This is a genomic window from Verrucosispora sp. WMMA2121 (assembly GCF_027460185.1).
Classification (GTDB): Bacteria; Actinomycetota; Actinomycetes; order Mycobacteriales; family Micromonosporaceae; genus Micromonospora; species Micromonospora palythoicola.
Map to the genome: position 1 here is coordinate 1,375,087 of NZ_JAPZBH010000004.1, position 56,003 is coordinate 1,431,089.

55 protein-coding genes and 2 pseudogenes (2 of these 57 only partly in view) are annotated in these 56,003 nt (G+C 72.5%); 24 read left to right on the plus strand and 33 right to left on the minus strand.

Annotation, left to right across the window (positions count from 1 at the left end):
* The 4 genes in view from O7605_RS07075 to O7605_RS07090 are tightly spaced (at most 6 nt apart) and all read left to right on the plus strand, a layout consistent with a single transcriptional unit that may run on beyond the window.
* Positions 1 to 531, plus strand: partial view of an ABC transporter permease gene (locus O7605_RS07075; protein ID WP_269738421.1) — the 3' portion only. The gene continues 204 nt to the left of window position 1, outside the view; only the last 531 of its 735 coding nucleotides appear in the window; its start codon lies beyond the left edge, outside the window; the stop codon is at positions 529 to 531.
* A gap of 4 nt (positions 532 to 535) precedes the next feature.
* Positions 536 to 1,861 carry a sensor histidine kinase gene (locus tag O7605_RS07080; protein WP_269738422.1) on the plus strand — a complete coding sequence of 442 codons (1,326 nt, stop codon included), beginning with the start codon at positions 536 to 538 and terminating at the stop codon, positions 1,859 to 1,861.
* Complete coding sequence (locus tag O7605_RS07085; protein WP_269738423.1) at positions 1,858 to 2,508, plus strand: response regulator; 651 nt, start codon at positions 1,858 to 1,860, stop codon at positions 2,506 to 2,508. Before O7605_RS07080 ends, O7605_RS07085 begins: the two co-directional genes overlap by 4 nt.
* A 6-nt stretch (positions 2,509 to 2,514) precedes the next feature.
* Entirely contained in the window at positions 2,515 to 3,525 is a 1,011-nt protein-coding gene (locus tag O7605_RS07090; RefSeq protein WP_269738424.1) for a helix-turn-helix transcriptional regulator, read from the plus strand.
* Positions 3,526 to 3,570: 45 nt separating this feature from the next.
* On the opposite strand, the gene O7605_RS07095 is transcribed toward O7605_RS07090, so the two are convergent.
* From O7605_RS07095 to O7605_RS07115, 5 genes are all read right to left on the minus strand, one after another.
* Positions 3,571 to 4,485, minus strand: coding sequence for an SDR family oxidoreductase (locus O7605_RS07095; RefSeq protein WP_269738425.1), 915 nt, complete (start codon positions 4,483 to 4,485; stop codon positions 3,571 to 3,573).
* 194 nt (positions 4,486 to 4,679) lie between these two features.
* A complete protein-coding gene (locus O7605_RS07100) occupies positions 4,680 to 5,567 on the minus strand; it encodes an alpha/beta fold hydrolase (RefSeq protein WP_269738426.1) in 888 nt (295 codons plus the stop codon).
* On the minus strand, positions 5,564 to 5,878 hold the full coding sequence (locus tag O7605_RS07105; protein WP_164448510.1) for a DUF2516 family protein: 315 nt from the start codon (positions 5,876 to 5,878) through the stop codon (positions 5,564 to 5,566). Before O7605_RS07105 ends, O7605_RS07100 begins: the two co-directional genes overlap by 4 nt.
* Before the next feature lie 70 nt (positions 5,879 to 5,948).
* A complete protein-coding gene (locus O7605_RS07110) occupies positions 5,949 to 6,776 on the minus strand; it encodes a hypothetical protein (RefSeq protein WP_269738427.1) in 828 nt (275 codons plus the stop codon).
* A gap of 2 nt (positions 6,777 to 6,778) precedes the next feature.
* A complete protein-coding gene (locus tag O7605_RS07115; RefSeq protein WP_269738428.1) occupies positions 6,779 to 7,426 on the minus strand; it encodes a helix-turn-helix domain-containing protein in 648 nt (215 codons plus the stop codon).
* 113 nt (positions 7,427 to 7,539) lie between these two features.
* Between O7605_RS07115 and O7605_RS07120 the strand changes: the two genes are divergently transcribed.
* Positions 7,540 to 8,337: an alpha/beta fold hydrolase gene (locus O7605_RS07120; RefSeq protein ID WP_269738429.1), complete on the plus strand. Its 798-nt coding sequence runs from the start codon at positions 7,540 to 7,542 to the stop codon at positions 8,335 to 8,337.
* Between the two features lie 130 nt (positions 8,338 to 8,467).
* Here the strand turns inward: O7605_RS07120 and O7605_RS07125 are convergent, their stop codons facing one another.
* From O7605_RS07125 to O7605_RS07140, 4 genes are all read right to left on the minus strand, one after another.
* Positions 8,468 to 9,427, minus strand: coding sequence for an asparaginase (locus O7605_RS07125; RefSeq protein ID WP_269738430.1), 960 nt, complete (start codon positions 9,425 to 9,427; stop codon positions 8,468 to 8,470).
* A gap of 93 nt (positions 9,428 to 9,520) precedes the next feature.
* Entirely contained in the window at positions 9,521 to 10,348 is an 828-nt protein-coding gene (locus O7605_RS07130) for a 3-keto-5-aminohexanoate cleavage protein (RefSeq protein ID WP_269738431.1), read from the minus strand.
* Positions 10,349 to 10,432: 84 nt separating this feature from the next.
* A complete protein-coding gene (ygfZ, locus tag O7605_RS07135; protein WP_269738432.1) occupies positions 10,433 to 11,545 on the minus strand; it encodes a CAF17-like 4Fe-4S cluster assembly/insertion protein YgfZ in 1,113 nt (370 codons plus the stop codon).
* On the minus strand, positions 11,542 to 11,970 hold the full coding sequence (locus tag O7605_RS07140) for a Fur family transcriptional regulator (RefSeq protein WP_269738433.1): 429 nt from the start codon (positions 11,968 to 11,970) through the stop codon (positions 11,542 to 11,544). The genes ygfZ and O7605_RS07140 overlap by 4 nt, the downstream gene beginning before the upstream one ends.
* A 68-nt stretch (positions 11,971 to 12,038) precedes the next feature.
* Between O7605_RS07140 and O7605_RS07145 the strand changes: the two genes are divergently transcribed.
* Entirely contained in the window at positions 12,039 to 12,887 is an 849-nt protein-coding gene (locus O7605_RS07145) for an aminotransferase class IV (RefSeq protein WP_269738434.1), read from the plus strand.
* A gap of 59 nt (positions 12,888 to 12,946) precedes the next feature.
* Here the strand turns inward: O7605_RS07145 and O7605_RS07150 are convergent, their stop codons facing one another.
* Positions 12,947 to 13,549, minus strand: a complete 603-nt coding sequence (locus tag O7605_RS07150) for an FABP family protein (RefSeq protein ID WP_269738744.1) — start codon at positions 13,547 to 13,549, stop codon at positions 12,947 to 12,949.
* Positions 13,550 to 13,739: 190 nt separating this feature from the next.
* On the minus strand, positions 13,740 to 13,844 hold the full coding sequence (gene mtfM, locus O7605_RS07155) for a small membrane protein MtfM (protein ID WP_046570768.1): 105 nt from the start codon (positions 13,842 to 13,844) through the stop codon (positions 13,740 to 13,742).
* A gap of 12 nt (positions 13,845 to 13,856) precedes the next feature.
* On the opposite strand from mtfM, the gene O7605_RS07160 reads away from it, so the two are divergent.
* The 3 genes from O7605_RS07160 (at position 13,857) to O7605_RS07170 (ending at position 16,754) form a co-directional block, all read left to right on the plus strand.
* Entirely contained in the window at positions 13,857 to 14,231 is a 375-nt protein-coding gene (locus O7605_RS07160) for a DsrE family protein (RefSeq protein ID WP_269738435.1), read from the plus strand.
* A 94-nt stretch (positions 14,232 to 14,325) separates the two neighbouring features.
* The gene (locus O7605_RS07165; RefSeq protein WP_269738436.1) at positions 14,326 to 14,706 is read left to right on the plus strand and encodes an SCP2 sterol-binding domain-containing protein; all 381 of its coding nucleotides are present in this window, start codon (positions 14,326 to 14,328) and stop codon (positions 14,704 to 14,706) included.
* Positions 14,703 to 16,754 carry an amylo-alpha-1,6-glucosidase gene (locus O7605_RS07170; protein ID WP_269738437.1) on the plus strand — a complete coding sequence of 684 codons (2,052 nt, stop codon included), beginning with the start codon at positions 14,703 to 14,705 and terminating at the stop codon, positions 16,752 to 16,754. Before O7605_RS07165 ends, O7605_RS07170 begins: the two co-directional genes overlap by 4 nt.
* 20 nt (positions 16,755 to 16,774) lie before the next feature.
* Here the strand turns inward: O7605_RS07170 and O7605_RS07175 are convergent, their stop codons facing one another.
* Positions 16,775 to 17,635, minus strand: a complete 861-nt coding sequence (locus O7605_RS07175) for a hypothetical protein (RefSeq protein WP_269738438.1) — start codon at positions 17,633 to 17,635, stop codon at positions 16,775 to 16,777.
* A 12-nt stretch (positions 17,636 to 17,647) separates the two neighbouring features.
* Positions 17,648 to 18,187, minus strand: coding sequence for a winged helix-turn-helix domain-containing protein (locus tag O7605_RS07180; protein WP_269738439.1), 540 nt, complete (start codon positions 18,185 to 18,187; stop codon positions 17,648 to 17,650).
* Between the two features lie 289 nt (positions 18,188 to 18,476).
* Between O7605_RS07180 and O7605_RS07185 the strand changes: the two genes are divergently transcribed.
* Positions 18,477 to 22,853, plus strand: a complete 4,377-nt coding sequence (locus O7605_RS07185; RefSeq protein WP_269738440.1) for a S8 family serine peptidase — start codon at positions 18,477 to 18,479, stop codon at positions 22,851 to 22,853.
* A gap of 78 nt (positions 22,854 to 22,931) precedes the next feature.
* On the opposite strand, the gene O7605_RS07190 is transcribed toward O7605_RS07185, so the two are convergent.
* The 5 genes from O7605_RS07190 to O7605_RS07205 all read right to left on the minus strand — a co-directional run bounded on the left by O7605_RS07190 (position 22,932) and on the right by O7605_RS07205 (position 26,407).
* Positions 22,932 to 23,267 (minus strand): DUF1416 domain-containing protein, encoded by a 336-nt coding sequence (locus O7605_RS07190; RefSeq protein WP_269738441.1) that lies wholly within the window; start codon positions 23,265 to 23,267, stop codon positions 22,932 to 22,934.
* A gap of 1 nt (position 23,268) precedes the next feature.
* A complete protein-coding gene (locus tag O7605_RS07195; protein ID WP_269738442.1) occupies positions 23,269 to 24,117 on the minus strand; it encodes a sulfurtransferase in 849 nt (282 codons plus the stop codon).
* 211 nt (positions 24,118 to 24,328) lie between these two features.
* Entirely contained in the window at positions 24,329 to 24,406 is a 78-nt protein-coding gene (locus tag O7605_RS31830; RefSeq protein WP_311202345.1) for an Ms5788A family Cys-rich leader peptide, read from the minus strand.
* Positions 24,407 to 24,478: 72 nt separating this feature from the next.
* Entirely contained in the window at positions 24,479 to 25,258 is a 780-nt protein-coding gene (locus tag O7605_RS07200; protein ID WP_269738443.1) for an LmeA family phospholipid-binding protein, read from the minus strand.
* A gap of 111 nt (positions 25,259 to 25,369) precedes the next feature.
* Complete coding sequence (locus tag O7605_RS07205; RefSeq protein WP_269738444.1) at positions 25,370 to 26,407, minus strand: hypothetical protein; 1,038 nt, start codon at positions 26,405 to 26,407, stop codon at positions 25,370 to 25,372.
* Positions 26,408 to 26,653: 246 nt separating this feature from the next.
* Here O7605_RS07205 and O7605_RS07210 point away from each other — a divergent pair, with 246 nt between their 5' ends.
* The 3 genes from O7605_RS07210 (at position 26,654) to mshD (ending at position 29,323) form a co-directional block, all read left to right on the plus strand.
* On the plus strand, positions 26,654 to 27,397 hold the full coding sequence (locus O7605_RS07210; protein WP_269738445.1) for a winged helix-turn-helix transcriptional regulator: 744 nt from the start codon (positions 26,654 to 26,656) through the stop codon (positions 27,395 to 27,397).
* Positions 27,398 to 27,470: 73 nt separating this feature from the next.
* On the plus strand, positions 27,471 to 28,340 hold the full coding sequence (locus tag O7605_RS07215; protein ID WP_443083882.1) for a polysaccharide deacetylase family protein: 870 nt from the start codon (positions 27,471 to 27,473) through the stop codon (positions 28,338 to 28,340).
* 56 nt (positions 28,341 to 28,396) lie between these two features.
* Complete coding sequence (gene mshD / locus O7605_RS07220; protein WP_269738447.1) at positions 28,397 to 29,323, plus strand: mycothiol synthase; 927 nt, start codon at positions 28,397 to 28,399, stop codon at positions 29,321 to 29,323.
* A 10-nt stretch (positions 29,324 to 29,333) separates the two neighbouring features.
* On the opposite strand, the gene O7605_RS07225 is transcribed toward mshD, so the two are convergent.
* A complete protein-coding gene (locus O7605_RS07225) occupies positions 29,334 to 30,164 on the minus strand; it encodes an NUDIX hydrolase (RefSeq protein ID WP_269738448.1) in 831 nt (276 codons plus the stop codon).
* Positions 30,165 to 30,233: 69 nt separating this feature from the next.
* On the opposite strand from O7605_RS07225, the gene O7605_RS07230 reads away from it, so the two are divergent.
* Positions 30,234 to 31,202, plus strand: a complete 969-nt coding sequence (locus tag O7605_RS07230) for a Gfo/Idh/MocA family protein (RefSeq protein WP_269738449.1) — start codon at positions 30,234 to 30,236, stop codon at positions 31,200 to 31,202.
* A gap of 45 nt (positions 31,203 to 31,247) precedes the next feature.
* Here the strand turns inward: O7605_RS07230 and O7605_RS07235 are convergent, their stop codons facing one another.
* The 4 genes from O7605_RS07235 to O7605_RS07250 form a co-directional block, all read right to left on the minus strand.
* The gene (locus O7605_RS07235) at positions 31,248 to 32,252 is read right to left on the minus strand and encodes an inorganic phosphate transporter (protein WP_269738450.1); all 1,005 of its coding nucleotides are present in this window, start codon (positions 32,250 to 32,252) and stop codon (positions 31,248 to 31,250) included.
* Positions 32,253 to 32,256: 4 nt separating this feature from the next.
* Complete coding sequence (locus tag O7605_RS07240; protein WP_093403380.1) at positions 32,257 to 32,883, minus strand: DUF47 domain-containing protein; 627 nt, start codon at positions 32,881 to 32,883, stop codon at positions 32,257 to 32,259.
* 132 nt (positions 32,884 to 33,015) lie between these two features.
* On the minus strand, positions 33,016 to 33,948 hold the full coding sequence (locus O7605_RS07245; RefSeq protein WP_269738451.1) for a PPK2 family polyphosphate kinase: 933 nt from the start codon (positions 33,946 to 33,948) through the stop codon (positions 33,016 to 33,018).
* Positions 33,949 to 34,003: 55 nt separating this feature from the next.
* Positions 34,004 to 34,510 (minus strand): DUF402 domain-containing protein, encoded by a 507-nt coding sequence (locus O7605_RS07250; RefSeq protein WP_210824841.1) that lies wholly within the window; start codon positions 34,508 to 34,510, stop codon positions 34,004 to 34,006.
* A 141-nt stretch (positions 34,511 to 34,651) separates the two neighbouring features.
* Here O7605_RS07250 and O7605_RS31835 point away from each other — a divergent pair.
* Together O7605_RS31835 and O7605_RS31840 are read left to right on the plus strand one after the other, a co-directional pair.
* A pseudogene (locus tag O7605_RS31835) lies at positions 34,652 to 36,010 on the plus strand (ATP-dependent DNA helicase); the annotation flags it as partial.
* 138 nt (positions 36,011 to 36,148) lie between these two features.
* A pseudogene (locus O7605_RS31840) lies at positions 36,149 to 36,832 on the plus strand (ATP-dependent DNA helicase); the annotation flags it as partial.
* Positions 36,833 to 36,932: 100 nt separating this feature from the next.
* On the opposite strand, the gene O7605_RS07260 reads toward O7605_RS31840, so the two are convergent.
* Positions 36,933 to 38,231 (minus strand): AI-2E family transporter, encoded by a 1,299-nt coding sequence (locus O7605_RS07260; RefSeq protein WP_269738453.1) that lies wholly within the window; start codon positions 38,229 to 38,231, stop codon positions 36,933 to 36,935.
* A gap of 168 nt (positions 38,232 to 38,399) precedes the next feature.
* On the opposite strand from O7605_RS07260, the gene O7605_RS07265 reads away from it, so the two are divergent.
* Positions 38,400 to 38,735 (plus strand): GroES family chaperonin, encoded by a 336-nt coding sequence (locus O7605_RS07265; RefSeq protein WP_164448536.1) that lies wholly within the window; start codon positions 38,400 to 38,402, stop codon positions 38,733 to 38,735.
* 86 nt (positions 38,736 to 38,821) lie between these two features.
* Complete coding sequence (locus tag O7605_RS07270) at positions 38,822 to 38,989, plus strand: hypothetical protein (RefSeq protein WP_166458800.1); 168 nt, start codon at positions 38,822 to 38,824, stop codon at positions 38,987 to 38,989.
* 46 nt (positions 38,990 to 39,035) lie between these two features.
* Here O7605_RS07270 and O7605_RS07275 read toward each other — a convergent pair whose 3' ends face one another.
* Both O7605_RS07275 and O7605_RS07280 read right to left on the minus strand, forming a co-directional pair.
* A complete protein-coding gene (locus tag O7605_RS07275; protein WP_269738454.1) occupies positions 39,036 to 40,535 on the minus strand; it encodes a PrsW family intramembrane metalloprotease in 1,500 nt (499 codons plus the stop codon).
* A 14-nt stretch (positions 40,536 to 40,549) separates the two neighbouring features.
* Positions 40,550 to 41,806, minus strand: coding sequence for an FUSC family protein (locus O7605_RS07280; RefSeq protein WP_269738745.1), 1,257 nt, complete (start codon positions 41,804 to 41,806; stop codon positions 40,550 to 40,552).
* Positions 41,807 to 41,910: 104 nt separating this feature from the next.
* On the opposite strand from O7605_RS07280, the gene O7605_RS07285 reads away from it, so the two are divergent.
* Positions 41,911 to 42,549 (plus strand): HD domain-containing protein, encoded by a 639-nt coding sequence (locus O7605_RS07285; RefSeq protein ID WP_269738455.1) that lies wholly within the window; start codon positions 41,911 to 41,913, stop codon positions 42,547 to 42,549.
* A 39-nt stretch (positions 42,550 to 42,588) separates the two neighbouring features.
* On the opposite strand, the gene O7605_RS07290 is transcribed toward O7605_RS07285, so the two are convergent.
* Positions 42,589 to 42,939 (minus strand): DUF4031 domain-containing protein, encoded by a 351-nt coding sequence (locus tag O7605_RS07290; protein ID WP_269738456.1) that lies wholly within the window; start codon positions 42,937 to 42,939, stop codon positions 42,589 to 42,591.
* Positions 42,940 to 43,006: 67 nt separating this feature from the next.
* On the opposite strand from O7605_RS07290, the gene O7605_RS07295 reads away from it, so the two are divergent.
* Positions 43,007 to 44,407: an FAD-binding oxidoreductase gene (locus tag O7605_RS07295; protein WP_269738457.1), complete on the plus strand. Its 1,401-nt coding sequence runs from the start codon at positions 43,007 to 43,009 to the stop codon at positions 44,405 to 44,407.
* 22 nt (positions 44,408 to 44,429) lie between these two features.
* Here the strand turns inward: O7605_RS07295 and O7605_RS07300 are convergent, their stop codons facing one another.
* Entirely contained in the window at positions 44,430 to 44,954 is a 525-nt protein-coding gene (locus O7605_RS07300) for a hypothetical protein (protein WP_269738458.1), read from the minus strand.
* Between the two features lie 86 nt (positions 44,955 to 45,040).
* Positions 45,041 to 46,864: a glycerol-3-phosphate dehydrogenase/oxidase gene (locus tag O7605_RS07305; protein WP_269738459.1), complete on the minus strand. Its 1,824-nt coding sequence runs from the start codon at positions 46,862 to 46,864 to the stop codon at positions 45,041 to 45,043.
* A 114-nt stretch (positions 46,865 to 46,978) separates the two neighbouring features.
* Between O7605_RS07305 and O7605_RS07310 the strand changes: the two genes are divergently transcribed.
* The 3 genes from O7605_RS07310 (at position 46,979) to O7605_RS07320 (ending at position 50,296) form a co-directional block, all read left to right on the plus strand.
* A complete protein-coding gene (locus O7605_RS07310) occupies positions 46,979 to 49,624 on the plus strand; it encodes a S8 family serine peptidase (protein ID WP_269738460.1) in 2,646 nt (881 codons plus the stop codon).
* Positions 49,625 to 49,774: 150 nt separating this feature from the next.
* The gene (locus O7605_RS07315) at positions 49,775 to 49,906 is read left to right on the plus strand and encodes a hypothetical protein (protein WP_268968058.1); all 132 of its coding nucleotides are present in this window, start codon (positions 49,775 to 49,777) and stop codon (positions 49,904 to 49,906) included.
* Positions 49,907 to 50,059: 153 nt separating this feature from the next.
* Positions 50,060 to 50,296 carry a hypothetical protein gene (locus tag O7605_RS07320; protein WP_269738746.1) on the plus strand — a complete coding sequence of 79 codons (237 nt, stop codon included), beginning with the start codon at positions 50,060 to 50,062 and terminating at the stop codon, positions 50,294 to 50,296.
* Positions 50,297 to 50,372: 76 nt separating this feature from the next.
* Here the strand turns inward: O7605_RS07320 and groL are convergent, their stop codons facing one another.
* From groL to O7605_RS07335, 3 genes are all read right to left on the minus strand, one after another.
* Positions 50,373 to 51,995 carry a chaperonin GroEL gene (gene groL, locus O7605_RS07325; RefSeq protein WP_164448544.1) on the minus strand — a complete coding sequence of 541 codons (1,623 nt, stop codon included), beginning with the start codon at positions 51,993 to 51,995 and terminating at the stop codon, positions 50,373 to 50,375.
* 275 nt (positions 51,996 to 52,270) lie between these two features.
* Positions 52,271 to 53,338, minus strand: coding sequence for a hypothetical protein (locus O7605_RS07330; RefSeq protein ID WP_269738461.1), 1,068 nt, complete (start codon positions 53,336 to 53,338; stop codon positions 52,271 to 52,273).
* Between the two features lie 129 nt (positions 53,339 to 53,467).
* Positions 53,468 to 53,671, minus strand: coding sequence for a cold-shock protein (locus tag O7605_RS07335; protein WP_018787966.1), 204 nt, complete (start codon positions 53,669 to 53,671; stop codon positions 53,468 to 53,470).
* Positions 53,672 to 53,882: 211 nt separating this feature from the next.
* Between O7605_RS07335 and O7605_RS07340 the strand changes: the two genes are divergently transcribed.
* A complete protein-coding gene (locus O7605_RS07340) occupies positions 53,883 to 54,413 on the plus strand; it encodes a GNAT family N-acetyltransferase (protein WP_269738462.1) in 531 nt (176 codons plus the stop codon).
* Between the two features lie 62 nt (positions 54,414 to 54,475).
* Here O7605_RS07340 and paaN read toward each other — a convergent pair whose 3' ends face one another.
* Positions 54,476 to 56,003 carry the 3' portion of a phenylacetic acid degradation protein PaaN gene (paaN, locus tag O7605_RS07345; protein WP_269738463.1) on the minus strand. 146 nt of this gene lie beyond the right edge of the window, so the window shows 1,528 of its 1,674 coding nt (coding positions 147–1,674); its start codon lies off the right edge, out of view; it ends in the stop codon at positions 54,476 to 54,478.

Genomic DNA, 56,003 nt, shown 5'->3' on the forward strand with positions numbered 1-56,003 from the left:
ATGGTCGCGGTGAACGCGTTGCCCGCAGTGCTGGCCACCTACCGGGAGCGCGGCATCCTCCGCCGGCTGGCCACCACACCGGCGAGTCCGCTGGCGCTGCTGGCCGCTCAGCTCGTGCTGGCCCTGGTGGGCATCCTGGCCAGCGCGGTGCTCCTGGCAGTGGTCGCCCGAGTCGCGTTCGGCATCCCGCTGCCGCAGCATCCGCTCGGGTTCGCGGCGGCGCTCGTCCTGGGTACGGGCGCACTGCTCGCGGTGGGGCTGCTGGTGGCGGCGGTCGCGCCCACCGCCAAGTCGGCCCAGGCCCTGGCGGTACCGGTGTTCATGCTGATCATGTTCTTCGGCGGCGTGTACCTGCCCCGGTTCCTGCTGCCCGGCTTCCTCGCGGACGTCGGCGCCTACACGCCACCCGGGGTCCAGGCGCTGCTCGACGCCTGGACCGGCACCGCACCGCACCCGCTGCACCTGGGGATAATGGCGGTCATCGCCGTGGCGGCCGGCGCCGCCGCGGCGAAGCTGTTCCGCTGGGAGTGAACGCATGGTGAGTGGGGACGGGACGAGCTGCGGCGGCGGGGACCTGACGGCCAGCCGCGACGACGCCCTGCCCGCCCACGACGACCGACTGACCAGCTGGCGGGCACGCGAGGCGCGGCTGCACCGCCTCCTGCCCTACGGCGGGCTGCTCGTCGGTTCGCTGCTCGCCGCCTTCGCACCGGCACCGCGCGGGCTGCCGATGCTGCCCACCCTGGTCGTCGCCGGGTTGACCGCCTGCTGGGTCACCTGGTTCGTCATCCTGTCTCCGCAGTTGCCGGAACGACGGGTGTCAATGTCCTTCTACTATGTCGGGCTGCTCGCCTTCGCCGCCGTCCTGGTGGTCGCGAGCCCGTGGTACGGCTTCTTCGCCTGGGTTGGATTTCTGCACGCCTTCCTCGTGCTGCACGGGCGGTGGCGATTCGTCGGCATGGCCGCGACCGCCGTGCTGGTCGCCACCGCGCAGGGCGGCGGCCTGCCGTCCTCCCGGTCACACTGGTCGCTGTGGCTGGTGTTGGTGCTTGTCAACCTGGGTCTGGCCGGCGCGGTGAGCTGGTTCAACCTCGTCGGCGAACGGGAGGAGGCGAAGCGCAAGCGGCTGGTGGCGGAGCTCGCCGCGGCCAACCGGCAACTCGCCGAGACGGTACGGGAGAACGAGGGGCTGCACGCCCAGCTCATCACCCAGGCCCGCGAGGCGGGTGTGCTGGACGAGCGGCAGCGGATGGCACAGGAGATCCACGACACGCTGGCGCAGGGGCTGACCGGCATCATCACCCAACTGGAGGCGGCCGAGCAGACCCGCGACCACTCGGCAGACTGGCGTCGGCACATCGACAATGCCCTGGCACTGGCCCGGGACAGCCTCACCGAAGCCCGCCGGTCGGTCCGGGCGTTGCGCCCCGAGCCACTGGAGACGGCCCGCCTTCCCGACGCGCTCTCCGAGCTGGGTGAGCGCTGGTCGGCCCTGCACGGGGTGGCGGCCGACGTCAACACGACAGGGACACCCCGGCCGCTGCACCCGGAGATCGAGGTGACATTGCTGCGGGCGGCGCAGGAGGCGTTGAGCAACGTGGCCCGGCACGCCGCCGCGTCCCGGGTCGGGCTGACCCTGTCGTACATGTCGGACGTCGTGACCCTGGACGTCCGGGACGACGGATCGGGATTCGACGTGGCCGACGGGCCGGCGACGCCGGACCAGGACGGAAGCTACGGTCTGACCGCGATGCGGCAGCGGGTGACCCGGGTCGGTGGCCAACTGGCGGTCGAGTCCGAGCCGGGTGGCGGCACCGCCGTCTCGGCCTCGGTACCGGCCCTGCCGGGAGCGGCCGCATGACCGAACCGGTACGCCTGCTCATCGTCGACGATCACCCGGTGGTGCGTGACGGGCTGCGCGGCATGTTCGCCGGCGACCCCGGGTTCGAGGTGGTCGGCGAGGCGGCGGACGGCGCCGAAGCGCTGACGGTGGCCGCCCGCAGCCGCCCCGACGTGGTGCTGATGGACCTGCGGATGCCGGGGATGGACGGGGTGACCGCGATCGGCCGCCTCGTCGCGACGGACAGCCCGGCGAAGGTGCTGGTACTCACCACCTACGACACCGACGCGGACGTGCTGCCGGCAATCGAGGCGGGCGCCACCGGCTACCTGCTCAAGGACGCGCCCCGCGACGAACTGGTCCGGGCGGTACGCGCCGCCGCCCGAGGGGAGTCGGTGCTCTCGCCGAGCGTGGCCGGCCGGCTGATGGGTCGCCTGCGCACGCCACGCCAGCCGGCCGGGGAACCGCTGAGCCAGCGCGAGTTGGAGGTGCTCACCCTGGTGGCCCGGGGCTCGTCGAACCGCGAGGCCGCCGCGCGCCTGTTCATCAGCGAGGCCACGGTGAAGACCCACCTGCTGCACGTCTACGCCAAGCTCGGGGTCAACGACCGGGCCGCCGCCGTCGCGGTCGCGTACGACCGGGGGTTGTTGACCCCCGGCGGACGGTGAGCGTCGGTGCGGGCGTCCCGGTTGCTCTCCCTGCTGCTGTTGCTGCAGGCCCGTGAGGTGCTGACGGCGGCGGAGCTGGCCCGCGAGCTGGAGGTGTCCGAGCGGACGGTCTACCGGGACGTACTGGCGCTCTCCGCCGCCGGCGTGCCGATCTACGCCGACCGGGGGCGGACCGGCGGTTACCGGCTGCTCGGCGGCTACCGGACCCGGCTGACCGGCATGACCCGGGACGAGGCCGAGGCCCTGTTCCTGGCCGGACTGCCCGGTCCGGCCGGTGACATGGGGTTGGCCGACGCGGTGGCGGCGGCGGAACTGAAGCTCCTCGCGGCGCTACCGCCGAGCCTGCGCGACGCCCCCGCACGCACCGGCCAGCGGTTCCACCTGGACGTGCCGGGCTGGTACCGCGAGACCGCACCGCCACGGTGGTTGGCCGAGCTGGCCGGCGCGGTCTGGCGGGACCGGGTGGTGACCCTGCGCTACCGGCGCGGGGAGCACGAGGTCACCCGCCGGGTCTGCCCCTACGGCCTGGTTCTCAAGAGCGGTACCTGGTATCTCGTCGGTCGGGTCGGCGACGAGGTGCGCACGTACCGGGTGGACCGGGTCACCGCGGTGGAGCCGCACGAGGAGGGCTTCGACCGGGAGCCCGGGTTCGACCTGGCCAGCCACTGGCGGGCGCAGGCCGAGGCGTTCCTGCGCGGCATGCTGCGGGCCGAGGTGACGATCCGGCTGAGCCCCGCCGGCCTGCGCCGACTCCGTCAGCTCGCCGAGATTCCGTTCGGGTACGAGGCGGCGGTCGCCGCCGCGGACGAACCCGACGGGCAGGGCTGGGTACGGACCCGCCTGCCCGTCGAGTCCGTCGACGTGGCCTACACCCAACTCCTGGCGCTCGGTCCGGAGGTGGAGGTGATCGAGCCGCCGGAGCTACGGTCGCGGCTGGCCGAGGCGGCGAGGCGAGCCGCCGCGCTGTACCATCCCGGCGACGACGGGTCTCCCGACCGGGCGGCGCCGGCCGGGTGAATGCCGACCGGGCCGCTCGGCCGGGCGGACGCCGGGGCGGGAGGATCAGCGATAGCCCGTGACGTCGGCGGGTCTGCCGGCGTCGACCACCTCGCTGATGTAGCGGAAGGCGTCCGGCTGGGAGCCGTCGACGTCGGTGAAGCCGTACACCTGGGCCAGTTCCCCGGCGGAGACGGACCGGCCGCTCCAGCGCGCCCGGTCCGGGTCGGCGGCGAGCGCGGCGACCGCCCGGCCGACGAACGCCGGGGTCTCCGAGATGAGGAAATGCGGGTCCTTGGCCGCGCCGTCGCGCCAGTTGGCCTCGGTGACGCCGAAGTGCTCGAGCATCGCCTCGGAGCGGATCCAGCCCGGGGTGAGCGCGACCGCCGTGGCTCCGTACGGCCTGAGTTCGTGGGCCCAGTCGAAGGCGAGCCGGTTGACCGAGGTCTTGGCCAGGTCGTAGAAGACCGAGAGCCGGTAGTTCTCGTCGTTGTACGCCTTCGTGCCGTCACCAATCTCGACCACCAGTCCGCCGCGGTGGCGGATCAGCAGCGGCAACGCGAAGTGACTGGTGATCACGTGCGTGTCGACGGCCAGCCGCAGGGTCCGGAAGCCGGCGTCGAGTGGCTGCTCCCACACCGGCTTCTCCCAGGTGATCAGCGGATCGGCCCCCCACACGTCGTTGACCAGCACGTCGAGCCGGCCCTGTTCGGCGTCGATCCGGGCGACCAGGTCCCGCACCTCGTCAGGCACCAGGTGGTCGACCCGCACCGGGATGCCGGTGCCCCCGGCCGCGGCGACCAGTTCGGCGGTCTCCTCGATGGTTTCCGGGCGGTCCAGTTCGGAGCGGCCCGCGCGGCTGCTGCGGCCGGTCGCGTACACGGTGGCCCCGGCGGCGCCGAGTTGCACGGCGATCTGCCGGCCGGCACCGCGGGTGGCCCCGGCGACCAGCGCCACCTTTCCGATCAGCGGTTTCGTCATGCGTCCCACGCTGCCAGCAATACCTGCCACCTGGTGGCAGGTATTCGCGCCGACGATTGTGACCCACGAGACGCGGCATGTCGGGCCTTCCGCGCGCCAGACGTCAGGACCTGCCGCATGGCGCGCCTCCCGCGCGCCGGATGCCGCGACATGCCGCGTCTCGCGGGCGCCCACGGCGGGGCGACCGGCGGCGGTCAGCCGTTGAGGAAGTCGCCGATGCGGCGGCGCAGGTCGGCGCGTTCCGTCCAGAGCACCCCGGGACGGTCGTAGCGGTGCAGGGTGGCCCGGGGCAGCACGGCGGCGAGTTGTTCGGCCACCTCCACCGGGTGCAGCTCATCGCCCTCGGCGGCGATGACAAGTGCCGGCGCGGACACCCGGGCGAGCACGCCGGCGTCGGGCAGCGGGGCCTGCTCCGGCAGTTCGACAAGCCCGGCGGCGAGGCCGTCGCGCAGCAGATGGTCCAACCGTTGCCGCAGGTAGGCCCAGCCGGCCGGAGTGTTGCGTACGGCCGGCGGCAGCTCGGTGGCGACAACTTCCGCCGCCGCCGAGGCGTCCCCGCTCTCCACCGCCGCCAACAGCTCGCTCAGCCGCGCACGGGCGAGCGGTCCGCGTGGCCGGTCCAGCGCGGCGGGCAGGAAGAAGACCAGCCGCTCGAACCGTTCCGGGCTCTCGGCGAGCAGCCGGCACAGCGCACCGGCCCCCAGGCTGGCCCCGAAGGCGCGGGTGGCGCCGCTGAGGTCGGCGATCGCCCGCAGATCGCGGGCCAGGTCCAGATAGCTCCACGGCCCGTCGGGCGCGTCGGAACGGCCATGGCCACGGAACTGGAAGAAGACCCGGCGACCGGTGACACCGCTGCCGAAGGGTCGGGTGGTGGCGATGCCGTTGGCCAGCCCGTGCGCGAAGACGGTGACCGGGTCACCGACGCCGGTGACCAGCCGCTCCAGTCGTACGCCGTGCGGGGTGGCGACCAGTTCGGTCTCCGGATCGGGCAACGGCGGCCGGCCGCTGCGCGGGGCACCCGGTCCGGGCCCCCAGGTGCGCGGTCCACCGTCCGGTGGTGGTGGCCAGCGGAAAGCTCTCACCAGGACCCTCTGTTGTCGCCCAGGTCGCGTAGCCCGACCCGGACGTCGAGCAGGTAGATCAGCGCCGCCGCCACCCCGATCAGCCCGAAGATGCTGAGGGTGGAGCGGGTGAGCAGGGTGAGCAGGAGAGTGACCGCCAGGATCGCGATCCAGCCGCCCTTCGGCAGGGTCCCGATGGCCGGGAACGCATCGGAACGTTGCGTCACGGCGTGCACGAGAGCCACCCCCTGCACGACAAGCGCGAAGACGAACAGGATCAGCTCGATCACGTAGCGGACGTCGAAGACGAAGATCGGCGCGGCGTTGGCCATGACGGCAAGCTTATGCCGGCGACCCCGGGTCCGTGGCGACAGGACGGTCCCGGGGTCACCGGCTGCCGACTCACTGGCTCCGCTTGGCACCCCGGGGAAGCTTCGCCGACGGGCTGTCGGTCCGCTTGGTGGCGGTCTGCCGGGTGGTCGACTTCGCCCGGGTGGTCTTCTTCGCGGCTGCCGGCTTGGCCTCCACGATCTCGGCCACCTCGGCCGGGCTCGGCACCTCGGCCGGTGCGGCGTCGGCCTGCTTGACGGCGGCCGGTGCGACGTCGGGCTGCTCGACAGCGGCCGGTGCGGTCTCCTCGGCGGGCGCGGCAGGCGCGGCGGCAACGCTGGCCTCGGTCGCCTCGATGTCGGTGTTCACCGTTTCGGCGACCTCCAGCACACCGGTGCCGACGACCCGCTCACCCCGCGCCACCAGCGCCCCGTACGCGGCCAGCGCCCGCTCCTGGGCGGCCTGGGCGCCGGCGACGACGACCGCGGCGTTACGGGTGGCCAGCTCGCGGAGCCGGTCCAGGTCGGCCGCCCCACGCAGCTTGTTCAGATCGGCCGTCTCCCGCAGCTTGTTCAGATCCGCCGCCTCGCGGAGCTTGGCCAGGTCGGCGTGCTCACGCAGCCGGTTCAGGTCGGCCGCCGGCGCGGCCTTCTGCCGCAGTGACTCGGCCGTCCGGTTGGCGTTGCGCAGCGTCTCGTTGGCCTTCTGGCGCAGCTCGAAGCCGGTGACGACGGCCTTGCCGCCGAGTTCGCTGACGACCCGGCCACCGTCGGCGACGGCCCGGTCACGCAGCTCACCGACCACGGTGGGCAGCCTGCGCAGCTGCTGCAGGGCCAGTTCACCGGCGCCGGCCGCGGCGTAGATCGGGGCAGGGATGCGGTTGGTCTTCGGCTGGGTCATGACTACTTCTCCTCCTGGACCGCGGTCGCGGCCTTGCGGACCACCTTGCGGGCGGCCTTCCTGGCTGGGGTGCTGTTCGGAGCGGGCGCGGAACCCGCCTCGGTCACGGCGACCGATTCGAGCACCGCCTCGGTCGGGGTGCCCGCCGCGGTGGTGGGCCCGGTCGCGGCCAGATTCGCCACGTCGGGGGCGGTGACGTCAGCCGCGTCGGAGACGCCGGCCTCGCCGCTCGCGGTGGAGCTGCCGGCCCGGCCGCCCGTCGTGGGAGCGTCGCCCTCGCCGGTCATCGTCGCGGTCGCCTCGGCCAGCCGCGAGTTCTCCCGGCGGAATGTCTCGTATATCTGGGTAAGGGACTGTTTCTGGGCCATCGTCAGGTCCGGGTCGACGGCGATGGCGGCCAGCACACCCTGGCCCTCCTTGTCGTCGAGCAGACCGGCCCGCAGGTACATCGCCGGGGTGGAGACCCGCAACGCGCTGGCGAGCTGCTGGAGCACCTCGGCACTGGGCCGGCGCAGGCCGCGCTCGATCTGGCTGAGGTAGGGGTTGCTGACCCCCGCCTGCTCGGCCAGTTGCCGGAGCGAAATCTTCGCGTTCCGCCGCAGGTCACGAATGAACCCGCCGACGTCGGGAAGGTCCTTGGGAGTGGCCATGACTCAACGCTAGCCCGCCCTGCTAACAGCTGCAAGCAAAGTGCTAGCCGGAGTTAGCGATGTCTCATCGCCGGCTTGCGGAGCCGCCACACCCGGTCGTACCGTCCTGCGGTGTGACCAAGATCGAAGTAAACGGGGCCCGGCTGGCGTACGACGAGGCCGGCACCGGATCGCCGGTCGTCCTGCTGCACGCCGGCATCGCCGACCGCCGGATGTGGCGGGACCAGCTCGGCCCACTCGCGACCCGACACCGGGTGATCAACCTCGACCTGCGCGGGTACGGCGAGTCCGAACTTCCGCCGACCGCCTTCGCCCACCACGACGACGTGGTCGGGTTGCTCGACGCCCTCGGACTCGCCTCCGCGGCGCTGGTCGGCTGCTCCTTCGGCGGGGCGGTGGCGATCGACACGGCACTCGCCCACCCGCACCGGGTGAGCGCCCTCGCCCTGCTCGGTACCGCGGTGTCCGGCCATGACTGGTCGGAGCAGACGAACGAACTGTGGGAAGACCTGGTCGGTGACATCGATTCGGAGGACTTCGCCGCGACGGCCGCAGGCGAGGTGCGCTTCTGGGTGGTCGGTCCGGACCGCGAACCCGCGGACGTCGACCCCGAGCTGATCGCCTTCGCCACCACGATGGACGAACGGGCGCTCGCCGCCGAGCTGGCACTCAGCGCCGTGGACGTGGCCGAACTCGACCCACCGGCCATCGGGCGACTCGCCGAGCTGACCATGCCCGTGCTGGTCGCGGCCGGCGCGGCGGACGTGCCCGACATCCGGCACCTGGCCGACCGCATCGCCGCCGAGGCACCGCAGGCGGTGCGCCTACCCGACATACCCGACGCCGCCCACCTGCTCCCCCTCGAACGCCCCACCCAGATCAACCAGCAGCTCCTCCCCTTCCTCCCCTAACAGCCACCCACCACCCCACCCCCTCGACCCTGCTCGGTCGATCAAGAAGTTTTGGTCAGGATTCGTGCCGCTCCCGACCGAAACTTCTTGATCAACGCGTCGTGGGGTGGCGTGGGGTGGGGTGGGGTGGTTACCAGAGGGGGCGGGTGGCGCCTACGGGGAGGGCGCCGCCGAAGATCGGTACTTCGGCGAACTCCGTGAGGACCGGAGCGTCGACGCCGAGTCGGCGCAGGGCCGAGACCAGGACCGGCATCCGGGCGCGGCCGGCGCCGTCGTCGATCTTCAGCGCCACGGCACCGACGTCGGGCAGCGCCGCGGCGATGACACCCTCCGCGCCGATCTTCGCCAGCAGTCCGGGTACGCCACGCATCAGCCGGGTGTCGTCCGCCTGCGTACCGCCGACCACCTCCGGGTGGGCCCGCATCGCGTGGGCCACCAGACCCGCTCCGCTGTCGCCCTCGGCGGTGACCATCCGCAGGTACGCCGTGGCCAGTCCGGTCAACGACGCGGACAGCACCGGAGCGCCACAGCCGTCGACGCCGACGGCCACCGCCTCCTCGCCGGTGAACTCCTCCACCGTGTCGCGCAGCCGGCGCTGCAGCGGGTGGTCGGCACGCCAGTAGCCCTCCATCGGCCAACCGGCGGACCGGCAGGTCAACAGCATCCCGGCGTGCTTGCCGGAGCAGTTCATCTGGATCCGGCTCGGGCCGCCGCCGGCGCGCAGCACGACCGTTCGCGCGAGATCACCGACCGGCAACTCCGGCGGGCAGTGCAGCGCGTCCGCGTCGAGCCCGGCACCCGCGAGCAGCCCGGCGACCCGGGCCAGGTGGAACTCCTCGCCGGCGTGGCTGGCCGCGACGATGGCCAGGTCGGCGGGTTCGGCGAGCGACAGCCCGGCGCGGAGCATGCCGACCGCCTGCATCGGCTTGTTCGACGAGCGCGGGAAGATCGGTGAGGTGACGTCACCTGCGGCGGCCAGCGGCGCGCCGGTGCTGTCGAGCACCACCACCGAACCGCGGTGCACGCCCTCCACGAACCCGGACCGGACCACCTCGGCGAGCGGCACGCCGCCCTCGTACGTCTTTCCCACGACGTGGACGGTACCGAGGTGTCCGGCCGCGCTCACCCCGGGGTGAACTGGTACTCCACCTCCGGGGGTAAAGAACGCCGGGCGACCCGTGCCTTACAGACCGAGCAGTTCCCGGGCCTCGGCGGTGTTCAGCGGTGGACGCTGCGCGAGCTGGGCGAAGCCGACCGCCCGCGCGACCAGTTGCATGTTCGACTCCACCGGACGGCCCTTCGCGTACGTGACCGTGTCCTCCATCCCGACCCGCAGGTGACCGCCGGCCGAGAGCGCGGCGAGCAGCACGGGAAGAGTGGTACGGCCGATGCCGGTCGCCGAGAACGTGGTGCCCTCCGGCAGGTCCCGGAGCATCTGCTGGGCCGCCACGAGCGTCGCGGTGGTGCCCGGCATGCCGCCCGGCACCCCCATCACGAAGTCGACGTGGACGTGGCCGCCGTGCGGCAGGCCGTACTTGCCCAACAGGCGCTGCAGGGCGCCGAGGTGACCGAGGTCGAAGATCTCGTACTCCGGCACGATGCCGCGCTCCTGCATCCGGGTGTGCAGCTCGACGACGAACTCCCACCGGTTGAGGAAGACCTCGTCGCCGAAGTTGACCGTACCCATGGTGCAGGAGGCCATGTCCGGTGCGGCGTCCAGCACGGCGAGCCGGTCGGCCTCGGGATCGGTGACCGCGCCTCCGGTGGACAGCTGCACGATGAGATCGGTGCTCTCCCGCAGCGCCGCGACGGTCGCGCGGAGCCGGCCCGGGTCCAGGGTCGGCCGGGCCTCGTCGTCCCGGATGTGCACGTGGATCACGGAGGCACCCAGCGCCTCGCACTCCTTGGCGGTGAGCAGCAGCTCGTCGAGGGTCACCGGCAGCGCCGGCACCTCCGTCTTCGCCGACTCCGCGCCGGTGGGGGCAACCGTGATCAACGTCCCTGTCGTCATGCCGGCGATCCTAGAGCGCCTGGTGCGGCCACCGGCGTCGAGCGGTACCCCACGCCGGTGCAGGTGTGGTGAGGGTGCCCGCCCTCACATCCGGTCGATGGCGGCGGCGCTGTCGGCGACGCGGAGCGCGGCGTCGTCGGGCACCGAGCGCTTGACCACCGCGAGCGCGACCTGGCCCAGCTCGTGATGAAGCACCGCGGTGCCGACGAAGCCGACCGTACGACCGTCCAGGGTCACCGGGGAACCGGCGACCGGCAGCTGGTCCGAGGCCACCCCGTCGAGGTGCAGCAGCACCAGTCGGCGCGGCGGGCGGCCCATGTTGTGCACCCGGGCGACCGTCTCCTGCCCCCGGTAGCAGCCCTTGTCCAGGTGCACGGCCGGGGCGATCAGGTCCACCTCGGCGGGAATCGTCCGGTGGTCGGTGTCGACCCCGACCCGGGCCCGCCGGGCGGCCACCCGCACCGCCTCGTACGCCCACAGCCCGACCGGGGGCACCCCGTTGTCGCGCAGCCGCGCGACCACCCGGTCCATCGCGGGCCGGGGAACCAGCAGGTCCACGCCGAGCGGGCCGCGTCGGGCCCAGCCACCCTGCGGCAGCGGCCCCACGTGGTAGCGGGCGGTCGGGCGGGACGGCAGTTCGCCCGACCGGAACTTCGGGCCGGGCAGCGCCACCACGTCCGGCTCGGCGAGCGGCGGCACGTCCAGCAACGCCAGCGCCTCGACGGCCTTCGGCCCGACCAACGACAGCAGTGCGTGCTCGGCAGTGGCGTCACGGGGGTCGACCTGGCTGAAGAAACGCATCTTCTCCAGGTACGTCAGCAGCGCGCCGGTCGCCCCCGGCTCGGTGTCGAGCCAGGTGGTGTCGCCGTCCTCGGCCACCATGGCGTGCTGCTCGACATGGCCGTGCGGTGAGAGTACGAGCAGTTCGGTGCCCTGCCACGGCCCCAGCTCGGCGAGGTGCTGGGTGGTGAGGCTGTGCAGCCAGGAGATGCGCTCCGCACCCGGCACCGCGACGACTCCCCGGTGCGACCGGTCCACCAGGCCGACCGCGGTGTCCAGTTGGCGCTGCTCACGCATCGGGTCGCCGTAGTGCGCCGCCACGCCCCGTACCCCGGCCGCGGCGTGCACCGGCTCCGGCTGGTCCCGGCTGGCCTCGTCGATGCTCTCCACGGCCACCGCGCCCGCGATGTCGATCATGACTGCTCCCCGTTTCCGCACCGCGCGCACAGGCCGAAGAAGGAGACGTGCCCGATGTCCACCCGGAAGCCCCGCTCCCCGGCCAGCTGGTCGGAGAGCGGGCGCATCAGTTCCGGATCCATCTCGTCGATCGCGCCGCACTCGCGGCAGACCAGGTGCACGTGCTGGTCCTCACCGGCGGCGTGGTAGGTCGGCGACCCGTGCGAGAGGTGGGTGTGGGTGACCAGGCCGAGCCGCTCCAGCAGCTCCAGCGTGCGGTAGATGGTGGTGATGTTGACCCCGGCGGCGACCTCGCGTACGGCGGTGTGCACCTGCTCAGGGGTGGCGTGCCCCAGGTCCAGCACCGCCTGGAGGATCAGCTGTCGCTGCGCCGTCAGCCGCAGCCCACGGGCGCGGAGCAGTTCCGCGAGGGAGGATTCGGACACCCCCCGATCATAGTTCGGGCCGGCGCGCACCTCCCGACGTGACCGGCGCCGCACTATGCTCGGCCCCCGTGGTGACCTCGCGGATCGGCGTGCTGGGTCGCGGGCGGCTGCCGGCCGGCGAGCCGATGCTGCGCGGCGACGATCTCGGCGTGCTGCGCGGTGACGGACTGTTCGAGACCATGCACCTGCGCGACGGGCGGCCCTGGCTGCGCCAGGAGCACCTGACCCGGCTGCGGGCCGGCGCGGCGGCCGTGGAACTGACCCTGCCGGCGGACGACGTCCTGGTCGAGCTGCTGGACCAGGTGGCCGCCGGTTGGCCCGCGGAGGTGGAGGGCGCGCTGCGGCTGGTCTGCACCCGGGGACCGGAGAGCGGCGGCCCACCCACGGTGTACGCCACCCTCTCCGAGGTGCCCGCCACGGCCCGGCAGGCCCGACACGACGGCGTGCGGGTGGCCACCCTCTCGCTGGGCGTGCCCGCCGAGGCCCGTCCGGAACTGGACTGGCTGCCGGCGGGCATCAAGTCCACGTCGTACGGGGCCAGCAGCGCCGCCCGGCGCTGGGCCGCCCGGGCCGGCGTGGACGACGTGCTCTGGATCTCCTCCGACGGGTACGCCCTGGAAGGCCCGACCGCCAACCTCGTCTGGCTGGCCGGGGAGACGCTGTGCACGGTTCCCGCCCGACGCACCGGCATCCTGCCCGGCACCACGGTCGCCTGGCTGCTCGCCCACTGCGCCGACGTCGGCTGCGGAGCCGACGAACGCATGGTCACCCCGACGGACCTGCGGGGCTCCGACGGGGTATGGCTCACCTCGTCGGTACGCGGCCTGGTCGCGGTGCGCGCCCTCGACGCCGAACCACTGCCGCTCAGCCCGCTGACCCGCCCGTTGCAGGAACTGCTCGGCTTCCCGCTGCCGTAGGCCACGGCCTCACCCGCCGCCTCCCGTAGGGCGGCCGGGCAGGCCCGCTGCGGGGCGGGTCAGCCGGCCACCCGGATGAGACGGGCGGACAGATGCGGAGACAGCGGCTGACCGACAGCGGCCATGTCCTGCGCGTAGAGCAGGGCCCCCTCGACGATGCCGAACAGGCGGTGCCCGGCGGTCACCTCCTTGGCGGTGGAGGTGCGCACCACCGCGTCGGTGACGAACTCCACCTGGGTGCCCTTGCGCCGGCCGAGGTGCAGTTCCATCACCCCGGTCGGGGTGGTCAACAGGGCCTCCAACTCGTCGGTGGCCCGGTCACCGTCCAGCACCGGACGCCACCAGCCGACCTCCCGGCCGGCCGGCCGCACCGGCCGGCTCTGCTCGTCGAGGATCCACGCCCGCGACTCGTAGTGCAGGAACGGTCGCCCGTCGTGGCTGATCCGGATCTCCTGGGCGAAGTCGAAGTCCTCGATGGTGGGGAAGCCGCCCCGCCCCCGACCCCGCCACACCCCGATGTACGGCAGCAGGCCGTCGAGCGCGGGATGCAGCTTCGGGCCGACCCGCAGATCGTGACTCTCCTCGAAGGGGTACGCCTCCACCGGTGGCGCGTTCAGCCAGGGCGGCGGCGCCAACGGATTGTCGTCACTGCTCGCACCCACCGCACTCACCGGATCACCTTCGTTCGCGACTGCGGGGCTCGCAAAACCGGCTCACTCCTCGCACTCACCGGATCACCTTCGTTCGCGACTGCGGGGCTCGCAAAACCGGCTCACTCCTCGCACTCACCGGATCACCTTCGTTCGCGACTGCGGGGCTCGCAAAACCGGCTCACTCCTCGCACTCACCGGATCACCACTTGCCTCTCGATATCCGTACCGCCAGGTAGACCAGGCCACCGGCGAGCGCCCCCAGGCCGGCGACCAGCAGGCTGACGAACCCGATCTCGGTGACCATCCGGGTCATCCTATGCTGGCGGGCATGGCCCGCACTCTCGTCGTCAAGGCCACCGCCGGTGCCGACGCACCGGAACGGTGTGCCCAGGCGTTCACCGTGGCGGCCACCGCGGCCGCCGCCGGGGTGTCCGTCTCCCTCTGGCTGACCGGGGAGTCGACCTGGTTCGCGCTGCCCGGTCGGGCGCAGAGCTTCGAGCTGCCGCACTCGGCCCCGCTGGCCGAGCTGCTGCATGTGATCCTCGCCACCGGCACGGTGACGGCCTGCACCCAGTGCGCCGCACGCCGGGACATCGACTCCGGGGACGTGATCCCCGGGGTACGGATCGCCGGGGCGGCTGTCTTCGTCGAGGAGACCATGGCCGAGGGCGCGCAGGCGCTCGTCTACTGACTCACCGGTCAGTGTTCGGGAGGGCTCACCGGGCGCTGCCTGGGAAGGCGACGGAACCCGCCCGACAAGGCGGGCGAATGCCTACGATTCGGGTGTGACCGAGGCCACCCAGCAGTTCTTCGCGACCCTGCCGGCCCGCGCCCCGGAAGTCCTCCGCACTCCGGTCGCGGGGACGCTGCGCATCGACCTGTCCGAGGGACACCGCACCGAACACTGGCTGGTCCGGATGCGGCCCGGCGCGGCGGAGGTCGACCAGGGGTCGGAGCCGGGCGACGCGACCTGGTACTGCGGGGTCGATCTCTTCGACCGGCTGGTCACCGGACGCGCGCATGCGATCTCCGCGGTGCTCAGAAACGAGAGCACCTTTCGCGGCGACGTGGTGCTGTTTCTCGCCTTCCGCCTGTTCTTCCCGACCGCACCCGGCACCCGCGATCCGCGCGAGGTAGCCCGCGAGCACGCCAGGTGGACCCGGTGAAGGAACTGGTCAGCATCCTCGACGGCAACACGTTCCTGGTCAGCGACCGCCGGGGGGATGTCGAGCCCTCACTGGACTTTCCCACCGGGCTGTTCGCCTTCGACACCCGGTTCCTGTCCACCTGGCTGCTGCTGATCGACGGCGAGCGGCTGCACGCGCTCTCCATCGACGACGCCGAGTCGCACCGGACCCGCTACTTCCTGGTGCCCGGCGAGCCGACCCACTTCCTGGACGCGAAGGTCTCGGTGATCAGGAGTCGGGCGATCAGCGGTGACCTGTCCGAGGAGCTGACCGTGCTCAACCACTCCGGGCAGGAGATGAACTTCACCGTCCGGATGGAGATGGCCTCCGACTTCGCGGACATCTTCGAGATCAAGGACACCCAGCGCAAGAAGGGACACAACACCGCCGCACCCGGGGAGAACTCGCTACGGCTGACCTACCGGCGGGACGCGTTCCACCGCGAGACGATGATCGAGAGCAGCGCCGCCGCCCAGGTCGACCGCCGGGGCATGACCTTCCCGATCCGGATCGGGCCGCACGGCGAGTGGACCACCCGGTTGACGGTCAACGTCGTCATCTACGGCGCCCGCGGCCAGGACGTCCGCTCCCTGCTGCCCTTCGCGGGCAGCCGGACGACGTCGGCGATCGAGGCGGAACACGCCGAGTTCGTCGCTCGGGCACCCAAGCTGGGTTGCGACTGCGAACCGATGGCCGGGGCGTACCGGCGCAGCCTGACCGACCTGGCCGCGCTGCGGTACGAGTCGATCGCGCTCGGCGTCCGGCTGATGGCCGCCGGCCTGCCGTGGTTCATGACACTGTTCGGCCGGGACAGCATCTTCACCTCACTCCAGGTGCTGCCGTTCGTGCCGGAGCTGATCCCGCCGACGTTGACCATGCTGGCCGGGCTGCAGGGCCAACGGGTCGACGACTTCCGCGACGAGGAGCCGGGCAAGATCCTGCACGAGTTGCGCTACGGCGAGTCCGCCGGTTTCGAGGAGCAGCCGCACTCGCCGTACTACGGTTCGGCCGACTCGACCGCCCTGTTCGTGATCCTGCTCGACGAGTACGAGCGGTGGACCGGCGACGTGCAGCTGGTCAAACGGTTGGAGTTCTCGGCGCGGGCCGCGCTGACCTGGATCGACACCTACGGCGACCTGCTCGGCACCGGGTACGTCTGGTACCAGACCCGCAGCCCTCAGGTCGGCCTGGAGAACCAGTGCTGGAAGGACTCCTGGGACGCGATCTGCTACTCCGACGGTCGGCTGCCGAGCTTTCCCCGGGCGACCTGCGAGTTGCAGGGTTACGCCTACGACGCCAAGCTGCGCGGTGCCCGGCTGGCCCGACTGTGCTGGAACGACCCGGTCTACGCCGACCGGCTGGAACGTGAGGCCGCGGAGTTGAAGGAACGCTTCAACCGGGACTTCTGGCTGCCGGACAAGGAGTACTACGCGCTGGCCCTGGACTCCGACGGCAGCCAGGTCGACGCGCTCACCTCCAACATCGGGCACCTGCTCTGGAGCGGCATCGTCGACGAGTCCCGGGCCCGACGGGTCGCCGAACACCTGCTCGGTCCCCGGCTCTTCTCCGGTTGGGGCGTCCGTACCCTCGCCGACGACCAGGGCCGGTACAACCCGATCGGCTACCACGTCGGCACCGTCTGGCCGTTCGACAACTCGATCATCGCCTGGGGTCTGTGGAAGTACGGTCTCCGGGAGGAGGCGGGACGGATCTGCGAGTCGATGTTCGCGGCGTCCCGCTACTTCTTCGGCCGGCTGCCGGAGGCCTTCGCCGGCTACGAACGTGACCTGACCGACTACCCGGTGGAGTACCCGACCGCGTGCAGCCCGCAGGCCTGGTCGGCGGGCACGCCACTGCTGCTGCTGCGGGTGATGCTCGGCCTCGAACCGCAGGGCGAGCACCTGATCATCGACCCGTACGTGCCGGCCGGGATGGGCCGGGTGGAACTGCTGGACATCCCCGGCCGGTGGGGCCGGGTCGACGCGCTGGGCCGCAGTCGCGACGAGGGGCCGGCCCGACCTGGATGACCGGCGGCGAGCGTCGCGGCTCAGCCGGCGCAGCCCGTCGTCGCGGAGACCACGACCCGGTCCGGCTGGAGATCGGCGAGCACCGCCACACCGTCGCGCCGGTAGGCGTACACCTCGGGGGTATCCACCACCGGTGTGCCGCCGGCCAGCGGCGCGAGCGCGGCCTGCGGCGCCGCGGCCACCGGGTCGACGACGGTGCGGACGGTACGGGCCGTCGCGCCGCCGGGACAGGGAGCGCTCGTCACCGACCCGGGGCCGTCGGGCCGGCCGTTCAGCGCCCGCACCGCCTCGGCCAGTGCGGCGGCCTCCGGGCCGGCCGCGGCGGACCCGGCGCTGTCGTAGTCGTCGCCCACCGGCCGGCACCCGGTGTCGACGGTGAACCGGATCCGGCCGTCGGTCGCCGGCCGTCCCGTCACGGTGACGAACTCGCCCGCGTCGCCGCGCAGGCGGGGACCCTCCGGGGTGAGCCGGACACCGGCCCGCCACCGCTCGGGCAGCCGCTCGGCGATCTGCTCCAGCAGGGCCCGCTCCTCGCCCACCGGCGCGGCCAGATCGACCGCGCGGGTCAGCGTGGCACCGTCCGCGAACGGGCTGACCCGGCAGCCCCGGTCGACCTCGGGTGGGCTCAGCGCCGGCACCCCGCCGCCGGCCGCCGCGACCAGTTCACCTATCGCGCCGTCGACCACCGGCCCGGCCTGCGAGAGGGTGCGCTGCTCACGGACGGTCGGCGGATCCTCGGCCGCGGACCTCCAGGTGAGGCCGGCCAGCAGCACCGCCCAGAGCGCGGTCGCCGCGATCAGCCAACGCGGCAACCGGGAGCCGGCGGCCGGTGGTCGGGGGCCGGTCGGCGACGGGTACTCGGCATGGACGGCGCTGCTCACCCGGTCATCGTGTCACGCCTGGTGCGACCGTCCGTTGGGACGCCCGTCGCCGGCCTCCGGCGGCATGCTCAACCGGTAGCCGACGCCGCGTACGGTCTGCACCTGTGGGCCGTCGGACAGCGTCCGCAGTTTGCGGCGCAGCCGCTTCACCGCCGAGTGCAGAATCGCGGTGTCGCCGAGGTAGGCGCCGCCCCAGACAGAGGCGAAGAGCCGTTCGTAGCTCCACAAGGTGATCGGCGGGCTCACCAGCCGGGCCAGCAGTTCCCGCTCGGTGCGGGTCAGCCCCAGCGGTGCGCCGCGCCAGGTGACCAGGTGCCCGGCCCGATCGACCACCAGGTCTCCCCAGGTCGCCGCACGTTCCGGGGGGCGCTCGGCAGGCTCGTCGGCCGACCCGCCCGGCTCCGTCGGTGGAGCGGGGAACACCGCCCGCAGTTGGGCGAGGTCCGCACAGATCACCACCGGCCCGACACCCTCCAGCCGCTGCACCACCCGCTGCCGGACGGTGGCGTCGGAGCTGACGCAGACCAGGATCGGAAATTCTGTACCGGACACGACGCCTCCCCCAGGGCACCCCGGGACCTGCGACTCCCACCGATCGCCAGTGACGGTCACCGATGGCACCCGGTTTCAGCCTAACGGTCAGGATCGCGCCTCGTCACTGACCGAGTACTGACCGACGCGTTCCATTGATCACCGACGGTCGGGGCAAGAGCATGACTCTCAGCGGGCGGAGGCACCACCACCGGCCACCCACATCGCCCCGGCCGCTCCGCGCCGCCGCGTCGCGGCGTGCGGGTGTGCGGGCCCGAACGGATCGGGACCGACGACGTGGGGAGGACCATTGTTCACACGACCATCCACCCGGTCGCCACGCTGGCGGGCGGTGGCGGTGCTGACCGCCGCCGTGCTGGGCGTCACCGGTCAGCCGGCGCTCGCCGCGCCGGCCCAACCGACGGCACCGCACCGAGCCGCCGTCGACCCGGCGCTGCTCGACCAGCTCGGCACCACGTCAACCGCACCGTTCCTGGTCTATCTGGCCGACACCGCGCCGTTGGCGCAGGCCGCCCGGTTGCCTGACCCCGACGCCCGGGCCGGCGAGGTGCACCGCCTGCTCACCACCACGGCCAGCCGCACCCAACGCGACCTGCGGACGCTGCTCGACGAGCGCAAGGTGCCGCACACCGCGTACTGGATCGCCAACGCGGTGCGGGTGGAGGGCGACAAGGCGCTGCTCGACGAGATCGCCCGCCGACCCGAGGTGGCCCGGATCGAGCCGAGCCGCAGCTACCCCCTGATCCTGCCCACCGAGACCGAGACCGCTCGGGCGCGCACCGCCGCGGTCGAATGGGGCCTCACCAACATCGGCGCACCTCGGGTGTGGGACGAATTCGGTACCCGCGGCGAGGGCGTCGTGGTGGCGAACATCGACAGTGGCGTGCGCTACGACCACGCCGCGCTCGTCGCCTCCTACCGGGGCAACCTCGGCGGCGGCAGCTTCGAGCACGCGTACAACTGGTTCGACCCGGCCGGCGTGTGCCCCGGCACCGCGCCCTGCGACAACAACGACCACGGCACGCACACCATGGGCACCATGGTCGGCGACGACGGTGCGGGCAACCAGATCGGCGTCGCCCCCGGTGCGAAGTGGATCGCCGCCAAGGGCTGTGAGTCGAACAACTGCTCCGACGCCTCGCTGCTGGCCGCCGGCCAGTGGGTGCTCGCCCCCACCGACGCCAACGGCCAGAACCCCCGGCCAGACCTGCGGCCCGACATCGTGAACAACTCCTGGGGCGGCGACGGGGGCGACCCCTGGTACCAGCAGACCGTGGCCGCCTGGCGGGCCGCCGGCATGTTCCCGGTCTTCTCCTCCGGCAACGACGGACCGGCCTGTGGCAGCGCCGGCTCACCCGGCGACTACACCGACGCGTACGCCGTCGGCGCGTACGACGTGAACAACGTCATCGCCGGGTTCTCCGGGCGCGGCTCCGGCACCGACCCGCTGAAGCCGAACATCGCCGCGCCCGGCAGCAACGTCCGGTCCAGCGTCCGCAACGGCGGATACGCCTCGTTCAACGGCACGTCGATGGCCGCGCCACACGTGTCCGGCACGGTGGCACTGCTCTGGGCGGCGGCACCCGGTCTGCGCGGGGACCTCGCCGCGACCGAGGAGCTGCTGGACCGTACGGCCCGCGATGTCGACGCCACCACCTGCGGAGGCACGCCGGCGGACAACAACGTCTTCGGTGAGGGGCGGCTCGACGCGTACGCGGCGGTGCGGGACGCACCCCGTGGCGCGGTGGGCCGGGTCACCGGGGTGGTCACCGACTCGGGCGACGACGACCCGGTGTCCGGCGCGACGGTGACCGACGGCACCCGCAGCACCACCACCGGCTCCGACGGCCGGTACACCCTCACCGTCCCGGCCGGCGAGATCACCCTCTCGGTGAGCGCCTTCGGTTACGCCAGCCAGTCGGCGACCGTCACGGTGCCCGACGGCGGCACCGTCGACCGGGACTTCGCCCTGCTGGCCACCCCGGCGGTCACGGTGAGCGGAAAGGTCACCGACGGTTCCGGGCACGGCTGGCCGTTGTACGCCAAGATCGAGGTGGCGGGCCGGCCCGGCGATCCGGTCTTCACCGACCCGGTGACCGGCCGCTACTCCGTCACCCTGCCCGGCAACACCGGGTACCGGCTGACCGTGACCGCCCAGTATCCGGGCTACCGCGTCGTCACCCGCGAGGTGGCCGTGGGCGGCGACGCCGCCACGGTCAACGTGGCGGTGCCCGTGGACGCCGCCTGCACCGCCGCCGGCTACACGGCGCAGTTCGGCACGCCGCTGCTCACCGAGAGCTTCGACTCGACGAGCGCACCGCCCGGCTGGCGCGTGGAGAACCGCACCGCCTCCGGTGGCTGGGTCTTCGACGATCCCCGCTCCCGGGGCAACCTCACCGGCGGCACCGGCGGCTTCGCCATCATCGACAGCGACGCCCTCGGTTCCGGCAACACCCAGGACACCGACCTGATCGCCCCGCCGATCGACCTGTCCACGACCGCCGCACCGGTGCTGCGGTTCCGCAGCGACTGGCGCGCCGTCGGCATCAGCGACACCGCCGACATCGACGTCTCCACCGACGGCGGCGAGACCTGGACCAACGTCTGGCACCAGACCGCCAGCCGCCGTGGCCCCCGGGTCGAGGAGGTACCGCTCGACCCGGCCGCGAACGCCGCGTCCGCACTTGTCCGCTTCCGTTTCAAGGGCACCTTCGCCTGGTGGTGGCAGGTCGACGACGTGGCGGTGGTCAACCGGGAGTGCTCGCCCGTGCCTGGTGGGCTGGTGGTCGGCACCACCACCGACCGCAACACCGGTGACCCGCTCAACGGCGTGACGGTGACCAGCGACCACCGTCCCGAGGACCGGGCGGTCTCGGCGGCCACGCCGCAGGATCCGGCCGAGCCGGACGGCTTCTACTGGCTGTTCTCCGGGCTCACCGGCACCCATCCGTTCACCGCCGAGCGCACCCCGTACGCACCGGTCACCAAGCAGGTGGCGGTCACCGCCGACCGGGTGAAGCGGGCCAACTTCGCCCTCGCCGCCGGCCGGCTGACGGTCAGCCCCACATCGATCGAGTCACACCAGCCGTACGGCAGCACCCGCACCACCCGGGTGACGGTCAGCAACACCGGTACCGCGCCGGCAAGCGTCGACCTGCTGGAACGCGCCGGCCAGTTCGACCTGCTCCGGCGCGACGGCGCGCCACTGCGGGAACAGAAGGTGAAGGGGATCAGCAAGGCGCGCACCGGCACCGCGTACGGCGGGGCGGCACCGCAGGCCGCGGTCGCCGAGGACGAGGCGTGGACCGAGATCGCCAAGCTGCCGGCGGCGATCTTCGACAATGCCGCCGCCTGGCTGGAGGGGAAGATCTACTCGGTCGGTGGTGGCGGTGGCACCGGCACCGAGCGCAAGGCATGGGTGTACGACCCAGGCGCCGGCGCCTGGACCGCGCTGCCCGACCTGCCGACGGTGCGCTCCAAGCCCGCCGCGGTGGCGGTCGGCGGCAAGCTCTACGTGATCGGCGGTTGGGGTGCGGACGACGCCACCGTGGCCACGGTCGACGTCTTCGACCCGGCCGCCGGGACGTGGAGCACCCTGCCGGGAGTGACCAACCCGGCACCGGTCGCGGCGGCCGGCTCGGCCGTGGTCGGCGGGAAGGTGTACCTGGTGGGCGGCTGCGCCGACGCCACCTGCACCGACAGTGACGGACTCGTGGTGTTCGACCCGGCGGCGGGCTCGTTCAGCACCGGTGCCGCCTACCCGCACCCGGTGTCGTGGCTGGCCTGCGGTGGCATCGGCGCCTCGGTCTACTGCGCCGGTGGCACGGGCAGCACCGAGTACACCGACGCCTACCGGTACGACCCCGCTGCCGACAGCTGGAGTCCGCTGCCGGAGCTGCCGCTCGAGCTGTGGGGTTCGCAGTACGCGGCCGCCGGCGGGCTGCTGGTGCTGGCCGGCGGGGTGACCGACGGCTCGACGGCGGTCACCAACCGTACCGTCGGCTTCGACCCGGTCGCCGGGGCCTGGCGGGACCTGCCCAACGTCCGGTTCAGCCGGTACCGAGGGGCCGCCACCTGCGGCGCGTACAAGATCGGTGGTTCGCCCACCTCCTTCGTGGGCAGCGCGGACAGTGAGCGGCTCGGTGGTCTGGAACTCTGCGCGGCCGAGGCGGACCTGCCCTGGCTGGACACGTCCCCGACCACCTTCACCCTCGCGCCGGGCCAGTCGAGGACGGTGACCGTCACCCTCACCGCCACCGAGGCGGCGGGCGTCGCCCAACCCGGCCGGTACGCGGGCGAGATCGCCATCGCCTCGGACAGCCCCTACCCGGTGACTCCGGTGGCGGTGGAGATGAACGTGTCACCGCCCGCCAGTTGGGGCAAGATCCGAGGCACCGTCACCGGCACCACCTGCGGCGGAGTCACGGTCGGTATCCCGGCGACGGTACGGGTGAATCTGATCTCGGCCGGTACCGGGACGACCCTCACGGCCGGCGCCGACGGCCGCTACGCCTGGTGGCTGCCGAAGGGCCGCTACGAGGTGATCGTGGCCAAGGACGGCTGGGTGCCGCAGGTGCAGCGCCACCGCATCGAGGCGGGCATCGTCGGCACCCTCGACTTCGCCCTGGAACCCGCCTCCACCTGCACCAGAGCCACCGGCATCTGACCGGCGGTACGCAGTACGGCGGGCGGCCCGCATTCCTCTCGGGGAGGGATGCGGGCCACCCGGCCGTTTGCTGTGGGGTCAGACGGTGACCGTCACCGTCACCTCGTTGATGCCGCGACCGGCGGTCACGGTGGTGTCTCCGTTGCCCTGGCGGGACAGCGCGCGCAAGGTCCAGGCGCCCGGCGCGGCGAAGAACCGGAACTGACCGGCCGGCGAGGTCACCACCTCGGCGGTGAACTCACCGGTCGAGTCGAGCAGCCGGACGTACGCGCCGGCCACCGCCTCGCCCTCCCCGGAGCGGACGACACCGGTGATGACGGTCTCCCGCTCCAGGTCGAGGCCGGCGGGCAGCGGGGCCGCCTGGTCGGGGGCCGCGCAACCGGCGGCGGTGCTTGCTGCGGTGGGTGCGGTCATCTCAGGCCTCCCCCGGCTCGTCGCCGAGCGCCACCGGCACCCCGACCAGCGAGCCGTACTCGGTCCACGATCCGTCGTAGTTCTTCACGTTGCGGTGGCCCAGCAGCTCCTGGAGCACGAACCAGGTGTGCGAGGAGCGCTCGCCGATGCGGCAGTAGGCGATGGTCTCCTTGCTGTCGTCCAGCCCGGCCTCGCCGTAGATCCGGCGCAGCTCGTCGTCGGACTTGAAGGTGCCGTCCTCGTTGGCCGCCTTCGACCACGGCACGCTGATCGCGGTCGGGATGTGGCCGCCGCGCTGCGCCTGCTCCTGCGGCAGGTGAGCGGGGGCGAGCAGGCGGCCGGCGTACTCGTCGGGGCTGCGTACGTCGACCAGGTTCTTGGTGCCGATCGCGTCGACGACCTCGTCCCGGAAGGCCCGGATGCCGGTGTCCGGCTCGCCGGCGACGTACTGCGTCGCCGGGCGGGACACGGTGTCGGTGACCAGCGGGCGGGCGTCCAGCTCCCACTTCTTGCGACCACCGTCGAGCAGCTTGACGTCGCGGTGGCCGTAGAGCTTGAAGTACCAGTAGGCGTACGCGGCGAACCAATTGTTGTTGCCGCCGTAGAGCACGACCACGTCGTCGTTGCTGATGCCCCGCTCGGACAGCAGCGCCTCGAACTGGGTCTTGTTGACGAAGTCCCGGCGGACCGGGTCCTGGAGGTCGGTCTTCCAGTCCAGCTTGATGGCGCCGGCGATGTGGCCGGAGTCGTAGGCCGAGGTGTCCTCGTCGACCTCGACGAAGACGACGCCCGGGGCGTCGAGGTTCTTCTCGGCCCACTCGGCCGAGACGAGTGCGGTGTCGCGACTCATCAGATCACTCCCTGGTGAGGATGGATGGTGAGCCAGCGCGCGGAGGTTGTCGGATGTGATGGTGTCGCACCACGCGCGGGACCCATAGCTCGGAACGGATCACGGGTTCGTGCGACGGCGCCGCTGCCGGGCGTCCGGTGGGGTGCACCGGGAACTAGGTACGCATGCCCCGAGTGCCTTGGCCGCTAGGCGGCCCGAGACAGCCCCGCCGTCAGATGACGGGGCGACACAGGCAGGTGGCCACGCGGCACAGGTCGACCGCGCGCCGTTTGGTGAGGAGCGTCCCCATGAGCAGGGAGCCTACCAGCGATCCCAGAATTCTCTATCGGACCGACCAGCATCCGGGACGCCGGGCCGCTGGTCAGCCGGCCGAGTTGATCGGCACGTCCCGTGCGTCGGCGGTCACCGTCAGCCCCTGCGGCTGCGGTCGGACCTCGCGCACGGTGAGCTGGAACGGCAACTCCGGCAGGGGTACGTCGACCGAGATGCTGCGGGCGAAGTTGCTCACCAGGGCGCGGGCCAACGGCACGTCCGGCAGCCCTTCGGCGTCCAGGTCGTCGAACTTCAGGGACACCTGCCCCTGCTCACCGACGATGATGTCGGCGGTGCCGGTGACGGTCAGTCGTTGGCCGAGGACGTCCACCGGGGCGGTGACGGCGAGTTGCCCGTCCCGTTCACCGAGGGTCAGCCCTTCCCGGTCGAGCAGGGCGGACAGGCTCTGGTAGCTGATGGTGCCGGTGCCGTTCACCGTCTCCGCCACGACCTCACCCTGCCCGGTGCGCAGGGTGTCCAGCGAGGCCCGTACGTTTCGCGCGTCCACGTCCAGACTGGGCAGCGCGACCGCGTCGCCCTGCACCGAGGCCCGCACGTCCCGCAGCTTGATCGAGATGCGTTCGTAGCGGCCGTCGAGCACCTGGGTGAGGAACGGGAAACCACCCACCTCGACCTCGGGTGGCGAGGACTGGGCGTTCTGCTGGGCGACCTGCTGGCGCACCTCGTCGGCGATGGTGCGCTCGGCCACGGACGCCGCCACCCGGTCGGCGATGGCGATCAGTCCGGCGAGCACGATCAACAGGACGACGAACCCGATCAACACCTTGCGCCCACGTCGCCGCGGTCGCCGTTCGTACGCCTGCTCCACGCCGCCTCCTGTTTCGTCGTACCTCGATGCCGCCAGCGGTGGACCGGTGTTACCCGTGGTCCGGATTTCTCAATCGCGCCGGCCCGGATCGCGCCGGCCCGCCCCGGGCTGTCAGAGCAGCAACCGGCACATCAGGTACGCGGCCGGCGCCGCCATCGCGAAACCGCCGAGTGGGCCCTGCACGTGCCGCGCGGCCCAGGCCGGCGGCATCTCGCCGGCCATCAGCCGCCCCGCCTCGGCGTAGCTGACGGCGAGATCGGCCAGCACGGCGACAACGGCCGCCGCCAGGCCGATGATCGCGGCCCGGGTGGGGGTGAACGGCGTGACCAGGTAGCCACCGAGCAGCGCGCTGATGAGCGTGCCGACCATCGCGCCGCCGACCACTCCCGCCGCTCCCCTGGGCACCTGGGGCGCCAGTCGTGGCCAGGCGGCGAGGGCGTCGGTCACCCGGGCGACGACGAGCGCCACCCCGGCCGCGGTCAGGCAGACGGTGATCGCCTGGGTGCCGGCCGGGATCCGGCTGAGCACGATGAGCGTGGCGAAGGCGACCACTCCGAACACGCTGGTGGCGGTGCTCCGCAGCGAGTCGGTCACCCGGACCCGGTCCACCCGTCGGACCAGTTGCCCGAGCACGGCCGCGAGCACCCCGCCCACCGCGACGTAGAGCAGTGGCACCAACCGGGCCTCGGCCGGCCGTACGGCCACCACGTCGGCCGCCACCGCCGTGACGGTGCCGACGCCGAGCACGACCGCCAGTGCCGGTGGCCGGGTGACCATGGTCCAGGCGAGCAGGAACATCACCTGCACGGCGAGCACCACGAGGGTGAACGGCAGCCGGTGCCCGGGACTGGAGGTCTGCGCCGCGACCACCAGCCCGAGGCCGAGCAGCGCGGCGAAACCACCGATGGCGAGCGAGATCTGTCGGCGTACCTCGACCGGCGGTTCCGCCTCCTCCTCCTCCTCGTCGTCGGCGTCGGTCTCGTCGTCGGGGCGGCGAGCCGAACCGCCGCGGCGCAGGCGGCGCGGGCCGCGCGAGCGCCGCTCGTCGACCTCCACAGCCGGACCGGTACGCGGCGCCGAGCCTCCCGGGGCGGAGGGGTCCTCGGCCCACGGGTCACGGCCGGGCTCGGGCGAGTTGGCGGGAAACACCCACCGATCGTGCCAGACCAACCTCACATCGCGGGTGCCAGCGTTTCCACCACGTTAAAACCTGCGCCGCGATCAGGGGCAGATAGGGCAAAGAGGAAACCGCGTCAAGGTCGTCCGCGAGGAATCGGTTACGCTCAACGGCGAAACCCGCCCGTCAGCGACGCCGGGACCCACGGAAGTTCCCAGCGCCACACCCCGCAGGAGTGCCGCTGGTCGCGCGCGGCCGCAACGGCCGCCGGGACGGAGGTGATCGTGGAGATCCTGCTGTTGGTGACCGCACGGGCAGGCGAACCATCCGCAGTGCTACCGGCACTGGACCTGCTGCCGCACTCGGTGCGCACCGCGCCTCGCGACGTCCGCACCCTGGTCGCCGGCCCGAGCCCGGACGCCGTGCTGGTCGACGCCCGCTCCGAACTGAGCGAGGCCCGGGCCACCTGCCGGATGCTGCACGCCACCGGGCTCGGCGTGCCGCTGGTCGCGGTGGTCACCGAGGCTGGCCTGATCGCGCTGAACGCCGACTGGGGCGTCGACGACGTCATCCTCGCCTCCGCCGGCCCGGCCGAGGTGGAGGCCCGGCTGCGGCTCGCGGTCGGCAGGCTGAGCAACGCGACCGCCGGGGCGGGCGGCTCCATCCGGGCCGGCGAGCTGATGATCGATCCGGACACCTACGCGGCGAAGCTCAAGGGTCGCCCGCTCGACCTCACCTACAAGGAGTTCGAGCTGCTGAAGTTCCTCGCCCAGCACCCGGGTCGGGTGTTCACCCGCGACCAACTGCTGCGCGAGGTGTGGGGCTACGACTACTTCGGCGGCACCCGGACGGTCGACGTGCACGTGCGTCGCCTGCGCGCCAAGCTCGGCTCCGAGTACGAGTCGATGATCGGCACCGTCCGGCAGGTGGGCTACAAGTTCGTCGTCCCGTCGTCGCGGAACCTGCCGGAGACCACCGAGCACACTCCGCTGCCGATGCGAGCCCTCACCGTCGAAGGGTAAAAATTCCTATATGCCCCTTTTGGTCGACCCGCGAGTCATATCGTGACTGCCAGTTGACCAGCGGGGGGCATTGGTGGGCGCTAACCAGGTGGGGGCGGCGCGGGCCGTCGGAATCATCACGCTCGCGGTGACAGCGGTGCTCGGCTCGGCGTACCTGCTCGGACGGGGTCTGGTGCCCGACGCGTCCCGGACCGACGCCGCCGTCACCGCGACCGGCGCCGAGCACCCCGAGTACGCGGACCAGTCCGCCATCGACGCCGAGCCCGAGCACACCCGTGCGCCGGACGCCGAGCCGGACCGGTCGGGGCCCGCCGACCCGCAGGAGCAGGACCCGAACATCGGCCCGATGGGTACCCGGGTGAGCACCGGCACCGCCGGTGTCGCGCTCACCTTCGACGACGGACCGCACCCCGACTACACCCCTCAGGTGCTCGCGATCCTGCGGGACTACCACGTCACGGCCACCTTCTGCGTGGTGGGCAAGAACGCCCAGGCGTACCCGTGGCTCGTCGAACAGATCGTCGCCGAGGGACACACGCTCTGCAACCACAGCTGGGACCACGACGTCGCCCTGGGCGCCCGGTCCGCCGACTGGATCCGCGCCGACCTCATGCGGACCAGCGAGGCGATCCGCGCCGCGGTGCCCGACGCGCCGATCGCCTGGTACCGACAGCCCGGCGGGGCCTGGACCTACTCGGTCATCTCCGTCTCCCGGGACCTCGGCATGGCGCCGCTGCACTGGACGCTGGACCCGTCCGACTGGCGGGCGCCCGGCGCGAGCCGGATCGCCGCCTCCGTGATCAACCAGGCACGACCCGGCTCGATCGTCCTGCTGCACGACGCGGGCGGCGACCGCCAGGGCACCGTGAACGCGCTGTACCGGATCCTGCCCGAACTGGCCGGCAGGTTCGAGGTTCAGGCGTTGCCACCACGCGGACTGTGAGGCGGGTACCCACCGTCGGTCGGGCGGCCGGTCCACGGTGCGGCTACGGTGATGCGATGAGCAGCACCCAGTCGGACGTCGACCAGGTCAGCCGCCTCGACCGGCTCGGCCCCGCGGAGGTCACCGACGTGCTGGCGCTGGCCGGCGCGGCCGGCGACGCCGACGGCGCCGACCCGATGGACGAACACGTGCTGCTCCGCCTCCGCGACGCACACGCCGCGGCCACCCACCTGGTCGCCCGCTCCGCCGACGGCACGCTGACCGGGTACGCACACCTCGACACGACCGATCCGGACCGCGGCGTCGGCGTGGACCTGGTGGTGCACCCGGCGCACCGGCGGCGGGGCACCGGACGGGCGCTGGCCCGGGCGGTGCTGGCCGCCGCCACCGGGCCGCTGCGGGCGTGGGCGCACGGCGACCACCCCTCGGCCGCCGCCCTCGCCGTCGACCTCGGCTGCCACCGCGCCCGGGTCCTCTGGCAGCTGCGTCGACCGCTCGCCGCCCCGCTGTCCGAACCGCGCCTGCCCGACGGGGTGACGCTGCGCACGTTCCGCCCCGGCAGCGACGACGAGGCCTGGTTGACGCTCAACGCGCGTGCCTTCGCCGACCATCCCGAGCAGGGCCGGTGGACCGCGCAGGACCTGCGGGTACGGCTCGACGAGCCGTGGTTCGACCCGGCCGGCTTCCTGCTCGCCGTCGAGTCGGCGACCGGCCGGCTGGTCGGCTTCCACTGGACGAAGGTGCACGAGCGCACCGGCTCCGCGCGCATCGGTGAGGTGTACGTGCTCGGGGTGGAGCCCTCCGCGCACGGTGGCGGGCTGGGCCGGGCTCTGACCACCGCCGGGCTGGCGTACCTGCGTGATCGACGCGGGCTGGACCGGGTGATGCTCTACGTCGACGAGTCGAACACCGGTGCGGTGGCGCTCTACGAGCGGCTCGGTTTCGCCCGCTGGTCCGCCCACGTGAACTACCAGCTCGGCTGATCCCTCCGGGTCATGGCAGGTGGAACCGGGGCCGGTCGGGATCGGACAGATCCAGCCGGGGCGTGATCGGGGTGACCGCGTCGCGGTCCGCCGCCGCCGCTGCCACCGCGGCGAGGTCGGTGCAGGCCGCCACCTCCCGGAGGGTGACCAGGGTCGGCGGGAGCATGGTCAGCTCGCCGGCGGCGACCCGCCGCCCCGCCTCTCCGGGCCGGATCCACAGCGTGTGGTCGGCCTCACCGGAGACGTCGCGGGTGCGCTGCCCCTCGGGCAGCAGCGCAACGAAGAAGTAGGTGTCGAAGCGACGCGGCTCGAACTCCGGGGTCACCCACCGGCTCCACGGCAGCAGCAGGTCCGACCGGATGGTGAGGCCGCGCCCGGCGAGCAGGTCGGCGAAGCCGGTCCGCCGCTGCTCCAGGTCGGCCCGGACGGCCTCCCAGCCGTCGTCGCTGACGTCGCCGACGACCCGGGTCGCGTCCGGCCCGGCGAGCAGCACCCCCGCCTCCTCGAAGACCTCGCGGGCCGCCGCGCAGACCACCGCCTGGGCCGCGCTCGGGGCCAGCCCGAGGCGCCCGCCCCAGTCCGCCGGTGTCGGGCCGGCCCAGTCCAGATGGGTCGTGGAGTCCGACGGGTCCACTCCACCGCCCGGGAAGGCGTACATGCCGCCGAACGCCATCGCCGCGACCCGACGGATCAGGTAGACCTCGAAGCCGGCGTCGGCCGGGCGGAGCAGCAGCACGGTGGCGGCCACCCGGGGCACCGTCGGCACCGCACCGGAGGCCCGGAACCGGCGGGCGTGTTCCACGAGCGCGGGCGGCGCCGGGAAGCCACGGTCGATCGTCATGCGCCGAGACTAGTCCCGACCCGTGGATGCCCAGTACAGCGCTCTGCTGATCTTCGGTAGCGTCGCGCCATGACTCGTTGGGGCATCCTGGCCACCGGCCACATCGCCGCCCGCTTCGCCGAGGATCTCCGGCTGGTGCCGGGGGCCGAACTCGTCGCGGTCGGTTCACGCACCGCCGAGACCGCGGAACGTTTCGCGGAACGGCACGGCGCACCACGGGCGTACGCCTCCTGGGCGGAACTGGCCGCGGACGCCGACGTCGACGTGATCTACGTCGCCACCCCGCACGCCGCCCACCACGAGGCGGCCCTGACCTGCCTCACCGCCGGCCGGCCGGTGCTTGTCGAGAAGCCGATCACCCTCGACCTGGCCACCAGCACCGAACTCGTCGACACCGCCCGCGCCGCCGGGGTCTTCCTCATGGAGGCGATGTGGATGCGGTGCAACCCGCTGATCCGGCGGGTCTGCCAGCTGATCGCCGACGGCGCGATCGGCACCCTGACCGGGGTCCGGGCCGACTTCGGCGTGGCCGGGCCGTTCCCACCCGAACACCGGATGCGCGCCCGGGCGCTGGGCGGCGGCGCGCTGCTGGATCTCGGTGTCTACCCGATCAGCCTGGCCCATCTGCTGCTGGGCCGACCGCAGCACGTACGGTCCTGGGCGAAGCTGGGTCCGGAGGGCACGGACGAGAACACCGGCCTGGTCCTCGGCTATGACACCGGTGCGGTGGCCACGTTGAGCTGCGGCATGGTGGGCGCCACCGGACTCACCGCCTCGATCACCGGCAGCACCGGACGGATCGACCTACCCGAGCCGTTCTTCCGGCCCGGAGGGTTCACCCTGCACCGGGCCGACGCGGCACCGGAGACGATCACCGAGGAGCTGGTCGGCTCGGGCTACCAGTACGAGGCCATGGAGGTGCAGCGGTGCCTGGCCGAGGGTCTGACCGAGAGCCCGTTGGTACCGCACTCGGCCACGCTGGAGATCATGGGCCTGCTGGACGAGATCCGCGCCCAGATCGGCGTCTCCTACCTCTGATGTGTCGAAGGGCCCCCGGGGACGACGGGGGCCCTTCGACACAGGTCAGCTGAAGATCGGACGGACCAGGAAGTACATCAGGGCACCGATCGAGCCGGCCGCCGGGAAGGTCAGGATCCAGGCACCGATGATGTTGCCGGCCACGCCCCAGCGCACGGCGGAGAGCCGCTTGGTGGCACCGACGCCCATGATCGCCGAGGTGATCGTGTGCGTGGTCGAGATCGGGGCACCGAGCACCAGCGCGTTGAAGTAGAGCACGCTGCTGGCCACGGTCTCGGCCGCGAAACCCTCCGGCGGGCGCAGGTCGATGATCTTCCGACCCAGGGTCCGGATGATCCGCCAGCCACCGGCGTAGGTGCCCGCCGCCAGCACTGCCGCCGAGGTCCAGAACGCCCACTCCGGGATGTAGGTGGCGTCCTCCTGGTAGCCGCCGACGAAGAGGGCGAGCACCACGATGCCGATGGTCTTGGCGGCGTCCTGCATGCCGTGGCCGACCGACATGGCCGCCGCCGAGGCGGTCTGTGCCCAGCGGAAACCGCGGTTGAGCTTGCCCGGGTGCCCGTTCCGGAAGACCCACTGCACCGCGATCATCACGATGTAGCCGAGGATGAAGCCGACCATCGGCGACAGGATCATCGGAATGATCACGCTCTCGCCGATGCCGGTCCAGAGCACGGTGCCGGAGGCGGCGACGGTCGAGCCGACCAGGCCACCGATCAGGGCGTGCGAGGACGACGAGGGCAGGCCGAAGTACCAGGTGATGATGTTCCAGGTGATCGCGCCGATCACACCGGCGAAGACGATGCCGAGGCTGGAGACACCGGTGGGCAGCTCGACCAGGCCGCTGCCGACGGTCTTGGCGACCTCGGCGCCGAAATGGGCGCCGATGAAGTTGCCGACCGCCGCCATGGCCAGGGCGACCCGGGGGGTCAGCGCCCGGGTGGAGATGCTTGTCGCGATCGCGTTGGCGGCGTCGTGGAAGCCGTTGGTGTAGTCGAACACCAGGGCCACCCCGATCACCGCCAGCACGGCGATGAGCTCGGGACTCACAGGATCAGGACTCCTTGACCGCGATGGTCTCGACCGTGTTGGCGACGTGCTCGAAGGCGTCGCAGGCGGCCTCCAGCTCGTCGGCGACCTCCTTCATCTTCAGCACGGTCAACGCGTCGTACTCCCCGGAGAACAGCCGCACCAGCAGCATCCGGTAGGCCTGGTCGCCGTCGTTCTCCAGTCGGTTGATCTCGATCCAGTAGTCCTCGAGATCCTTCATCGACTTGAGCCGGGGCATCGCGTCGGCGGTCAGCTTCGCCTGCTGGTCGAGCACGTGCACCAGCTCGTGCATCTCCCGGGGCAACGACGGCAGCTTGGTCAGCCCGTAGAGGTAGAGCAGGTTGCCCACCGCCTCCAGGTGGTCCATCACGTCGTCCAGCAGCGAGCCGAGCCGGTAGATGTCCTCCCGGTCGAAGGGGGTGACGAAGGTGGAGTTGATCTTCTTGTACAGATCGTGGGTGATCTGGTCGCTGTCGTGCTCCACCTCGGTGAGCCGCTCGCTCACCGACTGCACCTCGACATCGGGCAGGGCCAGCTCGTTGAGCAGCTCGGTACCCCGGACCAGATTCTGCGCGGCCCTGGTGAAGAGCTCGTAGAAAGCGCCCTCGTTTGGGCGGAAGGAAAACCTCACAGCACGGACCTCGTCGTGTCGGGTGGAAGGGGTGGCGGCCGTCGCTCCGGCGCCCTGCTGAGGGAATGCTAGGGAACCGTCAGATCGGCGATTATTCGGCCCACCCCTGGCCAGATCGCATTCACCGCTCGTTCAACTTCCGTTCACCTTCACCGGCCCCGCGGTTCCCAGCAGTCGCTCCCGTTCCCGCGCGATGTCGAAGTCGGCTGGCGGATACCCCAGATCAAGAGTGTTGAACGTCTCACGCAGCAGGTGCGCCACCGCCCAGTCCCGGTACCACTTGCGGTCCGCCGGCACCACGTACCACGGCGCGACGTCGGTGCCGCACCGGGCGAGCACCTCGGCGTACGCGGCCTGGTAGTCGTCCCACCGGGACCGGGCGTCGACGTCGGACGGGTGGTACTTCCAGTGCTTCGTCGGATCGTCGAGCCGGGCCAACAGCCGCTTCGCCTGTTCGGCGTTGGAGATGTGCAGGAAGACCTTGACCACGACCACTCCGGCGTCGGTCAACTCCCGCTCGAACTCGTCGATCTCCGCGTACCGGGGCCGCCAGACGTCCTCCGGAGCCCGCTCCTGGACCCGGGGGACCAGCACGTCCTCGTAGTGCGAACGGTTGAAGACTCCGAGGCTGCCCGGAGGCGGCAGGGCCCGGCGGATCCGCCACAGGAAGTGGTGCCGCAGTTCCTCCGCGGTCGGTGGGCCGAACGCCCGGATGTGCACGCCGAGCGGGTTCATCGCCCCGACCACCCGCTTGACCGTGCCGTCCTTGCCACCACAGTCCATCGCCTGCAGGACCAGCAGCACCCGCCGCCCGGCGCCCGGGTCGGCCTTCGCACCGGCGAACAGCATCTCCTGCTGGTCGGCCAGCTCCGCACCCAGCCGGGCGACCTGCCGGCGGGCCCAGGACTTGCGGTCCGGCCAGGTCACCTCGGGGCCGGGCAGCCCCGGGGTCGAGCGGGGGTCGATCTCCGCGAGATCCACCGGGCCACCGGGCCGCACCCGGAGCAGGTCGCGTACCGCGCCGCCGGTCGGCGCCACCACGTCGAAGTCACCGTCGTCCACCATCGGAGCATCATCACCCGCCCGCCGCCGGTTTGCGCGACGGAGGTGGCCGCGGCGATCAGACGACCAGGGCCAACCACTTGCGGTACGAGGTGGCGAAGGGCTCCGTGCCGTCGCCGAGCGCGCCGAACAGCCAACGCGCCGCCGCCTCGGCCGCCACCACAAGGTCGTCGGGGTACCCGAAGCGGACCCGGTGCTCGGCGAACTCGTCCTCGTCGCGCAACTCGACCAGGCCGGTCTCCCGGCGCCGGACCACGTCCAGGTCGAGGTCGATCAGGTGAACGGTGTCCTCGCCCTCCCAGCGGGCCGGACTGGCGATGTCGCAGTAGACCTCGCTGGTGCGGGGCGGCGGGTTGAACATGCCGGTCCACCAGGCGTGGTGGGGCACCAGCAGCACGAAGGGAATCTGCTCGACCGACGGCCGGCCGTGGTAGACCGAGCTGGTGCCGGCCGACACGCCGAGCCAGATGCCGAGGTCGTCCTCGGCCAACCGACGGGCCGGGTAGTCGCGGTGGGCGCTGCCGTCGAACTTGCGGTAGATCACCCGGATCACGTCGCTCGGCATGAGTCGCACCCTAACCGATTCCGCCCACGCGTCGCCGTCGGGAAGTTACCGGACGACCGGGCGGTGTTTTCCGTTATCTGCGCCCGCAACACACGGCTCTTCGGTACCGACCACGTCCGACCCGGCGGGTACCGTGCCACGGTGACTCCGCCCCGCACCGCCACCGGCACCAACACCACCCGCGACAAGGCCCGCCGCCGGGGCGACCGCCCGGGCGGGGCCGAGCTGTTGTCCGCCGCGGTCGGGGCGGTGCCCGGCGGCACGGCCCGTCCAGGCCAGCAACGGATGGCCGCGGCGATCGAGGAGTGCGTCGCCAGCGGTGACCATCTGCTGGTGCAGGCCGGCACGGGTACCGGCAAGTCCCTGGCGTACCTCGCGCCGGCCCTGACGGTGGACGGACCCGTGGTGGTCTCCACCGCCACCCTGGCGTTGCAGTCCCAACTGGTGGAGCACGACCTGCCCCGGTTGGCCGACGCCGTCGAGCCGTTGCTCCGGCGCCGACCCACGTTCGCCGTGCTGAAGGGCCGCCACCACTACCTCTGTCTGGCCCGGCTGGAGAACTCCACGGCGGACGAACCGGAGGACACCCTCTTCGACGCTCCGGGCGAGCGTCCCGGCGGCACGCGCTGGCTCGGTGAGGCCGGCCGGCTGGGCAAGCAGATCCAGCGCCTGCGGGACTGGGCCCTGGAGACCGACACCGGTGACCGCGACGAGCTGGATCCGGGAGTCGACGACCAGACGTGGCGGCTGGTCTCGATGCCCGCCCGCGAGTGTGTGGGCGCCTCCCGCTGCCCGTACGGCGCGGAGTGCTTCGCCGAGGCGTCCCGGGCCCGAGCCCGGGAGGCGGACATCGTGGTGACCAACCACAGCCTGCTCGCGGTCGACATGCTCGCCGGTCGGCACATCGTCCCGCCCCACCGCCTGTTGGTCGTCGACGAGGCCCACGAGCTGGCCGACCGGGTCTCCTCGGCGGCCCAGGCGGAGCTGACCCCGGAGCTGATCGACCGGTCCGCCCGGCGGGCCCGTCCGCTACTGCGCCCGGAGACGGCCGAGGCGTTGACCGCGTCGGGTGACGCCCTCGCCGTCGGGCTGGCCGAGGCACCGGTCGGACGCATCACCAGCGGGCTGCCCGGCCCGCTGCGGGAGGCCTGCACGCTGCTGGACGCCGCCACCCGATCCGCGCTCGACAGCATCGGCGACGTCAAGGCCGACGACCCCGACCCGGTACGCAAGCAACAGGCGAAGGCCGTCCTCGACGAGTTGTCCACCACGGCCCAGCGGCTGCTGGAGGAGGCCGACCACGACGTGGCCTGGGTGGAACGCAACGACGTGACCGGACGCCGGGCACTTGTGGTGGCGCCGCTCTCGGTCGCCGGCACCCTCGCCACCCACCTCTACGACGAGCGGACCGTGGTGGCCACCTCGGCCACGCTCGCGCTGGGCGGGCGGTTCGACACGGTCGCCCGGGCGCTGGGCCTCGACTCTCCCCCGCCCGGCCCACCGTCAGCGGCCGCCGCCGCCCTGGCCGAGGCCGCTCGGCGACCGGCCGGGCCGGGCGAGGACACGCGGCGACCGGCCGGGTCGGGCGAGGCGGCGGGCGGTACCGCGCCAGCCCGGGCGGAGGACCCGGACGCGGCGACCGACTCCGGGCTCGGGTGGCGTTCGCTCGACGTCGGCTCGCCGTTCGACTATCCCCGGCAGGGCATCCTCTACGTGGCCGCCCACCTGCCCCGACCGGGGGCGTCCGGGTTGCCCGAGGCCGCCGGGGAGGAACTGCTCGCGCTGGTCACCGCGCTCGGCGGGCGTACGCTCGGCCTCTTCTCCTCGCGGCGGGCCGCGCAGCAGGCGGCGGAGCTGCTGCGCGCCAAGACCGACCTGCCGGTGCTGCTCCAGGGCGAGGAGGCGTTGCCGCTGCTGGTCCGGCGCTTCCGCGAGGAGCGGGCGAGTTGCCTGTTCGGGGTGATGTCGCTGTGGCAGGGGGTCGACGTTCCGGGTGATTCGTGCCAACTCGTGGTGATCGACCGGCTGCCCTTCCCGCGCCCCGACGAACCGCTCGCCGCGGCCCGGGCGGCGGCGGTCGACGCCCAGGGCGGCTCCGGCTTCGCCGCGGTGAGCGTCCCGATCGCGGCGGTCCGGCTCGCCCAGGGCGTGGGCCGGCTGATCCGGGCCAACGGCGACCGGGGCGTGGTGGCGGTGCTGGACTCCCGACTGGAGACGGCCCGCGGCTACGGCTCGTTCCTGCGCCGCTCCCTGCCCCCGTTCTGGTACACGACCCGTCCCGAGGTGGCCCGGGGCGCCCTGGCCCGCCTCGCCGCGAGCTGAGCCGGGCGGCGTTACCGGTGGGCGGGCAGGGCGTCCACCCGCCTGCCGGCCGCCGCGTCCGTCGCGCCGAGCCACCTCCAGCCGAGGCGTGGGACGGCGGTCAGGGCGCCCGGGAGGCGACGACGACCGCGTCGGGTGGGGTGTCGGGGACGCGCCGCGCGGCGAGGCGGCGTACCGCCGTGTTGAGCACCGCGATGATGGGCACCGCGACCAGCGCGCCGGTGATCCCGGCGAGCACCACGCCGGCCGCCAGACCGATGATCACTGCGAGCGGGTGGATGGCGACCGCCCTTCCCATGATCAACGGCTGGAGGATGTGGCCTTCCACCTGCTGCACCCCGATCACCACACCCAGGATGATCAATGCGGTCACCGGGCCGCTGTCGACCAGCGCCACCAGTACCGCGACGCCTCCGGACAGAGTCGCACCGACGATCGGGATGAACGCGCCGAGGAAGACCAGGGCGGCCAGGGGGAAGGCGAACGGGATGTCGAAGATGACCAGGAAGATGCCGATACCGACGGCGTCGATGAAGGCGACAAGCACGGTCGCCCGCACGTAGGCGACAAGCGTCGCCCAGGCGGCCCGACCGGCGTCGTCGACCTTCCAGCGGGCGGCGACGGGCAGCAGCCGGACCAGGAACCGCCAGATGATGTTGCCGTCGCGCAGGAAGAAGAAGGTGGCGAAGAGGACGAGCACCGTGCCGGTCAACACCTCGGCCAGGGTGGCCGCGGTGGAGAGGGCGCCGCTGGTGAACCGCTCGGTGTTGTTGTCGACCCACCGCTGGGTCTCCTCGATGTACCGGTCGAGGTCGTTGTCCGACAGGTGCAGCGGCCCGGTCTTGAGCCAGTCCTGGATCTGTTGCAGACCCTGGGTCGACTTCGCGGTCAGCTCCGGAACGCCCTTGATGAACTCGTTGACCACCAACGTGAGCGTGCCGATCACCGCGGCCAGCCCGGTGACCAGGACCACCGCCGTCGCCAGTGATCGCGGCAGGCGGGCCCGCAGCAGCCAACCGACCGCGGGTGCCAGCAACGCCGACAGCAGCAGCGCCACCGCCAGGGGAATGATCACGATGCTGATCGTGCCCACGAGCTTCAGCAGCGCCCAGAAGACGATGCCGATCACGATCAGCCGCCAGCACCAGGCGGCGGCGATCCGCAGCGCGTGCGGCACGTCGGCGTCGTCGCGACTGGAGGTGGAGTTGTGCACCGGCGCGGTCGGTTCGGCACCGACCACGGTCGCCGCGGCCGGTGCCGCCGGCCCGGGACTGGAGGGCGAGGCCACGGCGGCCGACTCCGGGACGTCGGACGGCGTCTGGCGACCCGCGCGGACCGATTCCCGGCCCGACTCGTACGCGCGACGCAGCCGTCCGCGTATCCGCTCGAAGCGGCTCAAGCGCACCTCCTGGCAGATCTTCGCCTGCGCACTGCGTCAGGTCGGACAGGATACGCCCGACCCGGCAACGGTAGGACGGATTCGCCACCCACAGTGCCCCGTCCGACCGGTCCGCTAACCCGGCGACCACCAGCGGCCGGCGCGGGACGACACGGTAGCGTCTGCGGCGTGACCGCCGACAACCTCGACTCCGGCCTGCCCATCCGGCTGCTGCACGACCGCGTGCTGGTGCGGATGGAGGGCAGCGACGGCGAGCGGCGCTCCAGCGCCGGCATCGTCATCCCGGCCACCGCGGCGGTCGGCAAACGCCTGGCGTGGGCCACCGCGGTCGGGGTCGGCCCCAACGTACGCTCCATCGTCTCCGGCGACCGGGTGCTCTTCGACCCCGACGACCGCTCGGAGGTCGAGTTGCACGGCCGGGGCTACGTGCTGCTGCGGGAACGCGACGTGCACGCGGTGGCCGCCGAACGGGTCGAGGAGAACGCGACCGGCCTGTACCTCTGACCGGCCTCGGCCCCTCGACCGTCCTCGCGTCGTTTGCCGCGCTCCCCGGCGGGAAGCCAGCCGCACCACCGGCCTGGGGAGGGACGATGCCGGTATTCGTGAAGAAGGTGCTGGCCTGGGGAAGCCTCGCGTTTCTGATCTACTTCATGGCGTTCCGGCCGGAGGGCGCGGCACAGATGTTCAAGGCCATCGGTGCGGCCCTGATGATGATGGCCCAGGGGCTCGGAGACTTCCTCACCAGCCTGATGACCTGAGCACCACCCGCCGGCCGGTCAGTTCGCGACCGGCCGGCGTCGGCGGTCAGCGGTGCCCCGGTGGCCAGGGGGCGGCCGGACGTGGACCGTACCAGCCGGGCCCGCCGTAGCCGGCGGGGAACGCGGGTGGCGGGGGCGGCGGCGGGATGAGCACCACCGGGATCGGCACCACCGGCTCCTCGGGGGCCTCCACCGCCCGCTGCGAGCCGTCCGGAAAACGCAGGTGGTAACGGTGTCCGTCCCAGACACCGACGGGCGACTGCGGATCCCGGCCCACGAAGTACGACCGGTACGCGGCGATGGAGTGCAGCAGTTCCTGTTCCTCCCGGGCCGTCCGGTCCCGGTCGACGGGCCGGCGGTCCAGCCCCCGGGTGGCACCGTCCCGCAGCAGGGCCAGCCGGGTGGCCGCGAACTGGTAGCCGCGCATCGCCCGTAGACCGGCGTCACCGGCCACCCGCCGGGCCCACACCCGGGCCGCGTGTCGTCGGCCGAGGCTGCTCAACGCGGCCACCTCCGGTGGGGTGAGCCAACCGGCCCGGACATAGTCCGGCAGTACCCGCTCGGTCAGCCGCCCCTCCCAGGCCCGCAGCCACACGGCCAGGCCGACCATGCCGAAGAAGATCGGCACCATCACGCCGACGAAACCGAAGAGCGAGATCAGCACCTGTCCGGTGGCCTGGGTGAGCGTCGGCAGCAGGTTCCACGTGCCGTGCAGCATCATGGCCAGCAACAGCCCCGCGAGCGGAGCGAAGAACCGCACCCGACGGTCCGCCGACCGGGCGGCGATACCGAGCCCGATACCGGCCATCGAGGTGAACAACGGATGGGCGAACCCGAACAGCAGGATCCGGACGATGAAGATGGCGATCACCTGTTGCGCCCCGGTCGCCGGCCCGTACTGCTCGACTCCCGTGGCGTATCCGTACCCACCCAGGTAGAGGATGTTCTCCACCATCGCGAAGCCGATCGCGGACAGCCCGCAGTAGACGAGCCCGTCGGTGATGCCCGACCATTCCCGTCGCCGGAAGATCAGCAGCAGGATCGGGCCGAGGGTCTTGGTCAGCTCCTCGATGAAGGGCGCCACCAGGACGGCGGTGAGGGCGACGGGCAGGCCCTGGTCCTCGAACCAACCGGCCGCCGTCTCGTTGACCGTCAACGACGCCGCGGTGGAGACGAAGGCACCCCAGGCGAAGCAGAAGACCAGGTACTTCAACGGCTCGGGTTCGTAGCGGTCGAGCCAGAGGAAGCAGGCCACCAGCACCGGTACCGGAAGGACCGCCGCGGCGGTACCGACCAGCAGCGCCTCCGTGCCGAGACTGGTGCCGAGCGTGAAGAGCATGAAGATCGCACAGGCCGCGATCAGGATGATCACCCCGATCAGTACCAGCGCCCGCCGCCAACTGAGGCGACGCCGCGGCATTCCGGGTACGCCGCCACCCGCGCCTGGCGCGACGGGCACGGACGGCGACGGCGGCAGCGATCCGCCGGACGGGGTGACGGCCATGCGGTCAGCGTAGTCATGCCCGGCCCGTCCGGCCGGGCGCATGGCCGCCTGGCGGCTCAGCCGACCGGGGGCGCGGTGGGCCGCCGCGCGGCGGGCTCCGGCCCGGCCGGCGCCCCCGGCCGGTCCAGCTCACCGAAGGAGCGGCGAACCAACCGGTTCGCCTCCTCCTGGCTGATGCCGGAGGCCACCAGCAGGTCACTGGCGGTGGTACGCACCTGCGCCACCACCACGCTGCCGGAGAAACCCACCCCGTCGCCGTACGCCCGACCGGCCTCGCTGACCGCGCGCAGCGACCGCTCCCGGGCCTGCTCGGGCTCCTCGCCCTGAGCGAACTCCTTCTGCAGCAGGCGGACCGACTCGGCCAGGTGGCGAAGCGCGTCCGGCATCGGCTCCGGGACCGGCTCGTCGTCCTCCACCAGGGTCACCGCGCGCCGGATCAGGGTGCCGCTGTTGCGCATCGCCCGGTCGATCGGGTCGGCCGCCTCCGCGTAGTGGGTGAGTTCGCTGCGCCGGTGCCACCGCGCCGGGGAGAGCAGCGCGGTCTCCTTGGCTCCCTCGATCGCCTCGGTGAAGGTGGCCAGTTCCTCCTTGTTGTCGCGCAGCCGGTCCAGCGCGTTCTGGATCTTCTCCCGATCGCGCTCCCGCAACCCGTCGGCGGCGGCGTCGAGCTGCTCGGCGAGCAGATCAAGCGCCGGCCGGGCCGCCCGGTTGAGCACCCGCAGCGGGTTGAGCGGCAGCAGAATCGCGGTGACCAGCAGCGCGATGCTGCCGCCGACGATCGCGTCGATGAACCGGGGCAGCTCCAGGTCCTCCACCGACGGGCTGAGCGTCACGATCAGCACCGCGGTTGCCGCGGCCTGGATGACGATCGCGACGCTGCCCCCGGCGAAGACGGTGAGCACGATGGCGGAGGTGACCACCAGGCCGAGTTGCCACGGCCCGGTGCCGAGGAAGTAGATCAGCAGGTCGCCGACGAACACCCCGACGCCCACCCCGAGGATCAGCTCGACGGTCCGGCGGAACCGCTGCCCCACCGAGACGGCCAGGGTGCCGACGGCGGAGATCGGGGCGAAGACCGGCTGCGGGTTGCCCAGCAGCTCGTGCGCGGCCACCCAGGACAGCCCGGCCGCCAGACCCGCCTGGGCGGCCAGGCCGAGCGACAGGCGCACCCGGTGCAGCCGGTCGCGCAGGGTGGCCTTGCCACGGTGGTGCAGCTGCGCCATGGTCCCGGCGATCCGGGCCGTGTCCACGTCGGAACGGCCGTCGTTTGCTCGGTCCCGGCGCAGCAGCCGGGAAAGTCCGCTCCGGGCCACCGCCATGGCCGGGACTACCCGCCGGACGCCCGGACATTCCCGCCGAAGCGGCACATCGCGCTCCGGACCGGCGGCCGGTCGCCGCGTCGGGCAGACTCGGGCCGGTGACGGAGTTGCTGGCACGGTGGCGTACCGCCGCCCGGGCGGCCGGAGCGGCTGACCCCGCGTCGGTCGACGCCGCCGGGGCGGAACTGCTCGAACGGTGGCGGGAGCCGCACCGGCACTACCACTCGGTCACGCACCTGACCGCCGTGCTCGACGTGATCGACCGCCACGCCTCGACCGCGCCGCGACCCGATCTGGTCCGGCTCGCCGCCTGGTGCCACGACGCGGTGTACGACCCTCGCGCGCTCGGCGATCGGAACGAGCGCGCCAGCGCGGCGCTCGCCGACGCCCTGCTCACCCGGTCAGGGCTGCCGTCGGACGGGGTGGCCGAGGTGCGTCGGCTGGTCCTGCTCACCGCCGGCCACGTGGTCGATCCGGCGGACGCCGACGGCGCGCTGCTCTGCGACGCCGACCTGGCCGTGCTCGCCGCCCCACCACCGGAGTACGACCGGTACGCCACCGCGATCCGCCAGGAGTACGCCCACGTCCCCGAGCCGGACTACCGGGCGGGCCGGACAAGGGTGCTCGCCTCCCTGCTCTCCCTACCCACCCTCTACCGCGTCCCCGCGCTGGCAACCCGCTGGACCCAACCCGCCCACGCCAACCTCACCCGCGAACTGACCCACCTGACCACCTGACCACCGCCACCCCTGACCCCACCCCGCCCGCCTCGTCGATCATGCAGTTGTGGCGGGCTTCATGGGCTTTTTATCCGCTTCGACACGTGCCACAACTGCATGATCGGCGGTGGAAAGGTCTGGGCGGGGGCGGGAGAGGTGTTTGGGGCGGCGGAGGTTGGCGTCGCGGAGGAGACGGACGATGTCGCGGCTGGGTACTACCTGCGCGCCGAGCCAGACGGCCATCGCGAAGCGCTCGGCGGGCACGTCGTAGTGGTCCCGGTCGAAGCCCCGCCGGGGAGCACCCAGCATCTCCGCGAAGGCGTGCAGTTCTGCCAGGGACACGTCGCTGATCAGGTGCGACCAGAGCCGGCCGCGCCCCGGCCAGGACGGCCGGTCCACGTAGATCACGCGGCCACGGTACCGGGGCCTCGACCCAGGTTGATGATCACCATTGGCCGGTCGTAGCCTCGGCCGCATGGCCACCTCCCCGTTCCTCGACGACCTCCGCGCCGCTCTCGGGCCGGACGCGGTGCTCACCGATCCTGACCTGCTGCGCGGGCACGAGCGGGACGAGGCCGACCTGTGTGCGTCGGCGACACCACTGGTGGTGACCCGGCCGCGCAGCACCGAGGAGGTCGTCGCGGTGATCCGGGCGGCCGGGCGGCACGGCGTACCGGTGGTGCCGCAGGGTGCGCGTACCGGGTTGGCGGGCGCGGCGAACGCCGTCGACGGCGCGGTGGTGGTCAGCACCACCGCGCTGAACGCCATCCTGGAGATCGATCCCGTGAGCCGGATCGCGGTCGTGCAGCCGGGAGTGGTCAACGCCGCGCTCACCGCGGCCGTGGGTGAGCGCGGCCTGTGGTACCCGCCCGACCCGGGCTCCTGGGAGTCGTCCACCATCGGCGGCAACGTCGCCACCAACGCGGGCGGGATGTGCTGCGTCAAGTACGGCGTGACCACCGAGTACGTGCTCGGCCTGGAGGTGGTGCTCGCCTCCGGCGAGGTGCTGCGCACCGGACGCCGGACCGCCAAGGGGGTGGCCGGCTACGACCTGACCCGGCTCTTCGTCGGCTCGGAGGGCACCCTCGGCGTGATCACCGAGGTGACGGTGGCGCTGCGGCCCGTGCCGGCGGAGTCGCTGACCCTGGTGGCCGTGTTCGGCTCCACCGCGAACGCCGGCGCGGCGGTGGCCCGGATCGCCGCCCAGGGACTCTCCCCCAGCCTGCTGGAACTGCTCGACCGCACCCACCTGACGGCGATCGAGGCGTACCGGCCGATGGGGTTGCGCACCGATGCGGAGGCGCTGCTGCTGGCCGCGGCCGACACCGGTCCCCGGGCGGCGGCGGACCTCGCCGAGTTGGCCGCCGTTTGCGACGCGGCCGGCGCCGAGGAGGTGTACGCGGCAAGTGACGCCGTCGAGGCCGCCGCGCTGTTGCAGGCCCGCCGGCTGGCCCACCCGGCGATGGAGAAGTACGCCGTGGACACGTACCCGGGCGGCAACGGTGGCCTGATCATCGACGACCTGGCGGTGCCCCGGGGTGCGCTCGCCGCACTGCTCGACGGGGTGGCCCGGATCGCGGCGGAGTGTCAGGTGCCGATCGGGGTGGTCGGTCACGCCGGCGACGGCAACATGCACCCCAACATCGTCGTCGACCGGGCCGATCCGACGAGCCTGGAGCGCGGCCGGCGAGCCTTCGACGAGATCATGCGGTTGGGGCTGGACCTGGGTGGCACCTGCACCGGTGAGCACGGCGTCGGCCTGCTCAAGCGGGACTGGTTGGCCCGGGAGATCGGTCCGGTGGGCGTCCGGGTGCACCAGGCGATCAAGACGGCGCTCGACCCGACCGGCCTGCTCAACCCCGGAAAGGTGCTCTGACGACGCCGCGTCGGCGCTGCCGCTAGCCCACCATCTCGGCGGGCGTGTTCTGGGTGAGCAGCAGCAGGATCTCCTCGGCCACCGGCGGCCGTTCCTCCCCCGGGCAGTCCTGCGAGGTGATCAGGCCGGCCGCGGTCAGCAGGGTGGAGGTGAGCGCGCCGACGCAACTGACCCGATAGCCCCGGGCCTCGTCGGTCTCCAGGGCCAGGTCCGGCTCGGCCAGCAGTTGCTGGAGACGCTCCCGATGCTCCGCACTCAACTCACCGGTCGAGGTGACCCCGTCACCGGCACAGTCGACGCACTCCCAGCGCCCGTCCGGCTCCACGTTCAGGGTGCGTAGCGGACCGTCGGCCCCGTCGTTCTGCAGCAGGCTGACCCGGCCCTTTCCGGCGGTGGTGGCCCCCGCCCCGCCGGGTTGCCCGGCGGCCGGCGCGCTCGGCGCCACGGGCGGTTCGGAGTTGTCGCCGAACGGCGCACAGCCGCCGAGAGCGACCGCCAGCAGGACGATGCCGGGCAGGAAGACCAGTCGTGATCGGGAAAGCGCCATCACTCGCGGAACTTACCCCACCGTAGGTAGCGAGCGTAACCCCATCGGATGGATATACATGCCGGGCGATCTCCAGAGTGGAACCGTCAGCGGGCCAGGCCCGCCGCGCCGTCGTCGGCACCCCGATCCGCCGGGTAGCCGCGCACGTCCGGAGCGCCGAGCCGAGCGGCGTCCGCGGTGGCGTCGTCCGGCATCAGCTGGGACTGCCGCTCGGCCTCCACCCGGGCCCGGTAGTGGGTCACCTCCCGGGCCCGGCGCGCCGCGTCCCAGCCCAGCACCGCGCCCATCAGCTCGGCCGCGTGTTCGGCCGACTCCAGGCCCCGGTGGGTGGTCTCGATCGAGATCCGGGTACGCCGGGTCAGCACGTCCTCCAGGTGCAACGCCCCCTCGGCGCGGGCCGCGTACGTCACCTCGGCGGCGAGGTACTCCGGCGCACCGGCCAGCGGGGAGGACAGCAGCGGATCGGCGTCGATCAGGGCGAGCAGGTCGAGGGTCAGGCTGCCGTAGCGTTCCAGCAGGTGCTCCACCACGCCCACCGGCAACCCGTGGCGGCGAGCCAGATCCGCCCGGTCCCGCCACATGGCCGCGTACCCGTCCGCGCCGAGCAGCGGCAGGTCGGCCGTACGCGACACCCGCTGGCCACCGAGCCGGCGTACCGCCCGGTCGACCACGTCGGCGGCCATCACCCGGTACGTCGTGTACTTGCCACCGGCCACCAGCAGCAGCCCGAGCATCGGCTCGATCACGGCGTGCTCCCGGGAGAGCTTCGAGGTGGAGTCCGCCTCCCCGGCCAGCAGCGGACGCAGTCCGGCGTAGACACCTTCGATGTCGGCCGTGGTCAGCGGGCGGTCCAGCACCGTGTTGACCTGCCGGAGCAGGTAGTCGATGTCGCTGGCCGAGGCCGCCGGGTGGGAGCGGTCCAGCCGCCAGTCGGTGTCCGTGGTGCCGATGATCCAGTGCCCACCCCACGGGATGACGAACAGGACACTCGTGGCCGTACGCAGGATCAGTCCGGTCTCGCCGGTGATCGCCGAGCGGGGCACCACCAGGTGCACCCCCTTGGACGCCCGCACCCGGACACCGGGCCGCAGGCCGACGTCGTTGAGCATCCGGGACATGTCGTCGGTCCAGACACCGGTGGCGGCGATGACCGTGCGGGCGCGCACCTCGAACTCGGCCTCGGGCGCACCGGGGGGTGCCTCCAGGTCGCGGACCCGGACCCCGGTCACCTCCCGAGCCTGTCGGATCAGTCCGACCGCCCGCGCGCTGCTGACCACGGTCACGCCCAGGCTGGCGGCGGTGCGGGCCAGGGTGATCACCAGGCGGGCGTCGTCGACCTGCCCGTCGTGGTAGCGGATCGCGCCGGCCAGGCCGTCGGAGCGCAGGCTCGGGAAGACGCGGCGGGCGCCCTCCCGGCTCAGGTGCCGGTGCAACGGCATGCCCCGGCCGCCGCCGAAGAGGCCGGCGAAGGCGTCGTACGCGGCCACCCCGGCGCCGTAGTAGGCCCGCCGCAGCAGCCGGGCGGGCAGATCGCGGACGCCCTGACCAGCGGGGAGCGGCACCAGGAACGGCACCGGCCGCACCAGGTGCGGCGCCAGCCGGGTGGCCAGCAGCCCGCGCTCGGTCAGCGCCTCGTGCACCAGGCCGAACTCCAACTGCTCCAGGTAGCGCAGGCCACCGTGGATCAGCTTGCTGGACCGGCTGGAGGTGCCGGCGGCGAAGTCGCGGGCCTCCACCAGGGCCACCTTGAGGCCCCGGGACGCGGCGTCGACAGCCGCTCCGGCGCCGGTCACCCCGCCCCCGATCACCAGCACGTCGAACCGCTCGGCACGCAGCCGACGCAGGTCGGCGGCGCGGCGAGCGGGCGAGAGCTGCCCGGCAACGGACCGCAGAACGTTCGGATCACGCACCCGTCCACGTTAACCGCCCCCACCCGCCACCGGCAGGTGCCGACCCGGGCACCCCGATCAGTCGCCCGGCAGATCCGTCCCGACGACCGGGCGGCTGCGACGTACTGTGTGCGGATGCGGGCGGAACCCACCACACCCGGCGCGGCCGGCAGCCCCTGGGCGATCGTCGCGGCGGTGTTCGCCGGCTGCTGGACGGTCACGGTCACGGTCCTGGCGCAGACCGGCGGCTGGACCGTCGACCAGGTGGTCCTGATCGGCGGCCTGGACCGGCTGGTGCCGCTCTGGCCGGTGGTCTGCCTGCTCACCGTGCTGCTGATCGCCGCCGCGGCGCTGCCGTTGGCCCTCATACCCCGCTCGTCGGCGGTCCGCGTCACCGGTCGGGTGTGGTTTGCCGGCGCGCTCGTGCTCGGCCTGCTCGGGCTACTGCGGACGATCCCCCCGGTGCACCACGAGGCGTACCTCGCCGGGCTGGCGCTGGTGGCAATGCTGCTGGCGGTGGTGACGGCCCGGCTGCCGTCCCACGTCCTCGGCCCCGGCCGCCGGGCCGACGAGGCACGGCTGGCCGACCCCGCCCGTGGCCGTCACGACCATCCCGTCGGCGCGGCCGGACAGCATGGCGGCCTTACGGACCAGCCGGACCGGATGCCGCCCGGCGGTCCGGGGCACCGGACCGGGCCGGAGGCGATGCCGGTCGGGCGAACGGCACGACTGGACGCACGTCCGTCGGTGGCGGCCCTGCTCGCGATGGCCGCCGGGCTCGCCCTGCTGCTGCCCTGGGTCTGGTGGGGCGCGCTCGGCGGGCTGTCGGAGACCATTCTCGCCGGGCTGGCCGCGGCGGCCGTCGGCGCGCTGGCCGCGACGCTGCTCGACGCTCGGTTCTGGGGTCGTTTCGACGCGGACGATCCGCCTCGACCGGCCCGGCTGGTGCTGCTGGGCGGGCTCGTGGCCGGGGTGGTGCTGCTGCTGGTGGGTGCCGGCACCGGCCACTCCGGCGCGCAGTTGCCGCTGCTGGTGACGCTGCCGCCGGCCGGGTTCGCGCTGGCCGCGCTGCGGGCCATGAGCCGCCGGGCGGCGGCCGGCCGCGGCGTCACCCAGCCGGGCACCTGGCCCGGTGTGCCGGACCAGCCGGCAACCGGAGCCGTCGTGGCCCGCCATCCGGCCGGGGCGGGTGGCCGGGCACCGGCGGCCTGGCTGGTCGGGCTCGGTGTGTTCGGCCCGCTGGCGTTCGCCGATTCGGAGGAGGTCAGCCTGCTCCTGGTCGGCACCCGCGACGTGCCCTTCTGGGTCGCCGCCGCGACCGGTGCCGGCCTCGCCGTCGCACTGGTGCTGGCGGTCGGATACGGCCTGCTGCTGGCGCGACGCTCGGCCCGTACGCCGAGCCGCGCGCTGGCCGCGGCGAGCGCGCTGACGCTGCTGGTCACGGTCGGCCTGGTCGGCTCGGTCGCCGGCCAGCCGGGGCTGCACGGGGAGCGACTCTTCGTACTGCTGCGGGAACAGGCGGACCTGCGCGGGGTGAGCGGCGGGCCAGGTCGGATCGGCCGGGACGCGCGCGCCCGGGAGGTCTACCGGCGGCTGGTCGACACCGCCGACCGGACCCAGGCCGACCTGCGGCGGGACCTGCGCCGGGCCCGACTGCCGTACACCCCCTACTACCTGGTGAACGCGATCGAGGTGGCCGGTGGGCCGGCGGTACGGGCCTGGCTGTCCAGCCGACCCGAGGTGGCCCGGGTACTGGTCAGCCAACGCCTGCGCCCGTTGCCGGCACCCGCCGACAGCGCCACCGGCAACGCGCCGGCCCCGTCCGGCCCACCGTGGCACCTCACCATGATCGGCGCGGACCGGGTCTGGTCCGAACTCGGCGTCACCGGCGCCGGGGTGACCGTGGGTAGTTCCGACTCGGGGGTGGACGGACGGCACCCGACCCTGGCCCAGGGCTTCCGAGGCGGCGACGACTCATGGTTCGACCCGTGGAACGGCACTGGCGCACCGACCGACCGCAGCGGACACGGCACCCACACGATGGGCAGCGCCGTCGGGCGGGACGGCATCGGCGTGGCTCCCGGCGCCCAGTGGGTCGGCTGCGTCAACCTCGACCGCAATCTGGGGAACCCCGCCGCCTACCTCGACTGCCTCCAGTTCATGTTGGCGCCCTTCCCGCCCGGCGGTGACCCGTTCCGGCAGGGCCGGCCCGCCCGGGCACCGGAGATCCTGACCAACTCGTGGGGCTGCCCACCGATCGAGGGGTGCGATCCTCGGGCGCTACAGCCGGCCACCGCGGCGCTGGAGGCCGCCGGGATTCTCGTCGTCGCGGCGGCCGGCAACACCGGCCCGTTCTGCGGCTCCGTGCAGGATCCGCCGGCACCGTACCCGGACGTGCTGACCGTCGGCGCGGTGGACGATCGGCGGCGGGTCACCGCCTTCTCCTCCCGTGGCCCGACGGCCACCGGGACGGCGAAACCGGATCTGATGGCGCCGGGGGCGGAGGTCATCTCCGCGATGCCCGGCGGCGGGTACGCCGTGCTCGACGGCACCTCGATGGCCACCCCGCAGGTGGCGGGGGTGGCCGCGTTGATGTGGTCGGCCAATCCGGAACTCGTCGGCGACCTGGATCGGACGCGGCGGATCCTGCGCGAGACGGCCGAACCGATCGAGACCAGCGACTCGGCCCGGGACCGGTCCGACGAGTGCGGCGGCCCGGCGAACATCGTCGGCGCCGGCCTGGTCGACGCGTACGCGGCCGTCTCGGCGGCTCGTGGTTGATCGCCCACGTTCGATTGGAACCGACGTGAGCAGTACTCGCCCGAGGGTTATCTGACCCCTGCGGACCTGCTATCTTGCGGGTTCATGCATGGTCATTCGTCCGGGTCGGCAGCTCCGCTCCGGGCATCGTCGACAGCCCGGTGGCGGGGCATGGCCCTGCTGATCCTGCTGGGGGTACCGGCGCTCGTCGTGGCGCTCTGCTGCGGGGTGGTCCATGTGGTCACCAGGTCCGCCACCGACGACCCGTTCGGCCAACGCGGTGGCGTCACCGGACCGCCCTGATCCGGGCCGCATCCACGGCGGAGCGGGTCGCTGGTGTCTCCCGAGCCGAACCGGCCGAAAAGGGCGTAACGGCAAATAGATCCCGATAACGCCATTCACCCTTCCCGCCGCTCGGCGCGCCCTACCGTTTCGGTAGAGGAGGCAGCCATGAGCATGGACGACGATCAGGCCCGGGAAGCCCCACCGACCACCCGGGCCACGGTCCACGGACTCCCCGGCCAACTGCCGATCGACCGGCTCGACCACGGCGACGCCGAGCAACTGGCCGAGATGACCGGGGTGGACGAGCCACCCGAGGAGCCCCTCATCCTGGTGGACGAGCCGGTTCAGCACCGCCCGCCGTACGACCGGGCGCGGAAGCGCCGAAACCAGCGACCGCTGCCGACGTAGCCGACGAGTGGCCACCGACACAGCGGAAGGGGCGGACCGCTGACGCGGCCCGCCCCTTCCGGCGTTGGAGCTGGACTCAGAAGTCCATGTCCCCGCCGCCCGGGCCAGCCGGGGCGGCCGGGGTCTTCTCCGGCTTGTCCGCCACGACGGCCTCGGTGGTCAGGAACAGCGCGGCGATCGACGAGGCGTTCTGCAGCGCGGAACGGGTCACCTTGGCCGGGTCGATGATGCCCGCGGCCAGCAGGTCGACGTACTCGCCGGTCGCGGCGTTGAGGCCGTGACCCGAGTCGAGGTTGCGAACCCGCTCCACCACGACGCCACCCTCCAGGCCGGCGTTCACGGCGATCTGCCGCAGCGGGGCGTCCAGCGCGATCTTCACGATCTGCGCGCCGGTCGCCTCGTCGCCGGCCAGGTCGAGCTTGTCGAAGGCGGTCTTGCCGGCCTGCACCAGCGCGACACCACCACCCGGGACGATGCCCTCCTCGACGGCGGCCTTGGCGTTGCGGACCGCGTCCTCGATGCGGTGCTTGCGCTCCTTGAGCTCGACCTCGGTGGCCGCGCCGACCTTGATCACCGCAACGCCACCGGCCAGCTTGGCCAGCCGCTCCTGCAGCTTCTCCCGGTCGTAGTCGGAGTCGCTCTTGTCGATCTCGGCCCGGATCTGGTTGACCCGGCCCTGGATCTGCTCGGCGTCGCCGGCGCCGTCGACGATGGTGGTCTCGTCCTTGGTCACCACGACCTTGCGGGCGCGGCCCAGCATGTCGAGGCTGACGGCGTCCAGCTTGAGGCCGACCTCCTCGCTGATGACCTGGCCACCGGTGAGGATGGCGATGTCGGTCAGCATGGCCTTGCGGCGGTCACCGAAGCCCGGCGCCTTGACGGCGACCGACTTGAAGGTGCCACGGACCTTGTTGACCACCAGCGTGGCCAGGGCCTCGCCCTCCAGGTCCTCGGCGATGATCAGCAGCGGCTTGCCGCCCTGCATGACCTTCTCCAGGATCGGCAGCAGGTCCTTGACCGACGAGATCTTGCTGTTCGCGATCAGGATGTACGGGTCGTCGAAGACGGCCTCCATACGCTCCGGGTCGGTCATGAAGTAGGCCGAGATGTAGCCCTTGTCGAAGCGCATGCCCTCGGTGAGCTCCAGCTCCAGCCCGAAGGTGTTGCTCTCCTCGACGGTGATGACGCCTTCCTTGCCGACCTTGTCCATCGCCTCGGCGATGATCTCGCCGACGCTGGTGTCACCGGCGGAGATGGAGGCGGTGGAGGCGATCTGCTCCTTGGTCTCCACGTCCTTGGCGAGCTTCAGCAGCTCCTCCGAGACGTTGGCGACCGCAGCCTCGATGCCCCGCTTCAGGGCCATCGGGTTGGCACCGGCGGCCACGTTGCGCAGGCCCTCGCGAACGAGTGCCTGGGCCAGGACGGTCGCCGTCGTCGTGCCGTCACCGGCGACGTCGTCGGTCTTCTTGGCGACCTCCTTGACCAGCTCGGCGCCGATCTTCTCGTACGGGTCCTCGAGCTCGATCTCCTTGGCGATGCTCACACCATCGTTGGTGATGGTGGGGGCACCCCACTTCTTCTCGAGCACGACGTTGCGGCCCTTGGGGCCGAGGGTCACCTTCACGGCGTCGGCGAGCTGGTTCATGCCCCGCTCGAGGCCGCGGCGCGCCTCTTCGTCGAACGCGATCATCTTGGCCATACGGCGTTGTCCTCCTGGACACTCACGGGCCACCCGAGTGTGTGCCCCGGATGGGCCGTCTGGTGTACGCACCTTGGGACGTCGCCACCTGGCGACGGCGACGTCTCCTCGGCCGGGCCGGATAGCCCGCGACGACCGGCCACGTGCCCCACCCGTGGTTATGTCACGGGCGCGACCGCAGCCCCACCGTCCCGACCAGCTGGCACTCACGCCATGCGAGTGCCAATGACTTGTTTAGCACTCTGCCCTGCCGAGTGCAAGCACGATGGCCCGGGTCAGCCGAGTTCGGCCGCCAGTTGACCGGCGTTCACCGGGCCCTCGTGCGCCCGCTGCTCGGCGTAGGTGACCACCAGCCCGACCTGCTGCGCGAGGTACGCCGGCAGCGTCAGCACCGCGACCACCGCGATGGTCAGCACCACACCCACCGTCGTACCCGGCGAGTCCAGTGGAGTGGCACCGAACGGCAGGATCGCCAGCGACTCGATCAGGCTCACCACCAGTGAGAGACCGATCACCGCGGCACCCACCAGGGCCACCCGGCCGAGCAGCAGGCCCGGCCGGTCACGCAGCATGCGATGCGACCTGCTGAGCGGGTCGTGCCGCTCGAACAGGTAGACCGGGCCGGCCAGGGCCAACGCGAACACCGCGTACACGCCGGGCAGGAAGCACAGGCAGAACCCGAAGACGACGATCAGGGTGACGAGCAGCGTCCAGCCCCACAGACCGAGCGCGCGGCGCATCCCGTAGCGCAGCGCGGCGGCGGCGCCGACCTGCTCGCCGACCGCCTGGCGGGTGATCAACCAGGTGCCGGCGGCCCAGCCGACCGACTGCACCAGACCGAGGAGCACGCTGCCACCGAGCAGCACGAGCAGGAGCGTGCCGAGATCCGTCCAGAAGTTCGCCGGCAGCGCGGCGGAGTCGCTGGCGAGTTGACTGTCCCAGCGCGCCGAGGGGTCCACGGCCAGCGTGAGCACCGACAGCACCGCGGCCGGCAGCACCTGGGTGAGGACGAGAATCGGTAGCAGTTGTCGCCAGCCCCGGCGGGCGGCGCCCACGCAGCGCGCGAACCAGCCGCCCAGCCCGGCCCCGGGCGGGGTGACCAGGGCGTCAGTGGGATCGAGACCGTAGCCTGCGGGGTGGTACCAGCCATAGGGCGGCTGTCCCGGGTACAGCGGTTGACCGGGATACGGCGTCATGCCGACGTGCGGCGGCTGCGCGGGATGACCCGGTTGCGCGCCGTACGGCGGCGGGCCGAACCCGGGCGGCGGATCGAGCGGCCCGGGCGGCGGCGGTTGGTCCGCGGGCGAGGAGGTGGGACCTGTCGGGGGCGGCTGGTCGGACATGGAACCTCCTCAGCGACGGCTGGTTCGGCCCATGATCTTTCCTTGTGGGGCACCGGCACCGCAGCCCCCTCCGGCGATGGTCACGCCACCTTCGACGACGATCGGTCGCCTGGGGTGGGTCGTCCGCGCTCAGGCGATGAGGCGTACCCGCTCGGCCTGCGGGCCCTTCTGGCCCTGGGCGATCTCGAACTCCACTCGCTGACCGTCGTCCAGCGCCTTGTAGCCGTCCATCTCGATCGCGGAGAAGTGGACGAAGACGTCCTGCCCGCCGTCGACGGCGATGAAGCCGTAGCCCTTCTCGGCGTTGAACCACTTCACGGTGCCTTGTGCCACGGTGTTTTCCTCACTCTGCACGGCGTTCCACTACCTCGGGTCACCGGCGCACCGGCACCCGGAAACCACCGGTTTCGGCAATCCGCGACGACCACTGAAACGGGTGACCGAAATCGCACGCTACACGAGGAGTGACGACGGCGCACGACCACAAATCGGGCGTATTACAGTCACCCGTATCGTCGTACGTCATTGTGATAAGCATGCGGGCATGACGAACGTCACCGACGGAACCGGAGTGCGCCGGGCCGTCATCCGCCGGGTCGAACCAGCGGACGCCGCTCGGATGCGCGCGCTGCGGCTGGAGATGCTCGCGGACGCGCCGCTGGCGTTCCTGGAGACGATCGCCGAGGCCGCGGCCCGACCGCACGCCGAGTACGCCGCCCGGGTCGCCCGGGTCTCCACCGGCCCGGACACGGCGCAGTTCGTGGCGGATCCGGGTGGCCGGCTGGTCGGGCACGCCGGCGGGATGGCGCACCCGACCGAGCCGGGGTTGACCGTGCTCTACGCCGTCTACGTCACTCCGGGCTGGCGGCGCACCGGCCTGCTGGCGGAGTTGGTGAGTGGGGTGGCGGGCTGGTCCCGGGCCTGCGGACGCCCCGAGCTGATGCTCGAGGTGGTGGTCGGCAACGACCGCGCCTACCGGGCCTACCAGCGGCTGGGATTCGTCGACACCGGTGTCCGCGTACCGCACCCGACCATCCCCGCCCTGCGCGAACTCCAGATGCGCCGGGCCGCGTAGCCCCGAGGTCGGTCGTCCGCCTGGTGGCTCCGAGGCACCCCCGGAGCCACCGTCGCAACACCTCAGACGTGCCGGCGGCTCTGCACGATCCGGAACCGGTTCGCCACGTACGCCCCGTCGGTCAACGCCGAGTTGGCCGCCGCGTTCGCGCCGCTGCCGTGGAAGTCGGAGAACGCCGCCGACTGGTTCACGAACACGCCGCCGGTCAGGTTGGCCGACAGGTGCACCCCGACCTCGATCGCCGCCGCCTCGGTGGCGTCCAGCACCGCGTCGTCGGTGGAGTAGACCGCCGCGGTGAGCGCACCCTGCTCACCCACGGTCGAGCGCAGGATCTCCAGGCTGTGCGCGGTGGAGTCGGTGGCGATCGCGAAGGAGATCGGCCCGAACCACTCGCGCGAGTAGGTCGCGGTGTCACCCGCGTCCAGCTTCACGATCGTCGGCGTACGCACCACGGCGTCCGGGAACGACGGGTGCTCGACGGTACGCGACTCCAGCACCGGCGAACCCACCTTGGCGACCTCGTCCAGCCGCTCCAGCACCCCGTCGTTGACGATCGCCCCGGTCAGCTCCACTCCCCGGGCCGGATCGCCGGTGAGCTTGCCGACCGCCGCGGCGATTCCGCCGGCCACCTCGTCGAAGCTCTTGTGGCCCTGGTCGGTGTCGATGCCGTTCCGCGGGATGAGGATGTTCTGCGAGGTGGTGCACATCTGCCCGCTGTAGAGCGTCAGCGTGAAGCCCAGGTTGCGGCACATCCCGGCGAAGTCGTCGGTGGAGTCGATCACCACCGTGTTGAGCCCCGCCTTCTCGGTGTACACCGCCGCCTGGCGGGCGTTGGCCTCCAGCCAGTCGCCGTACTCGGTGGAGCCGGTGAAGTCGACGATCCGGACCGCCGGGTGCAGGGCCAGCGTCGAGGCGAGCTTCTCGTCCGGGGCCTCGGGCGCCAGCAGCACCAGGTTCGGGTCGAAGCCGGCCTCGGCGAGCACCTCGCGGGCGTACCGGACGGTGACGGCCAGCGGCAGCACGGCGCGCGGGTGCGGCTTGACCACGACCGGGTTGCCGGTGACCAGCGAGGCGAACAGACCCGGGTACGAGTTCCAGGTCGGGAAGGTGTTGCAGCCGATGACCAGGGCCACGCCCCGGGGCACCACGTGGAAGGTCTTGGACATCCGCAGCGGGTCGCCCTTGCCGGCGGCCTTCTCCCAGCCGGCGGTGCCCGGGTGCCGGGTCATCTCCGCGTACGCGTAGGCCAGCGCCTCGAGCGCGCGGTCCAGGGCGTGCGCGCCACCGGCCTGGAAGGCCATCACGAACGCCTGACCGCTGGTGAACTGCACCGCGTTGGCCAGTTCGAAGACGTTCCGGTGCAGCCGGTCGAGGATCTCCAGGCAGACACCCACCCGGGCCTGCGGGCCGGCGTCCCGCCAGGCCGGCAGCGCGGCGGACGCGGCGGCGACCAGCTGGTCGGCGTCGGCGTGCGGGTACCGCACGTCCAGCGGGACGCCGAACGGGCTGTGCTCGGTGGCGACCCGGTCGCCGTCGCTCGGCTGGTCGAGCGGGAAGTCCGCACCCAGGTACGCCTCGAAGGCGGCCTTG

Bases quoted from the DNA above. Each gene is read 5' to 3' on its own strand.
- O7605_RS07080 (WP_269738422.1), top strand. From the start codon at position 536: ATGGTGAGTGGGGACGGGACGAGCTGCGGCGGCGGGGACCTGACGGCC.
- O7605_RS07085 (WP_269738423.1), top strand. From the start codon at position 1,858: ATGACCGAACCGGTACGCCTGCTCATCGTCGACGATCACCCGGTGGTG.
- O7605_RS07095 (WP_269738425.1), bottom strand. From the start codon at position 4,485: ATGACGAAACCGCTGATCGGAAAGGTGGCGCTGGTCGCCGGGGCCACC.
- O7605_RS07105 (WP_164448510.1), bottom strand. From the start codon at position 5,878: ATGGCCAACGCCGCGCCGATCTTCGTCTTCGACGTCCGCTACGTGATC.
- O7605_RS07110 (WP_269738427.1), bottom strand. From the start codon at position 6,776: ATGACCCAGCCGAAGACCAACCGCATCCCTGCCCCGATCTACGCCGCG.
- O7605_RS07115 (WP_269738428.1), bottom strand. From the start codon at position 7,426: ATGGCCACTCCCAAGGACCTTCCCGACGTCGGCGGGTTCATTCGTGAC.
- O7605_RS07130 (WP_269738431.1), bottom strand. From the start codon at position 10,348: ATGACGACAGGGACGTTGATCACGGTTGCCCCCACCGGCGCGGAGTCG.
- ygfZ (WP_269738432.1), bottom strand. From the start codon at position 11,545: ATGATCGACATCGCGGGCGCGGTGGCCGTGGAGAGCATCGACGAGGCC.
- mtfM (WP_046570768.1), bottom strand. From the start codon at position 13,844: ATGGTCACCGAGATCGGGTTCGTCAGCCTGCTGGTCGCCGGCCTGGGG.
- O7605_RS07160 (WP_269738435.1), top strand. From the start codon at position 13,857: ATGCTGGCGGGCATGGCCCGCACTCTCGTCGTCAAGGCCACCGCCGGT.
- O7605_RS07190 (WP_269738441.1), bottom strand. From the start codon at position 23,267: ATGACCGCACCCACCGCAGCAAGCACCGCCGCCGGTTGCGCGGCCCCC.
- O7605_RS07195 (WP_269738442.1), bottom strand. From the start codon at position 24,117: ATGAGTCGCGACACCGCACTCGTCTCGGCCGAGTGGGCCGAGAAGAAC.
- O7605_RS31830 (WP_311202345.1), bottom strand. From the start codon at position 24,406: ATGGGGACGCTCCTCACCAAACGGCGCGCGGTCGACCTGTGCCGCGTG.
- mshD (WP_269738447.1), top strand. From the start codon at position 28,397: ATGAGCAGCACCCAGTCGGACGTCGACCAGGTCAGCCGCCTCGACCGG.
- O7605_RS07225 (WP_269738448.1), bottom strand. From the start codon at position 30,164: ATGACGATCGACCGTGGCTTCCCGGCGCCGCCCGCGCTCGTGGAACAC.
- O7605_RS07230 (WP_269738449.1), top strand. From the start codon at position 30,234: ATGACTCGTTGGGGCATCCTGGCCACCGGCCACATCGCCGCCCGCTTC.
- O7605_RS07245 (WP_269738451.1), bottom strand. From the start codon at position 33,948: ATGGTGGACGACGGTGACTTCGACGTGGTGGCGCCGACCGGCGGCGCG.
- O7605_RS07250 (WP_210824841.1), bottom strand. From the start codon at position 34,510: ATGCCGAGCGACGTGATCCGGGTGATCTACCGCAAGTTCGACGGCAGC.
- O7605_RS07270 (WP_166458800.1), top strand. From the start codon at position 38,822: ATGCCGGTATTCGTGAAGAAGGTGCTGGCCTGGGGAAGCCTCGCGTTT.
- O7605_RS07275 (WP_269738454.1), bottom strand. From the start codon at position 40,535: ATGCGCCCGGCCGGACGGGCCGGGCATGACTACGCTGACCGCATGGCC.
- O7605_RS07295 (WP_269738457.1), top strand. From the start codon at position 43,007: ATGGCCACCTCCCCGTTCCTCGACGACCTCCGCGCCGCTCTCGGGCCG.
- O7605_RS07300 (WP_269738458.1), bottom strand. From the start codon at position 44,954: ATGGCGCTTTCCCGATCACGACTGGTCTTCCTGCCCGGCATCGTCCTG.
- O7605_RS07310 (WP_269738460.1), top strand. From the start codon at position 46,979: ATGCGGGCGGAACCCACCACACCCGGCGCGGCCGGCAGCCCCTGGGCG.
- O7605_RS07315 (WP_268968058.1), top strand. From the start codon at position 49,775: ATGGCCCTGCTGATCCTGCTGGGGGTACCGGCGCTCGTCGTGGCGCTC.
- O7605_RS07320 (WP_269738746.1), top strand. From the start codon at position 50,060: ATGGACGACGATCAGGCCCGGGAAGCCCCACCGACCACCCGGGCCACG.
- groL (WP_164448544.1), bottom strand. From the start codon at position 51,995: ATGGCCAAGATGATCGCGTTCGACGAAGAGGCGCGCCGCGGCCTCGAG.
- O7605_RS07330 (WP_269738461.1), bottom strand. From the start codon at position 53,338: ATGTCCGACCAGCCGCCCCCGACAGGTCCCACCTCCTCGCCCGCGGAC.
- O7605_RS07340 (WP_269738462.1), top strand. From the start codon at position 53,883: ATGACGAACGTCACCGACGGAACCGGAGTGCGCCGGGCCGTCATCCGC.